Below are 57,671 nucleotides of genomic sequence, written 5' to 3' on the forward strand. Positions count from 1 at the left end.
GACAATGCGCATGGCCGTGCACGTATTACTAATATTGATGGATCTTTTTTAATCGAGTGTTTTCAGGAAGGTCAGGTTGCCGTTATTGCTGGTTTTCAGGGGTTAGCTCCGGATAACCGGATTTCTACCTTAGGGCGTGGGGGATCAGATACAAGTGCTGTTGCTATAGCCGCTGCTGTACAAGCTGATCGCTGTGATATTTATACGGATGTGGATGGTGTTTATACAACGGATCCACGTATAGAACCGAAAGCGCGTCGTTTACCAAAAGTAGCTTTTGAAGAAATGCTAGAAATGGCTTCTCTTGGTGCAAAGGTTTTACAGGTTCGTTCTGTTGAATTAGCAATGGTTCATAAGGTTCGTACCTTTGTGCGTTCAAGTTTTGAGGATCCTGATGCGTTAGGCATGGAGGATTCAATGAGTTCTTCTGGAACACTTATTTGCGATGAGGATGAAATTGTGGAACAACAAAATGTTACTGGTATTGCTTTTGCCAAAGATGAAGCACAAATTTCCCTTCGTCGGCTTGCCGATCGTCCAGGGATTTCGGCAGCAATTTTTGGTCCCTTGGCTGAAGAACGCATTAATGTTGATATGATTGTGCAAAATATTTCTGAAGATGGCTCAAAAACTGATATGACTTTTACTGTACCATCATCAGATGTAGAAAAAGCCGTTACACTTCTTGAGAAGAATCGCAAAGAAATTGGATTTGATGTTCTCCAATTTGAAGGCGATCTCGCCAAGGTATCTGTGATTGGTATTGGAATGCGTAGCCATGCAGGTGTTGCCGCTACAGCATTTAAGGCTTTGGCTGAAAAGGGTATTAACATTCAAGCAATTACGACTTCAGAAATTAAAATTTCTATTTTGATTGATAGTGCTTACACTGAACTTGCGGTTAGAACATTACATGCTGTTTATGCTCTTGATAAGGGATAAGTATTTTTTAGTTTCAACAAAGTTTCAATAACATAAAGCTTTAATATATGTTAATAATTTTTGTTAAGAACAATTTATATTTTTAACTTAAATAGAATATTTAATACAGCAAAACTCTCTCATTTTAAACTTGTTCATGATGAATTTAAAAATGGTCACTTATACATTACAAGAGAAAGATGTTTGGGTAAAAAATTGTTTAAGAAGGGATAAAAAATATGCCGTCTATAAACGTTTTAGAGCCTATAGAGAGGGATGGAGAAGTCTTTACGATAAGCCTTAATGGAATAAGGAGCAGTGCGCAGTGTTTATTCAAAAGATGCATGTTGCATGAGGGACAGCCCCGTCAATACAGATTTAATATTATAAATCTTAGAGAAATTAGAGCTCATTAGATTAGTGATGGAATTACCAAAAGTAAAATTGATGATGTATTTTCTATAGATGTTTAGTTTATCTTCAAATGATTGTTTATGACTTTATGTGTATCTTGAAAAGTTAATTTTTTCCATATTATGAGGCAATAAAAAAATCTATCTCTATAGACAATATTTATGTTTACGCTATACGTTATAAAATTACTATATCTTATGCGTTTATAGCTTCTTCAGAAGTACTTTTCATAAAATTATGTAACTATAGATCAAAATTAATGATAATGTTACAAGTGTGTTGCTTTTATTAATTAAATTTTTTTCATGTCTATTTCTCTTTTTTGAATTATAATTAAGATTTTCAAAGTTTTTGATACCTCCATATGTTCTTTAGGTTAACTTTCTTCCTTTAACTACTCTATTATAAGTATTTTCTGTGTCATACTGCCAACCACGCATGAAATACATTCTTCCGTTTTTTCAGTATATCGTGCTAGTTTCTTTATCGTGTTTACATATTTTGCAAATGGTGGTCTTTGTAAGCAAAACTCTTCTTGTGAGAAATATAGCCATATTATTTTACTCTTTTTGTATTTTATGTGGCGTTGTATAAATTCGAAAGTCTCGGAAATAGTGCTTTTTAAATTATCTGTGAAGAGTATTTTATGGTATCAAGAAATATAGAGCGAGCTCTTTAAACAAAAAGAAAATAAATATCAAATAAGAGCGGGAAAAGGGGAGAACAACGATATACATGCTCTATTTTTCCACCAATCATATGTTTTAGAATAGTCTAAATGACTAGGGTTTTCTTTTTTCCCGCGAGTTAATTACGTAAACTAGAGTGCTTCCTATGGAAGTATGCTTCAAGTTTAATTCTTTCATGGAGTGAGACAAGTGATGTGTCTATGATAAAAAACGGGAATATTTTTATCCAAAAATAATGTGCTTTTAAGAAGATAAAAATTAAAGTTGTTTAGAATACCGGCAATAAAATCAATAACGAGGAGGGTGGTTTATTGGGAAAAATAAGCCATGGAATTACTTAACTGATTATTGAACTTTGCTTATTCTTATCTTTTTCTTATTATTAAACATAAGATATTGATTTATAATAATTAAATTCTTCTTTATAGTGAATCATAGTCCCAATAAAAAATAGCTTTTCTGAAACCACGAAGCCTTTATTGAAATAATTAAAACCATTTCTGTGTATATCATGAGTGGAGCTGGTACATGAGTAAAAGATTATTGAAGAAAGGAATAAAAATATCTCTTATGATTCCTCTCGAGTGTCAAAGGTTGTTGCAACATTAGAGGCTAGTAAATAGTATGATGACGTTAGTTTTCTCCTTCATAAGTGTAAAGATGAGGCGAGACAACGGATTTTACATTAAATATCGTCCGAATCGAACAAATGGGCAAAATTACTTTTTAGAATTTCTGCATAAAAATGTATTTTCAGTTAGTTTATTAGGAACTATGAGAAATTCCTTTATTGCGCTTAATATAAATAAATCCATATCCCAGACCGATAAGGGCAGATAAACCAGAGCCACAAAGAACTCCAATTTTTGCCGCATCAAGCAGAATAATATCTTTAAAAGCGAGCATTGAAACAAAGATAGACATTGTAAAGCCAATTCCTGCTAAAAAACCAATGAGTAAAACACCTGTCCAGGTCATATGAGGGGGTAGGCGGCATAGTCCTGATTTTACAGCTATATAACTGGCAGTGATAATACCAAGAGGCTTACCGATGAAAAGACCAATGACAACACCCAGAACAATCAAGAATGATTTGTCAGAAGAAAGATCAAAGTTTGCAAAACTTACTCCTGCATTTGCGAAGGCAAAAACTGGCATGATAACGTATGCAACCCATGGATGCAATGCTTTTTGAACACGAGTTACTGGGGCAATCATGGCCCGTTGTCCTTTGCGCATCTTTTTTAATGCTGTTGAAATATGATGCAGATCTGTTTTTGTATTTTTTTCTTGAAGAATTTGCATAGCGTTACTGAGCATGGTGAGTGGCGCTACAAGAGTACGGGTAGGAAGAACGGGAGTCATCATCCCTAAGATTACGCCAGCAAGCGATGGGTGAACGCCTGTTGCCATTAAACCCCACCAAATGATTGCACCAGGTAAAATGTAAAGCCATGCTGATGCAAGCCCAATCCACTGAAAAAATAGTACCAAAGCAATACCCGCTCCTGCAATCATTAAACCGCTAGGATCAATGTTTGTTGAGTAGAAAAAAGCAATAATAAGAACAGCGATAATATCGTCAATAATCGCTAATGATAGAAGAATAATATGAAGATTAGAAGGGATTTTTTTTCCGAGAAGAGCTAGAATACCTAGAGCAAAGGCAATATCTGTTGCTGTTGGCACAGCCCAACCGCGCATATGTCCCTCGTTAAAATTGAAGATAAAGTAAATAATTGCAGGAACACAAACGCCCCCTATTGCAGCAACAATTGGTAAGATTGCTTGTTTAAAATCGGCAAGAGCACCTTCATGAATTTCTCGTCGAATTTCCATTCCTGCGACGAGAAAGAAAATAGTCATAAGGGCATCATTAACCCAGAAATGTAAATCCCATGAAAGAGTGAAATGACCCAAATTAAAGCCAAGAGGTGTATGCCAAAAAGATTCATAGAAAGCAGCATATTTAGAATTGGCAAAAATAAGTGCAGAAGCAGCAGCTAATAAAAGAACAACACCACTAAGAGCTTCAATATGGAGAAAACGCTCGATAGCAGAAAGCGCTTGATTGGTGACACGAGAAGCGCGATTAGGCAGGCGATTTGAAGATAAACCAGACATGAACAACTCCAAGCATCGACAATTTTAGATTCTATATTCTCTGTATAAATAACTCTGTATGATACCTTCTGTATCATATAAAAGAAAAAAGAGGAATAAAGTTCTTAATTTATAGACAAGATCATCATGTTTAAAGCACAAAATGTTTAAGGCGATGCTTCATTTTTAATAGTAAGATGTACTTTGCTTAAAGCCTTGGATAGATCATTTTGTAGAGCAGATTCGAGATCAACTATTGCGAGACCTTTATTATCTTTTGCTTTAATTTTCACGATCAATGTTTGTGGATTTTTAGCAAATTCTCCTAAGGATTTTGAAATTTTTTCTGCTTCGTCATGATTTTTTAGCAGAATTTTTGGGGTCTGCGTCATCATTAGATAGAAATCGTCATAAAGTTCCTTTTTAAGATCATGTTGGCTGTCATTAAGATTTTGCGCAAGATAAGAAAAAAGCTTATCAATGAAACCTGCATCAGTATATTGTATATCAATTTCATTAATGCCAAGATCTTGAGACGCAGAAATCATTATATTTTTCTGACCAGAAAAAAGCTTTTCATCAACATCAATAACCTTAGCCGATATATCTCCAGATCCAACGTCTTTCATATTGAAAGACATTGTATCAAGAAAGAGCATACGTTTTTTTTCATCGTAAGAAATATCAATTTTTCCTGAAACATTAAAGCGCTCAAAGTTCAGATTTTTGAAAAATTCTAAGTCTTTTTCATTCATTTTTTTAGGTAGAATGGAAAGGTTGTTGAGAGAAAGAAAAAGCTTTTTAGGGATAGGTTGTTTCCACAAACTTGGTTTGAATTGGAATGATTCGAGCGTTGCTTTCAACTGCGGTATATCAACGGTGATATTATCAACTTTGGCATCCGCTGAGGTAATGGCGAGCAGTATGTTTAGAAGAAGACCATTTTGTGCAACTTTTTCAGCGATTTTATTATTCTCTTTTCTTGCATTAAGATAAGCTTTGATTAATTTTTCAGGAGTTTGTTCAAGCGGTTTCATCTTTAAACCAGATGTTTTAAACTGCCCAAGGAAGAAAGAGCTATTTTTTTCTGCTTCTTCAAAAATATCAACACTTATATTATTCAGAGAAATGGGGCCAGTAACGGTTTTACCTTGATTGAGAGCATTGTTTTTTCCAAAAATGATAGAATAGGCATAGTTGATGTCGATATCATGGGCTTTTATTGTATCACTTTTAGCCATAAGTTGCATCTGTTTGGCACCATTTGCTACGACCGTTTTAAGATCCATATTTTTGATACTAACTGAACGGATATGGTTATTTCTAAAATCAGAAAGCTGGAAATTCTTGATTTCAACCGTTTCTGTTTGGTTATTTTTATTTTCTATAGAAAGTTGTATATTGGGAGCAATAATTGAGGAAAGCTCAATACGCATCATTGATTGTAAAAGACGTGATGTTATCGTTCTATCTTTTTCTTTTAGGGATACACTCCGAAGAGAAATTTGGGGAATTTGCACATGAATATTATTATGCTTTAAATCAACATTATAAAATGTAAAAGTTCCGGGAATAAAGGAAAGAGGAGGACGGGCAGAAATGGCACCAATTTTAAGTGATGTACCAGCTGGAACGGGTAATGTCACATTCTTCAAGTTGACTTTACCTAGAATGCTTACTTCAGATGTTTCGGCTTTTATGGCACGACGGGCTATTTCTTGTCTTACAAAACTGTCAAGATAGGGTTTTGCGATATAAAATCCACCAACAATTATAATTGCCAAGATAGCAACAAATCCAATAATGCAAGTGAGCCAATATCTGAGGTTACTTTGATACCCACTATTAAGATTGACCATTCTTTCTTCTTTCATTTTTATCACTCTGTGAATTGAGAGTGAAGATAAATTCTTTTAAGCAACGACAAAGGTTTAAATATAGCGTGTACCAGTTTCAACAATTATCTACGCTCTATATTAGAGTTATTCTCATCTTTTTTGCAATATAGCTTTATCAACTTTTATCAATTTTCTTTGGGTTCAGCACTTTATAGAAAAGCACGCATAATAAGGAGAGGTGAGTTTATGCGCATCATAATTTTTTATCACTTTAAAATTATCCTAAAATATTCCGATGTCTGCTTTTATCTTGCTGCTGTTTATAGGAATATTTAAAACATAAAAGATATGTTTTTGTTCATTAATTTAATGGGGAGAAGTGAGTGTTATGACAGAAAATCAAATAATGGCCTTTTCGATCATTGGTCTCATGATGGTTGTTTTTATTTGGGATCGATTTCGTTATGATCTTGTTGCTATTTGTACATTATTAATAGCTTGTGCCCTTGGTCTTGTTAGCCCGAAGGAAGCGTTTAGCGGTTTTAGTAATGATATCGTTATTATCGTGGGGAGTGTGTTTGTTGTCAGTACTGCTGTATCTCGCTCTGGTATAATGGAATTTATTATTCAACGGATATGGCCAGATGTGAAATCGGTGCGTCTTCAATTAGCTTTTTTGGTTCTTTCTGTTGTCGTATTATCAATGTTTGTTAAAAACATTGGTGCTTTGGCGATTATGCTTCCGATAGCTTTTCAGTTTGCACGTCGTTCTCAGGTTTCTCCTTCTGTCTTTTTGATGCCCATGGCCTTTGGTTCTTTGTTGGGAGGGCTTATGACACAGATAGGAACATCTCCTAATGTTGTTATTTCAGCGATGCAAGAGCGTTTAGCAGGAACACCTTTTACTATGTTTGATTTTACACCAGTTGGTGCGGTTATTGCGACGGCTGGTGTTGTATATTTGGTCTGTTTTTATTGGCTTTTGCCTGTGCGTGTGCGTTCAGGTGTATCATTTGATGATGCCATTGATATCCGTAATTATGTTGCAGAAGCGCATATTCCAATAAATTCACCGATTGTGGGGAAAAATATTGTTGATTTGGTTAAGCCATCAAGTGGTGATGTTATGGTAATTCAAATTATCAGAAACAAAGTATCTATTTCACCATTACCAGATTTTGTTTTGTCTGAAAATGATATTATTTTGCTGGAAGGGTCACATACAGGGTTAGATAGCGTGATGAACTCTGCTCGTTTAGAGTTTTCTAAGGGGCGAACTATTGCTGCAGGTGATAAGGACAGTGACATTGATATTATTGAAGCAGTCATTACCCATAATTCACCTCTTATTGGTATTAGTGCGAAAGAGTTTTCCCTATTTGATCGCTATAATGTAAATTTACTTGCGTTAAGTCGTCAACATGAAAGGGTGCGGGGAAGACTTGATGATATTATTTTCCATCTTGGAGATGTGATTGTTTTGCAAGGACAGGATGCAATTATTCCCAATTTATTAAGAGAATTGAAATGCTTGCCCCTAGCAAAACGAAATATTGTGTTTGGAAATTTACGACATGGTTTCATCTCTTTAGCTGTTTTATTTATAGCAATTATTTTTACAGCTTTTCATATTGTTCCAGTTGCTTTTTCTTTCTTTTCTGCTGCTGCAGCAATGGTGATCTTTCGTGTTTTGCCCGCGCGTGATCTGTATCAGGCATTAGATGGTCCAATACTCGTACTATTAGCGGCTCTTATTCCAGTGAGTGAAGCGTTAGAGAAAACAGGATGTACGGATCTCATTGGTCAATGGCTGAGCCAATTGGCAATATTTTTCCCGCCATCTGGTGCTTTAGCGCTTATGTTGGTGACAGCTATGTTGGTTACGCCATTTTTGAATAATGCAGCAACAGTGATGATGGTAGCACCAATTGCGTCAAGTTTTGCTCATTCCCTTCATTATAAGCCTGAAGCTTTTTTGATGGCTGTTGCAATTGGTGCGGGATGTGAGTTTCTTACACCTATTGGACATCAAAGTAATATGCTCGTGATGGCGCCAGGAGGATATCGTTTTAGTGATTATCCACGTTTGGGTGCTCCATTGGCGGTGTTGATCGTTATTATTGCTGTTCCAATGCTTATGTGGGTTTGGCCCTTACAATAGGATATTTTTAGAAACTTTAAGGATCAATTACAAAAGGTTGTTAATCGTATGAAGATAAGTTGAAGGGATACACTTTATATAAAGAGCTTTAACTGAAGATTTGGAATTATACCACACTTTAATCATGGCGCTTCGGTATTTTTGATACAGATAAAAATTTATTTATTGGGTTTTAAGGGACTTTCATGGAAATTTACCTTTTTTCAAGAAGTGGTTTTTCTATTATAATTCTATAATCCAATACAACCAACGATTGCGGTTGAAGACTTTAAAAGATTATCTCTCTATATAATGGGGAGAAAATCTGCTTGAGATGATAGGCAATCATGATAAATATTAAGGCAGTGAATTTTTCATAAGACTCAATATATGTAAAAGCTGTAATATGTACAAACAGGGTGCTTATATCATTTTCGATTAAGACTGTTGCAAAAATCCGATTGAATTGGCTACATGTTGATTTAAAATAAATAAACGAGCAATTTAAAGATTTTTAGTTAATTAGGACTACCATCTTTATCCATTTATGCGTAAAAGCACAGATAAAGTAACTTTTTTCAAGGTATGATATATGTCGTATGATAGTTTTATTGCTGAAGTGAATGCAGAATTTCGTCAGGAAAAGGCGCTTGCTTTTTGGAGACGGTATGGTTTTTCAATTATTGGAGCAGTTATTCTTTTTATATTCATGATAGTTGCTTATCAAGTTTATCATCATACGCAAATAAAGAAAGCTGGTTATATTGGTGATGCATTTGTAAAGAGTCTTAATCTTGCGAATACACGTGATTTTGATAAAGCGATAAAGCAATTAGAAACTGTTAAAACCTCTCATTTTGGGGGGTATCCTTTTCTTGCTCGTTTACGTGAGGCTTCTTTACTCATGGAGAAAGGTGATATTATTAAGTCAGTGGAGATCTTTGATTCTATTGCAGCGGATGAGAAAGCACCGCAGATTTTGCAGAAAGTTGCAAAAATTCGGGCGGCTTATATTCTGGTTGATACAGGGACATTAGCTGATGTTGAAAAGCGCATCAAAGATATGGCAAGTGATACCGATCCTATGCGTATGTCTGCAAGAGAAGCTTTAGGCTTAGCTGCCTATAAGGCGGATAAAATGGATGAGGCGGTTTATTATTTTAAAAAAAATTCTGAAGAAGGTGCTTTGGGTTCAAAAATAACAGATCGGGCTCGAATGATGCTTGAGCTTATACAAGCTGAGGGCAAGGCAAATAAGGAATAAATCGATGAGCCTTACCATTGCTATCATTGGTCGTCCCAATGTTGGGAAGTCGACACTATTTAATCGTTTGGTTGGGCAAAAATTGGCTTTGGTTGATGATAAGCCTGGTGTAACACGTGATCGGCGTATTCATGCGGCAAAACTTCAAGATCTACGTTTTGATGTGATTGATACGGCTGGGCTGGAAGAAGCAGGTGATCATACACTCGAGGGGCGTATGCGTTCTCATACAAAAGTTGCAATTGATGAAGCGGATCTTATTTTATTTGTATTTGATGCAAAGAGCGGAATAACACCAAGTGATTTAAATTTTTCTTCATTGGTTCGCAAATCAGGAAAGCCAATTGTGCTTGTTGCCAATAAGTCTGAGTCAAGAGCGGCAACAGGAGGAGAGTATGAGGCGTGGTCATTAGGTTTGGGAGAGCCGTGCCCAATATCGGCTGAACATGGTTTGGGACTTAGTGATCTGCGTGATGCAATTATAGATGCTGTTGGGTCAGAGCATGCTTTTGGCAACAACAAAGAAGAAAATAGGATGATACAGCCTGCATCTGTTGGTGATGATGTAAAGGATTTGGAAGAAGAGGAGCTTATTTACGATGAAAGTAAGCCCATTAGGATTGCGATTGCGGGGCGTCCCAATACAGGAAAATCCACTCTTATTAATAGTATGTTGAAACAAGAGCGATTGTTAACAGGACCAGAAGCAGGACTCACGCGTGATTCTATTTCTGTAGATTGGGAATGGCGTGGTCGTCATATTAAACTTTTTGATACTGCAGGTTTACGTCGAAAATCGAGAATTCAAGAAAAATTAGAAAAACTATCTGTTGCAGATACTTTGCGTGCTATTCGTTTTGCAGAAGTGGTGGTCATTGTTTTTGATGCAACGATACCTTTTGAAAAGCAGGATTTACAAATTGCTGATCTTGTGATTCGTGAAGGGCGTGTTCCAGTTATTGCTTTCAATAAGTGGGACCTTATTGAAAACAGTCAGACTACATTGATTGATTTGCATGAAAAATGTGCTCGATTTCTTCCTCAAGTTCGTGGTTTGAGAGCCGTTCCTTTATCAGGACAATATGGTCAAGGGATTGATAAACTGATGGAAAATGTCATGATGATGCACCGTGTATGGAATCGTCGCATTTCGACGGCTAAATTGAACCAATGGCTTGGAACTGTTGTGGCACATCATCCACCTCCTGCGGTTTCTGGACGTCGACTTAAGGTTAAATACATCACACAGGTTAAGACACGTCCTCCTGGATTTATGATTTCTTGCTCGCGTCCCAAAAGTATGCCACAGTCGTATTTGCGTTATCTTGTCAATGGGTTACGTGAAACATTTGATATGTCTGGTATACCCGTTCGCATATCATTACGAGCCTCTGATAATCCTTTTGCGACACGTTCCAAGAAGAAATGATAACTCTTTAATTTTTTGAGTGAATGAAATCTATACTTAAGAATCTTAAAAGTAAGTTTTTTCAATGATCTTTCTTTTCATAAAATTAAAATTTTATTTGCTAAAGTTTTAATTTTATTGATGATCATTTATTTGCATGTCATGAGAAGAGTGTGATAGGGAGTATTTAAGAAAGAGTACATAATCCTCTTAATGGGTTATTTAAGTGCAAGAATAGATGCAATATGAGGGTAGGGGAATATAATTATGATGCTTGTGTGAAAAGCAGTATTAGATTATCGTTTCATAAAAATAAAGATTATGAATAAGCGCTTTTGCTTACGATAGTTTGTCTGAATAAAAAGCAAAAATACTTGCTAAATCTACCGATATTCAATTGTAAAGAGTGAAGTTCATAAAAGTGGATTAAAATTGTATAAAGTGGTATGGTAATCGTATTTAAATTTTATTGTGTTCTATTGGCTTAATCTATTTGAAATTTTAGATTTATTAATATCTTGTATTTAAAGGAACTTCTCTTAATACCCTCAAGCTCATTTCGTGATGGGGCCTGTAATGGCATATGTAAAATACTTTGCGAATAGGATCATATAGAAACCATTGATTATTATTTTCATAAAATAAAAAGTGCAAGTTTATTTGAATAAAAGGTGTAAACTAACGCTCTCATACTGTTTTTTAGCTTTCTATGTTCTCTTTCAAAACTAGGATTGATATAACATTGGGAGCCGGAAAATAAGATGGTATCAGTTGACACCTTTCGTTAAGCGTAAAAATGGTTGTTCTATGAGTTTTATATTATTCACGGGAACTTTTGTTATACATTCACGGGTGCTGTCGTGAAATCGGTTTAGGTGCTCAGAATATCTTTTTAAGAAAGCATGTAAATTGAAAAATACGTTATTTCTGCAATAAAATTTATACGATAACTTGTGATAGATTTCTTTTAGTATCTTGACGAATAAATTCGGGAACAATATGATGCACACGGTTTTATGAAATGTATTCTTACGTTGCTTTTTAATTAAGGAGCCAATGATGGCGATGGGCGAGAAACCCGTTATGAGCCGTAAGGAGGCTGAAGAGGAAAAGCAAGGAGAGTGTCTTCATTCAGAGGATTTGGAATGTCGTAGTAGGAATTTAAGCGTAGCTTTAGTGCGCAAGCAAGCATTAAAGAAGCGGGAGCATAAGAATAAGCGGGAAAAATCACAAGGAAGGATGGCAGGCGCAATTAAGCTTTCCAGTGAGTTTCTGGCAAGTGTTATAGTTGGTATTGTTTTGGGGTTGGGGTTTGATAAGTTAGCAGGTTCATGGCCTTGGGGATTAGTATTTTTTCTCTTCTTTGGGTTTGCTGCTGGTGTATTGAGTATTCTTCGGTCTGTGGGGTATGTTTCCTCCAGTCAATTAGGAAAAAAAGGCGCATTGCGCCAAAAACAAGATAAAGGGGCCAATGAGAGGTCCGATAAATGAGGTTGAAGTGACAACACACGCTCCAGATCCTATTCATCAGTTTGAGGTTTCAAGGCTGATTAAGATTTCCATAGGAAATATGGATTTATCGTTTACAAATGTATCATTGTTTACAGTCCTTACGGTTGTTGTAACTTCTATTTTTCTCTTCATTTCGTCATCGAGTCGTGGATTGGTTCCAACGCGGATGCAGTCTCTTTCGGAAATGGCATATGAATTTGTAGCATCGACTCTGCGGGAATCATCTGGTGTGCAGGGGATGCAGTTTTTTCCTTTAGTTTTTTCTCTGTTTACTTTTATTTTAGTTGCTAACTTTATTGGTCTCTTTCCTTATTTTTATACGGTTACATCTCAAATTATGATCACGTTTTCGTTAGCAATGGTGGTGATTTTGACGGTGATTGGTTATGGCTTTTATAAGCATGGGGTCAGTTTTTTGAAACTGTTCGTTCCCAGTGGAGTTCCTGTTGTGGTTTTGCCTCTGGTGACAATGATTGAGGTTATTTCTTTTCTCTCCCGTCCAATTAGTCTTTCTCTTCGTCTTTTTGCGAATATGCTTGCTGGTCATATTACGCTTAAAGTGTTTTCTGGGTTTGTTGTTTCAATGATTGGGGTAGGACTCGTAGGTGTGGGTGGTTCGGTTTTACCGCTTATTATGACTGTAGCAATTACTGCACTTGAGTTTTTGGTCGCATTCCTTCAGGCTTACGTCTTTACGGTTTTAACTTGTATGTATCTTAATGATGCAATTCATCCAGGACATTAATAAAACTGGCGGTTATTCCGTCGAATAATGCAATTTCGCTTTAAAGGAGAATAACATGGAAATGGTGCTTGCAGCAAAATATATTGGCGCTGGTCTTGCTTGCTTTGGTATGGCTGGAACAGCTTTAGGACTTGGTAATATTTTTGGTAGCTATCTTTCTGGTGCATTACGAAATCCATCAGCAGCAGATAGTCAGTTTGGACGTCTCGTCTTTGGTTTTGCTGTAACAGAAGCTTTGGGAATTTTTTCATTGCTCATTGCTTTATTACTTCTTTTTGGGGTTTGATCATCATCAAAAGGGTATATCTGTTCTTGCATGAGGAAAGATTTACCCTTTTAGCTCTTAACCAGAGAGATGCCAGAGAGATGTCAGTCAGTTATCATCGGTTATAGAGGGCTTTAATAAGCTATTTAAAGGATGAAAGAAGATGTTTGTTTCAAGCGCTTATGCACAGAACACTGAAACGTCGATAGAACATATTAAAAAGGTGGCAGAGCATGCAAATCGTGTGTTTCCGCCTTTTGATTTTGTGCATTTTGGTTCGCATTTTTTCTGGTTGGCAATTTCTTTCGGTCTTTTTTATCTTTTTATCTCTCGTGTAATTGTACCACGTATTGGTGGTGTTATTGAAACACGGCGAGATCGAATCGCATCTGATTTAGATCAGGCAATGCGCATGAAGCAGGAAGCAGACATTGTCGTTGAAACTTATGAGCGGAAATTAGCAGAAGCGCGTTTGAATGCGCAGGCTATAGCGCAGGTAGCTAGTGAAGAATTAAAAGAAAAGGCAGAGCTTGAACGGAAAGAAATTGAAGAGAGTTTAGAGAAAAAACTCGCAGATGCTGAAAAACAGATAGCAAAAATTCGGGATAAAGCGATGCAAAATGTTGGTTCTATCGCTGAAGAAGTAGCTCTTGAAATTGTGAAAAAATTGATTGACGTTGATATTAGCAAAGAGGCTGTTCGTTCAGTTGTTAAAACTGCGGATTATTGAGGAAGACAAAGATGACTGATACTTTTTGGGCATTTGTTGGGTTAGTTCTTTTTTTGGCTCTTTTAGTCTATTTCCAAATTCCACAAAGGGTTATACACCATCTTGATGCGCGTGCGAAGCGTATCAAAGATGAACTGGATGAGGCTCTGCGTCTTCGTGAAGAGGCACAGGAAATATTAGCTGAATATCAACGCAAACATGCAGAAGCAGAAAAAGATGCGCAAGAAATTGTTGCAGCAGCAAAGCATGAAGTTGAATCTATTATTGCTGAGGCCCGTGCAAAAGCAGAAGAATATGTAAAAAACCGTAATAAATTGGCAGAACAAAAAATCGCTCAAGCAGAAGCGGATGCAATACGCATGGTTTCTTCATCGGCTATTGATTTGGCAATTTCTACAGCACGTACCCTTATTGCAAGGGAAATAGATTCTAACAAGGCAGATGAACTTATTAAAGAGTCTCTTGAGAAAGAATCGTTTATCAAAATGAAAACATATCTTAATTAATGATATTTGAGAGATAAAGAACACTCTCTTTGGTTGCATAATTTTCTCAGTATTAATTAATAAAAGTCATAAAAAAGAAAAATTTATCTTTATTGTTTTTACCAGTTAATAGGCTCTTTGATTTTAAATGACAAGTTTTGAGAAGTCTGCAACTGATTGTGTAACAATGTGAGTGCGTTTGAGAAGAGCAAGACGGTTAGCACGAACATCAGGTTTTTTATCATTCACCAATACTTTTTCAAAAAATATATCAATCAATTTTCCAAGTGGCGCTAGCACACTGAGTGCAAATGATAAATTTGTTGCATTGATGGGAGCAAGAACCTTTCTTTCTACTTCACAGATTGCATGATAGAGCTGCTTTTCTTCTTTCTCGATAAAGAGCTCAGGATTAATTTCATTCGCTATTGTTGTGCTTTTTTGAAATTCATTTTCAAGAATATTGGCAGTACGTTTTACAGAGGCTACAAAGTTCATTCCATCATGGGTATTGATAAAAGCGATAAGCGATTCGACACGACGTGCAACCAATAAAAAATCATCAGAATCTTTATTTAAAACGGCTTCAAGGGCATCGTAACGAGCGCCTTCCTCTTTTAGATAGATTTTCAAACGGTCATGAAAAAAGAATAACAGATCTGATAAAATATATTCTGTTTTTTCTGGAAGCAGATTCTGCAATTGTGAATTTTCTCTTTGAGAGATTTCATGTTTGTTTTTTTGTTGTAAGAAAAGATTCGTTGCTAACTGAAACAGTGGCATAAGATTGATTTTCCAATCTCGCGAAAGTACAAGCCTAATAATTCCCAATGCTGCTCGTCTTAACGCATAGGGATCTTTTGAGCCCGTTGGTTTTTCATTAATGAGCCAAAAGCCAACGAGCATGTCAATTTTGTCGGCGAGCATAACGGTTATAGCAAGTGGTTCTTGTGGAAGACGATCTGTTGGACCTTGAGGTTTATAATGGTCTTCGATTGCTACAGCTACGTGAGGATCTTCCCCTTGAAGAAGGGCGTATTTTTTCCCCATAACACCTTGTAGTTCAGGAAATTCTCCGACAATTTCTGTTTGCAAATCAGCTTTTGCAAGGATGGCTGCACGTTTTGCTAAAAGAGGATCTGTTTGTATCAAAGGGGCAATTTCTTGTGCGAGTGTAGCAATGCGTTCTACCCTTGCTCCTTGCGTACCCAATTTAGCATGAAAAGTTACATTCAAATGATCAAGTCGCGCCATTCTTTGATCGAGAGGTTTTTTTATATCAAGTTCAAATTTTTTTATAGAAGATTCCAATTGTTGAAGATCAGGCAAATCACGCTGATCAGTTTGCCAAAAATGAAGTGCATCGGAAAGACGGGCACGGACAACCTTACTATTTCCTTTCGAAATTTCTTTGCCTTCATCATTTGCAAGAATATTAGAAACGAGAATAAAATGATGAGAAAGTTTTACGTTTTCTCCTTGTTTACGGGTGACAAAACATTTTTGATTGGCTCGAATGGTCAAGCGAATAATTTCTGGAGGAATATCAAGGAATGATTTTTCAAAATCACCCATCAGGATAACAGGCCATTCAACAAGAGCAGCAACTTCTTCTAGGAGAGGATTATCTTGAACCAGTTCTAAACCGTTTGCAAAGCAGAGATTTTGGGCATCAGCTAAAATAATATTCTTTCGTCTCTCGGCATCCAGAATGACTTTATGAGTTTCAAGTTGAGTAACATAATCATCAAAGCGGCGCACTTGAAATGGCTTTCCATCACTTAAGAAACGATGACCATAAGTTAAATTATTGCTTTTAAGAGAACCAATTGTAAATGGAATAACATGTGTTTCACCAATTTCTGGTCCGAAAATACAAAGAATGTTTTGTAAAGGTCGAATCCACTTCAAAGTACCACTTTGTGCTGAATCTTTTCCCCAACGCATAGATTTCGGCCACGGAAAGTTGCGGATAATATCCGGTAAAATATCGGCAATAATTTCTTCTGCTGCTCGACCTTTTTTAACAATTTTAGCAATATAAAAATGACCTTTTTTATCATCATGTCCAATATGCGCTTCAGAAATATCGTTTAATCCTGTTGCACGTAGAAAACCATCAATTACATGCTGTGGTGATTTTATACTGGGACCTTTGCGTTCTTCATGGATATCTTTTGAGCGTGTGGAAAGTCCGCGTATGTCCAATGTTAGCCGACGAGGTGTCCAATATTCACGAGCAGCTTCATAGATCAATCCAGCATTCACAAGTTGATCTGTAACAGATTTTTTAAGATCAGCAGCAGCTTTTCGTTGCATACGTGCGGGGATTTCTTCACTGAAAAGTTCAAGAAGAAGATCAGACATTAGGCTTCTCCAGTGTATATTTGTCCAGCTTCTGTGAGTAAGAAGGCTTCCCCACAACGGCGCGCGAGATTACGAACGCGAAGAATGTAATTTTGTCGTTCGGTTACAGAAATAACGCCACGTGCTTGCAAAAGGTTAAAGATATGGCTCGCTTTAATACATTGATCATAGGCAGGAAAAACACAGCGATGGAATACATTTTCTTTATTTGGTTTTCCAGCATCAAGAAGTGCGCTGCATTCGCGTTCTGCATCGATAAAGTGCTGATGGAGCAGTTTTGTATCAGCAAATTCAAAATTATAATATGAGTATTCCTGTTCTGCCTGTAAAAAAATATCTCTATAACTTATTTTGTTGTCTCCCTCCAAACCATTAAAGTTAAGGTCATAGACGTTATCAACCCCTTGGATATACATCGCTAGACGCTCAAGACCGTATGTGAGTTCCCCTGAAACTGGAGCGCATTCAATGCCGCACACTTGTTGAAAATAAGTAAACTGAGAGACTTCCATTCCATCGCACCAGCATTCCCATCCGAGCCCCCAAGCACCAAGAGTGGGACTTTCCCAATCATCTTCAACAAAGCGAATATCATGCAGTTTTGTATCAAGCCCGATAGCTTGTAGCGACTTTATATAAAGTTCTTGTAGATTGAGCGGAGAGGGTTTGAGAAGCACTTGGAATTGATAATAGTGTTGTAAACGATTTGGATTCTTACCATATCGGCCATCTGTTGGACGTCGAGAGGGTTGGACATAAGCAACTTTCCAAGGGCGTGGACCTAGAGAGCGTAATGTTGTTGCTGGATGAAAAGTCCCAGCTCCGACTTCCATATCGTAAGGTTGCAAAATTGCACATCCATAGTGTGCCCAATAATTTTGCAAAGTTAAGATTAGTCCCTGAAAAGAACGTTTGGGGTTAAGATGTTCAGGCAGTTTCACGCTTTATACTCTTTATATTGGACTAAACAAAAAACCAAAGTAATTTTAGTTTCTCTATTTATTATTTCATGTGGTTTATGGTTAAGCATCATTTATTGCAAACCAAATTTCAACTTTTCTTGAATTTGTTCAGAATTTTCTGGTTTTCCGTCAATTGCGTGGTTCCATTGAAAGATTGCTTCACGTTTACGTCCAACTTTCCAATAGGCATCCCCTAAATGATCATTCAGTGTTGGGTCCTCAGGTTGTAATCTGACAGCATTTTCTAATATTTGCACTGCTTTATTATATTCTTTTAGTTTATAATAAGCCCATCCTAAAGAATCGAGAATATGACTGTTGTGAGCTTGCAAAGCAGAAGCTTTTTGCAGCATACGGAGCGATTCTTCAAGCTTCTCACCACGTTCCACAAGGGAATAGGCTAAATAATTAAGAACTTGCGGTTGGTTTGGGAAAAATTCAAGTGATTTTCGCAAGTCAATTTCTGCTTTTGGCCATTGCTTTAAACGTTCAAAAGCAATACCACGTTGATAAAAGAGTTTCCAATCGTCCTGCTGAAAGTTTTTTATCTTTGTAATAGCGTAGTCTAGAGTTTTAATGGCCTCAAGAAATTTATTGTCCTGCATATAAAAAGCAACGAGCGTTATCAAAATATTACGATCATTGGGAAATTTTTTATTTAACAATGTGAGTAATTTTATTGCTTCTTTGTAATTGTTGTTATTGGCAAGAAGGAATGCAAGATGAAGTTGTCCATCTTTATAATAAGGAGATTTAGGGGATAAAGCGCGATAAAGTTTAATTGCTTGATGTGGATCGTTCAATTTAGCAGAAATGTGTGCGAGCTGAAACAGTGTTGCGTCATTTTGAGGGTATAATGCGAAAGATAATTGCTTAAAAATACGTGCAATTCGCCCTGAGTTTTTGTAGTTGAGGGCTGTTCCAAAATTATATAATACCTCGGCTGCTCCTTGTTGAGGTGTTTTAATAACTCTCTCTAAGAAAGAATTTTTTTCAATTTTTTCTCGAAAGTTTTTAAGGACTTCGCGACCTGACAACATTTGTTCGCCATGCTGGATTGTTTGAAGAGCTTGGTTGCGCATACTATGGCGCAATTGGAATGAGGCATAGGCTATGATAATACGCTCATAAGTATTAGGAGCGATAAGAGTTCCCTGTTTGTTACTCAGTGCTTTAATGAAATATTTTTTTGCATCCTTTGGCCGTTCTGCAAGGTCGCTCATAAGTGCTAGATGATAAGATATAAAAAGGTCATACCAGACAGGACCTTTGAGTTTCTTAAGATCAGCGATTGCTTGAGATTTTTGTCCAGATCCAAATGTAATCCAAGCGCCGATGAGTTCAGGTATTGGATTATTGGACGTAGGAAGTTCTTTTAATTGGAGAAGAGTCTTGGCATTCTTATAGTCTTTTTTGATGAGACTTTCTACTGACAAAGTTAAGGAAACAAAGGGAGTTATAACATCGTTCTCTTTGAGTTTTTGGGCTTGTTGGACAGCTTCTTTAAAGTTTCCGACCGAGAGCATAGCTTCAAGGAGCTCTTTTTGTGTTTCAATGTTATCAGGTTGATAAACCAGTGCTTGTTTAAAATAATTGATAGCAAGTTCTGTTTTATTTTCATGATTTGCAACCCTTCCAGCTAAATAAGCACCTGTAAATGAGCTTGTATGAGTTGCTGCACTTATTTTACTGTAGGTGGGGGATGGCATCAGCATGATACCCACGATAAAAAGGGCAAAAAGTCGAGATACCGTTGCAGAGCACATGGAGCTAATCCTTTTCAAGATAATCAATTGATGGTGTTGTTTATAAATCATATCTCATTACTTTGTTGAGAAATACTGCGATTCTTGCAAAGAATTCAGTTTACGCGTGAAATACAAAATTCAACAGTCTCAACGAGAGCATTGTAAGCAAGATTTTCATTCATGGGAACAAGAGCATCAATTGCATATTTTCCATAGATGCGTGCTTGTTCTATTGTATCTATGATACTATCATACTTTTCCATTAAGTGTTGCGCGTGTGCAAAGGATTCATCATTATTATTGCCGTCTTCAAGCGCTTTTTTCCAGAAATCTTTTTCTGCCATATTCCCACGCTCATATGCGAGAATAACAGGCATTGTGATTTTTCCTTCTCTAAAATCATCCCCTATATTTTTTCCTAAGTTTTGAGCACTACCGCTATAGTCAAGTGCATCATCAATTAATTGGAAAGCTAAACCTAAGGATGTTCCATATTCACGTAATGAAGAACGCTCGTTATTTCCATAGCCAGCAATAATGGGTCCTACTTCAGCGGCTGCTGAAAAAAGTGCTGCTGTTTTTGCATTGATGATTTTGAGATATTCTGAAGGGCTGGTTTTTATATTTTTTGCGGCAGAAAGTTGCATAACTTCTCCTTCAGCAATAATTGCAGCAGCGTTGGCTAGGACAGAGAGCGCTTCTATGGAACCGACATCGACCATCATTTTAAAGGCCTGGCCCAATAGGAAATCACCAACAAGTACACTTGCTTGATTCCCCCAAATCATCCGTGCTGTAGATTTTCCACGTCGTAAATTACTTTCGTCAATCACATCATCGTGTAGTAATGTTGCTGTATGCATAAATTCAACAGCTGTTGCGAGTTTTATATGCCCGTCACTTTGATAACCGAACATATGAGCAGAAGCGAGCGTAATCATTGGGCGTAATCGCTTTCCACCTGATGAAATAAGATGGTTAGAAATTTCAGGGATCATCTCAACCTCTGATTTTGCCATAGAGAGAATAAATTGATTTACGCAATCCATATCTTTTTGAGTAAGATTGACAAGAGATTGAAGAGAAATTTGATTATTTCTTATTTGTTTTAGTTTGATAGCTGCACTCAATGTGTTTACTCCTAGAGTATTGCAATGGACATATATAAAAATTACTTTATTCATTAGCATAAAGGGGGTTTGGTTTTGACTCAAGCTTTTGATGTCGTTTAAAAGTGTTAGCTTGGAATGTTATTGGCAAGAAATGTTCTTTAGCGAGTGTAATCTTATTGTTATGAAATAATAAAAAATTTAAAATAGCAGCTGAATGGCAAAAATGCAGTTTATAAAGATGAACATTAGGCTTTTAAATGAATAAAGCAGCGAATCAAATTGGTGAAACAATTGACAGTTTTCACCGCGGAAAATTTTATTTGGTTCAACCCCATAAATATGGTCATCGTTCTGGAATGGATGCGATGTTATTAGCTAGTTTGGTTCCAAGTGATTTAAAGGGCAAGGTTGTTGATTTAGGGGCAGGTGCTGGAGCTGCAGGGTTGGCTGTTGCTTCGCGTTGTCTGAAAGTTCATGTTACCTTAGTTGAACGTTCAGCTTTTATGGTATCTTACGCTCAAAAAACGCTTATGCTAAAACAAAATAAACAATTTGCTAGCCGAATTTGTTTGCTAGAAGCAGATGTTACCTTCAAAGGGAATGCCCGTATAAGAGCAGGTTTGATAGATAATAGCTTTGATTTTGCGATTATGAATCCACCTTTTAATAATCCCACCGATCGTAAGACACCTGATAAACAAAAATCTGAAGCACATGTTATGTCTGAAGCGATGTTTGATAACTGGTTGCGGAGTGCAGCAGCCATTGTTAAGCCAGGTGGATACTTAGGGCTCATTGCGCGTCCACAATCGCTGACAGATATCTTGCGTGCTTTAGAAGGGCGTTTTGGTGGTATTTGTATAATTCCTGTGCATGCACGTGCGAAAACAGCAGCAATTCGTCTTTTATTTTACGCAAAACGAGGAAGCAGAGCAGCTTTATCTGTTTTGCCGGCATTGGTTATACATGAAGGTAATGACCATACTTTTTCACCACGGGTTGATGCAATTAATAATGGATATATAAGCTTGTGGGAACTTTTCTAATAGTATCTTGTGTTTTTTAGTTTATTATTTAGAGTCCAAACTTTGTTATTAGGGAGGTTTGACTTTGGGTGAAGTTATATTTCTGCTTGTAATGTGGGGATTGATTGGCGCTTTTGGATATTATCGCGTTCTTCCTTTTTGTTGTCCTTTCCTATTTAATTGTTCTTAATTTATAAGGAGATTTTGTTTTGATGGATTTTATTAAAAGTTTTATTCCACGCCGTTTTTCTTCCGATAAACTTGAAATTCCTGTGGTGCGCCTTCAAGGAGCAATTATGGATTCATCAGCGTCTATATCTCGTACTCTTTCCCTCAGTAGGTGTGCAAATCTTTTAGAGAAGGCTTTCGGACACAAAAAGTCACCGGCTGTTGCACTTATTATTAATTCTCCTGGTGGTTCACCTGTACAGTCGCGTTTTATCTTCAAGCGTATTCGTGATTTGGCAGAAGAAAAAAATAAAAAGGTTCTTGTGTTTATTGAAGATATTGCAGCATCCGGTGGTTATATGATTGCTTGTGCGGGGGATGAAATTTTTGCAGATCCTTCTTCAATTGTTGGTTCCATTGGAGTGGTTTCAGCTTCCTTTGGTTTTCCGGAACTTTTGAAAAAAATTGGTATCGAACGGCGTGTCTACACAGCAGGAAAGAACAAAGTTACATTAGATCCATTTCAGCCAGAAAAAAAGGCGGATATTGAGCATTTGAAATCTCTCCAACTTGAAGTGCATCAAACTTTTATCGATTTGGTTAAAGAACGGCGTGCTGAAAAATTATCAGATGATTCGAATCTCTTTACAGGAATGTTTTGGAGTGGAAAACAAAGCGTTGAGCTTGGTCTTGTTGATGGATTGAATGATGTACGTTCTGTTATTAAAGAGCGCTTTGGTAATGATGCAAAACTTCGACTTATTACGCCTCCAAAAAGTTTTTTAGGACCTAAAACGCCTTCAGGAGTGACGGCACATACGGTTTATACAGTCATTGATAGTGCATTGATGGCAGCAGAAGAGCGAGCACTTTGGCAGCGTTATGGTTTGTGATGGAAAGGATCATTCAAGCCAGAGAGATTTTTATCTAAAAACAGATGCTAGAAGAAAAAAGGCTTGAAATGATACGAATGAGAACATGTCGTTTGTTTTGTATGAGAACTCTTTATATTTATTGTTTTTTAGAAAACGATTAAGAATATTCCAAGCTGTTTATAGGGCTAGTGCTAAAAGTGTGGATAAAAGGGGGGAATTTGTAAAAGAACCCTATACAGGTTAATATTACGTCATATGATGCCAAATGTACAAGCTTCGTTCCAAAGACATTCCTATTTATTTACACCTATTAAATTGAATTTAGCTCTACATGTTGTGGGGCAACGTGCTGATGGGTATCATTTAATAGAAAGTTTGGTTTATTTTAGTCTTAGCGGTGATTGTCTACACTATGCACCTTGTGAAAATAATCAGTTTGTTTTGACGGGGCCGTTTGCAAAAGGACTTGTTTCTCATTTAGACAATTTGGTTATTCGCGCACGGGACTTTATGCATAAGACTTTTCCGGAATGTGCTCAACCTGCTTTTTTTCGGCTTGTAAAAACATTACCTGTTGCTTCAGGCATTGGTGGCGGCTCAGGTGATGCAGCTGGGGTTATCAGCATGTTGCGTCAACAGTGGAATCTTGATTGCCCTTACGAAGAATTAGCAAAAAAGAGCTTAGTTCTTGGTGCTGATGTTCCCATGTGCCTTTGTGCATTAGAATATCAGCAGCCGCTTTTGGTCAAAGGAATTGGTCAAGAGATGATACAAATAAAAGGAGCCTGTTCTCTTGCAATAGTATTGGTTAATCATGGACAAGAGATTTCAACACCAACTGTTTTTAAAGCGTTAGAGAAGCGTCATAATCCTTCTTTAAAAATTAATACAGACGCTTTAAAAAGTGTTGATTCATTGGTTAAAGCTTTACAAGAAACGCGTAATGATCTTTTTTCTCCTGCATTAAAAATAGCACCTCAGTTAGCTGAAGTGTTATCTATATTAGATGAATGTGGGGCTCTTTTTTCCCGTATGTCTGGAACGGGAGCAACTTGCTTTGGCATTTTTAAAAATAAACAAACGGCGCAACAAGCAGCTCTTTTTATCAAATCAATGCACCCAAATTGGTTTGTAAAACCTATCATGACTTTAGGAAATATTTGATAAATAAATATAAAAGCTTTTATTTCATCATGATTTTATTATACATAATGAAAGAGGGGAACCAAAGAAATGTGTTTTTTATCTTTTGTGTAAGAGTTCGCAGAATATTTGAAGAGCCATTTAAAACTGTAATGCTTGCAAAAAATGATCAGGCTACAGAAATAGATGTATGTTTGTTATATGTGTGATTTATCAAAGATGTTTAATTTGCCGCTTCAACCAAATTTTTCGTGCGAATTGGATTTGCAAAAACAGGGTTTTTTTCATATAGCAGGTGTTGATGAAGTAGGACGGGGGCCTCTCGCTGGACCTGTGGTAACAGCAGCCGTTATCTTGGATAGAGATCGTATTCCTAATGGGTTAAATGATTCAAAAAAACTTTCTTTTTTCCAACGAAATAGACTTTATCATGAAATTTTGCAAAGTGCATTAGCGGTTTCAGTCGCCAGTCTTTGTGCTCGTACAATTGATCAATCTAATATTAGAAAAGCAACTTTAGAAGCAATGCGTCGCTGTATTATAGGATTAGCCATTCCAGCCCACTATGTCCTTGTTGATGGGCGTGATATTCCTTCTGAGTTGTCTTGTCCTGCAATGGCGTTGATTAAGGGCGATCAGCGTTCAGTTTCAATTGCAGCCGCATCTATTATTGCGAAAGTAACGCGTGATCGGATGATGGAATGTGCAGGACAAGTTTATAAAGGGTATGGTTTAGAGAAGCATGTAGGTTATGCAACGCTAGCGCATCGTACAGCTCTTGATAAATATGGACCAGTTATAGGGTTACATCGTTATAGTTTTGCACCACTAAAAGAGTGTAAAAAAGGTAATTAAAATCAGTGACTTATTACAAGAGTAAGGGGTTTTATAATCATTGATTCTATTATGTTTTTTGAGTGTCTATCCCTAACCTTTTTGAAGCTTTTTTATCACTTATTCCTATCTATTTTTTCCAGATATAGAATCAGATATTTCTAACATGGGCTTAACTCTTATTTGTTATTAACCGTATAGCGATGATATACGACAAGGGGTGGTAATGGCAATTGTGAGTTTTAAACATAAGGGCTTAAAATTATTTTGTACAACAGGTTCCACAAAAGCTATTTGACCAGATCATGTAAAAAAATTCGCGTTATCTTAACGGCTTTAACAAGTGCTACTACGCTTGAAATATTGAGAGAGCCTGCCTTTAAAATGCACCATCTTAAAGGTGAACTTATAGAGTACTGTTCTATATGGGTGAATGGAAATTGGCGTGCTACTTTTCGCTTTATAGGAACAGATGTGGAGCTTGTTGATTATCAAGATTACCATTGAAGAAAGGAATGAAAAAAAATGATGCACAACCCCGCACATCCGGGTAAAGTTTTGAAAGTAGCTTTCTTAGAAGAAATGGGGATAACAATACAAAAATTAGCTGATCATGTCCATATGACAAGAGCTTCTTTATCAAGAGTGATTAACGGACATGCTTCTATAAGTACCGAGCTTGCTGTTAAATTAGAATTAGCTGGTTTTAGTAAAGCAAAATTTTGGTTGGATATGCAAACAAACTATAATTTATGGCAAACAATGCAACAGGCACAACCATCTATTTCGCCTCTGGTTTCTGATACATCTCAAACGCCGCTTTGATTTCGTTAATAATTTTGATAGCAATTTAGTTTGTTAAGCGGTGCTTTGTGAGGCTAACTTTTTTGGAGCTTTTTGATTGCTTCAAGGGAAAGTTTTTACGGTCTGCACTCTTTGTATAAGGGATGCCATTTTATCTTCGGTACAACCAAAAAGCGCTTTCATTTGTGAAACCGTAGCACCAGCATTGGCAGTATGTTTTGCTGCTAATTTTTGCAATCCGTGCGCTGATTTTTTAATACCCGCCGCATTACATGCTTCACGAAAGAGGTTGCCAAAACTTTCTTTGATAAGCTTATTTCCATCTTTACCACAAATGAATGTTTCATCACCTATGGGACCAATTTTAAGGGTTGCCTCTAGTTCTGGTAAAACAAGCCCGTATAAAGAAGAAGGTTAATCCAGATGCGTTCATGTGTACCATGTGACCAACGGTGATAATATTTGTCTATGTCCTATTCTAGCCAAGGCAGTAATTCCTCGTTGTTAAGAGATTTTGGTGCTTTTATATTAAAGGCAGGATTTTTATTTAAAAGGGCATTATCAACCGCCTAATTAAAGAGACCGTTTAAAGAGGTCAAAAAATGTTTTGCTGCTGCGAGAGTATGTCGCCTTCTGTCTACGGCGTCAAGGATATGGTGTCTTTCTATACTTTTATATGCACGATCAGCAATATGTTTAGAAACATTATTCAGAATTCGATATTTAACTTTTTGAGTAGATTCTGATTGATTATGCCATTGCATGCTTTGTAAATACTGATGCAATAACCAATTGAAAGAGCCTTTTGTAAGTCTGGTTATTTTCTTGGAGATGCCATTTTGCACTTATTTAATAGCCAGTGTATATTTGCTCTGATGGAAATCAAAGGACTGTCATAAATTTTAGCATTTCTATAAATTTTAGCTTTTCCACTAATAAATGTAGCACCGGAAACTTGTGCATTGGCAAAAACACATGCGTTTTCATAAATATCAGAAATGTTATCAATATAAGCATCACCAAAAACCTTGGCATAACCATAGACTTTTGCATCATCACCTACCCAGCAATTACCATCATGACTTAGGTTGTCTTTTTTTTGTATAAAGCCCGCCAAGATCACCTGCTTTAACAGCATCAAAATCCCTTAAAGCACGAATTCGGTGAAGAGTTTTTCCATCAACCTCAGTTATTTCATCAGTCAGTTTATATTTATTTTCCATGGTTTATTTCCTTGATTTGCGTACAATCCACCCGTAGCGTGAATCATGCATTATTTAAAAGTTGTTAGGAATGGGGAGAGGGCTAGAGGTTGTAAATGCCCCCCATATGTAAAAAGTTTGTAAGTTTATTTTTTAAAATGTGCTTAATTTCATATTTCCAATCAGACAATTGAGTGAGAGCTAATGCGAGTTGTCCTCTATGACACATGTATACATTGGCTTCAAAACAGGTGATTGCAACGCGCTTTTTTAAAAAAATTTGATATAATTTGTTTATTGCACAAGAATTATTCTTGAGAGTTGTATTTTGATAATCTTCAAAAAGGCGGTCATAATCTTTTTGTGTTTTCAAATTTCTTCGTTTTTCAGAAGCAATTCCAAGTTCAGGCATATGCATATATTCAATATCAATGTTGCTTACAGCTTTCTCTAATTGTCTTTTCGAAAATCCGAGGTTTCTACTTATTGAATTTTTACGAACATCACACAAAAGTTTAATATTATTTTTGATCAGTTGATTGAGATAGTCCTCAGAGGATTTTCTTTCATAGCCAATGGTAAAAAAATAAAGCTCTCATCTTTAGCAGGCTGTATGATGATATTTTTGATGTTACACACATTTAATTTCCTTAGTAAATGGGTGGGGGCTCTATGAGCGCCTCTTTCCAAAAGGATAAATCCTCTAGTGATTATCATAGTGTTGTGGAACAATCAGGCATCAAAGCGGGTGATGGCGGCTTTAAGATCAACGTTAAAGATAAAACAACGCTGACCGGAGGCATCATTGCCAGCACCGCGCCGGCAGATAAAAACAGCCTGACCACAGGAAGCATTAGTACCAGTGATATCAGCAACAGTGCGCATGCTCAAGCTAGCAGCCAAGGGTTTAGCATTTCTGGGAATGACACGATAAAAAACATTGCCAAAAATGCTTTAAGTCACGGCAAAGCCCATAATGGAGCGGAAGGATATACAAATCCTCTATCGGCGGTGCACCATCATCCTCACTGATACAACTGGACAGAGGGCGATGGGGCAAGATGCTGGACAAATCATTGGCTCTCTCTCTCAACCACAACACCGCAGCAGTCCACCAGGGCTGTCGCACCGATAGATGCCATATTGCTTGAGGGCATCGTTCATAATCGCTTAGACATGATCAATGATTTATCGGATGAAGGTCTTGGATACTGGGACAAAGTGCGCGAAATGACAAATGTCAAAGAGCATCCAGTAGGTGAGGTTGAGCATGATGAAAATGGCAATGTCCTCTATTTAACTGATGAAAATGGAGAACCTATATAAAGACAGTGATGGAGAATATATTACTCTGTATCACTTTTTAAAAGCTGAAGATGAGCAGCAAGCATTTACAAGTTGGTTCTGATGGCAACAGGCGTATGTTCTAAAATGGCATTTTTAACACATCCGATGATGCTGCGTGTTATGCTGTCCAATTTGCTGACAATGATCATGGTCCCCTTTATTTTACATACTTCCCACAAGCTAAAGACTGGGAAGTGGAAATAGGGATAGCGATTTTTCAGAAGCTTCTGGAAAGTAAACTTTTTTTGATTGACCAATTCAACCAAGAAATTTCAGGATACAATGTATCTTTATGGCAATACAGGATTGCATATTGATGCCCATAGTTGTGGCAGTTTGACAGACTTTAATATGCTGAATTCTTTCAAACAAGAAGGTATGCACGGGATAGCCGACAACACGAATATCAATTTCTATAGACCAGCCTTTAATGTTTTAGTTGCATCTGGTCTGTTAGGTTATGTGAGTGATGGCAAACAAACTACTATTGGCTTTGATGGGAATAGATATGACTTTGTAAGCAGAATTATTGGTGTATACCTACGAGACAATACCTGCTGGTAGTAACGTTTGGAAAGAATGATTGAGAGTGGCTACAAATCCCATAAGTTCCCATACCTGTCTTGGAGATGCGGGCCAAGCATGTCGGTATATTTACGGCTCATCCAATCGAGTACAAGTCCTTTTAAGGAGGAACAAATGAAACAAACTCTAAAATTATTAAGCGCTGTAACTTTGTTCAGTATAGCCGGATGTCAATTTAACAAACCTCCTCTAGGAGAGGTGACAGCGTGGAAGAAACCAGGAGCAGATTTTACAGAGGTAGGAAAAGCCTTGTTAGAATGTGGAATGCCAACACCTTATTATACCGATCCAGAAAGCAGAAAGCTAAGTAACAATGCATGGGCAACAATTCATGCGTGTATGGTTCAATCAGGTTTCCATTATGAAAATGAACATGAGGGAGGATGGTGTTATACTTTTAGAGACGAAAACCTTCCCATTTGTCGTCCAGGCACTGTCATACCACAGCGAAGTGTCAAGAAGCGCTTAAATAGCCCTTATTGTAAAAAGCATTCAGAACAACTTGAATGCAAACCTTAGGTCTTGCTTCAGCAGAGAAAGCCTTGAATTTACACCAAATAAAGCTCTAGGTTGATGAGCTTGAGAAAGCCTTGTCCGTCCTTACGTGACAAGGTTTTTTTTATGCCGCGTCGTTATAACGTTGCTGCTTTGCTTGCTCGATGACATTGATAAGATCTGATTGCAACCAACGCGATAAAAAACCAAATTTTAAAGGTTTTGGGAGAGAGCCATTGGTTACATGACGGCGGAATGTTGAAACACTCATATGAAGCAATTTTGCACTTTCACGGTCTGTTAAAAGAATATCATTTTCTGTCATAATAATTTCCTTTCACTATAAAAAAATGGTAACAAATCATAAGCATTTATTAACCATATTTTTGTTCATTTTTGAAGGTATTTTATTTATAGAAAACAATATTTTATCATATTTTTTCTGATGTGATAAATTATGACTCTTATTGAGAAAGAATGAGAGAAAAGAGAGCTAAAGTTATCCACAGATAATGGGGTTATGCACCCCATATCTTAAGATTGACCGGTGACATAAGCCGCCCATTTATCCATATAGACACGGCGCTGTTCTAGATAGTCAGTACGACGATAGGCACGCTCTACTTGTCCTCCTACTGTATGATTTAGAATAGTTTCAGCGACTTCATAGGGAGCATCGGTTGTTTCAGCGAGCCAATTGCGTAAACTAGAGCGAAAACCATGGGGGCAGGCTTCAATTTTATTTTTTCTCATATACGTAGCCATACATTTCTCAGCGAGGGGACCACGAACTCTAGCAGAAAAAAAGAAATCATTACGAGAGAGCAAGCGCGCTTGTTTTAGAATTTCTAATGCTTCTGTTGATAGAGGCACGCGAAATTCTGTNACTCTAGCAGAAAAAAAGAAATCATTACGAGAGAGCAAGCGCGCTTGTTTTAGAATTTCTAATGCTTCTGTTGATAGAGGCACGCGAAATTCTGTTGTAGCATCACGCCTTCCTTTCATATTCTCAGCAGGAATGGTCCATATATTCTCCTCAACTTGATCTTTATGAATATGACGTAAAGGATTGGTACGAACGCCTGTAAGAATAAGCAAACGCAAAGCCAGTTGTGTTATGGTTGATGCTTCACAGAGTGTTTTATAAAAAGCCGGCACATCTTTTCAATCCATGGCTGGTAAATTTTGCGTTTTATGACGTTGTTTACCTAAGAGCGCGCGTGCTTTTTCTGTTGCTTGTAAATCAACATTCAATCCTAATGCAGCCGCATGTTTGAGACAAAGATTGAGACGAATAAGAGCTCTATAAGCAGTTCCAGCTTTTGAATGCCAAATAGGGGCAAGTGTATTGCGTATCTCTGTTTGAGTAATCTCAGAAACGGGAAGACAGCCTAGTTTAGGGAGAATATGAAGGCGTAATGGTAAAAACCAATCCCCATCTTTACCATCATTTTTTAATTTAGCTTTACGACTTTCAAAAGCATCCAACGCGATATCTTTTAAATAATGGAGATTACTTATTGCCTCACGCTTTTGTTTTTCACGTTCTTTAATAGGATCACGACCTTCACGAAGAACAGAACGCCACCCAGTTGCCAATTCACGAGCTTGTTTTAAAAAAACATCTTGCAACGCTCCCAAGCCCATTTCACGGCGCCGCCCATGAATGGTAAAACGGTAAATCCATTGAGCACCTCCATCTTTACACTTATGAAGTAACAAGCCGGCACCATCATTATATTTACCAGCTCGTGGGTGTTGCGACAGTCCTTGCATTAAGACGGTTCATAAGAGCCATTTTTAGTCCTTTCTTCTATAGTTTTTACCCATACGCCAGCCCCGCTTGTGATGTGCAAGCAAGCGGTTTTGATTGATTCAAGATAAACAGATTTAAAATGAGAGAATCCTACAGTATTAGTTTTTTCATTCAATATGAAAACAATAAGTTATCCTTATAAATCAATGTGATGTAGCAGGATGAAGATGTTTATGCAAAGAATCTAAAAGTTTTTTTGCGAGTGTTTGAATAAGTCCTTTGTTTTTCTGAATTTTAGATACAAAATACTATTGCTAAAGTACTAAAAGTAGATCATGCTGGTAAATAGATGAAACTTTGATGGCGCTTTGTTTTAAAAAAGGCAATATTTGATTTCACTGTTTGCGCTGGCATTGATTTTGCAATAACAGATAATAGTTTATTGTATGCAGAATACTGTTATTCAGATTTCGGTAAAAAGAAATTTATAAAGAATATTATCATTAACAGTTATGCGAAAATTTAATGAAAATGAATCCAACTTTAATACACATAATTTTAGTGTGATTTATTTTACAAATTCTCATGGAATGCAAAATTAAAAGTTTAAGAAGCCTTATTTTCAAAAATTCTTTATTTTTTTGTGAGTGTGTCATTTTTGCTACAGATCTTTCAAAAAAGATGCTCTATATACATTTCATTTTGGATATTTGGAGAGATTTTATGAATACAAAACGTTTAATAACAGCGTCTATTTTTTCTTTAATTTCAGCGTCTACAGCACTAGCTGCTGATGTTATAATTCCTCATCAGCCAGCATCATCGACTTCTTCTACCATTATCGCGCCTACTTTTTCATGGACAGGTCTTTATTTAGGTGTTCAAGCGGGTGGTTTTTCGAGCAAAGCTGATATGGCTCTTGTTGGTCAAGAAAAGAGTTTACCACTGGATAAAGAGTTCTCTCCTAAACTTTCAGGTTTTGCAGGTGGTTTTTATGCAGGTTCTAATATTGATCTCGGTGACAACTTTATTTTTGGCGTCGATACGGATTTAATGATATCTGGAAAAAAACACACAAAGACCATTACTATAGGTGCAGCTGATAACACTACAGTAGAAAATGCAGTCGTAAGATCCCGCAGATCTGCAGAAACACCAGCATCAGCGTCAACAGTATCACAAACGCTAAGTTCACAATCGCAAGTATCTGGAAAATCAGCTGCGCCAAAACCAGCAGAAGGAAAGGTACAAAAGTTGCAAGGGGAAGCGAGCACTAACGCTAATCCAAAAACAACAGAAAATACCGTATCATCCACCACACCACAAACGTTACCAAACTCAACAATAGATACGTCAGCACAGGGATCAGAATCAGCAAAAATAGTATCAGGAGCGTCATCAGTAAGGTCAACTCCAACAGCAGAATTAAAGGCAAAAGTGCAATTAGTACCATCTTCATTAGCAAGATCAGACACAGGAGAGACATTGGTAAGCCGAGTAAGTGAATCAAAACCAGTTTCACTGAAACCAGCATCCTCCAACCCAGAGGCAGGAGCACCAGAGCAGTCAAAGTCGCTCGTATTGGCAAAATCAGCTACAGGAGAGCAACCGTCAAAAGTAGGGAGAAGTGGATCAAGCGTTTCTGTGCAATCAATGCCTGTACAACCAGCTGTAACAAAACAAATACCATCTATCCCATCAACAGGATCAGAATCGAGTAAACCAGCAGAAAAAACACCTACATCGGTGCAACTATCAGCAGTAGAAAGAACAGTATCGAGCGCACCACTTGTACTAGCGAGATCAAGATCATCCTCTGGTTCAGAGACAAACGCTTCTAATGGAACAAGCGGAGCCCAACACGGGAATCATCATAGCTCTTTCCATGGTAGCGGAAATGCTCATCCACATGGTGCATCTCATGCAGGTGGGCATGGTTCTGGTGCTCATGCGCATGGTGCTAATCCACATGCTTCTCGTTCTCATGGTGGACAGAATATGGCTGGACACGGTGCACAAAGTACACAAGCGGTGGATAAGAATGATTCCAGTGTATATGGTATAGAACAAATAAAAAAGATGGCTTCTGAACTTGGTCTTGATCAAGAGTATGAAGTTGAAACGTTAAGTCATACTTTCAAACAAAATTGGGGTGGTGCTACACGGGTACGTATTGGTTTTGCTGCTGATCGCTTTATGCCTTATCTTGCTGGTGGTATTGCTTATGGGCAATTCCAAGACACTGTATCAATATCCGTTAAGGATGAGGATGGAAGAGTCGTTTCTTCTAAGAATTTAGCTGATGAAACAAAAACCATGATTGGTTACACACTTGGTGGTGGCGTTGATTTCTCGCTTCTGGATAATGTGATTGTACGTGCAGAATATCGTTACTCTGATTTTGGTAAAAAGAAATTTGCAAAGGAAAAACTTGAAGTTAACTACAAAACCAATGATTTCCGTGTTGGTGTAGCTTATAAATTCTAATTTTTTAAAGAGTAAATTTCTAAAAGGCTCCACTGTCAGTGGAGCCTTTATTTTTTAAAAGATCACTTTTTGGTTTCTTTTCTTGTGAATTTCATGATAAAGCCCATAGAGTGTGATAATATATTTTCCTGATCGCTGCTTAATACGAATGATAAGCTCGGCTTTCCCTATAGATAAAAACCAGAGTTGCAGGGTTCAGGGAAGTTATGCAAAAATGAAATCGTAAAAGTGGACAGGGATATTTCACAATGGCTGTGAAAAATGAAACAATAGATTATTCAAAAACTCTTTATCTCCCACAGACAAATTTTCCTATGCGTGCAGGGCTTCCGCAAAAAGAGCTTGAATTGATGGCACGTTGGGAAAATATGGGGCTTTATGCGCAATTGCGCCAACAAGCAAAAGATCGTCCATTTTATATTCTTCATGATGGTCCACCTTATGCAAATGGTCATATTCATATCGGGCATGCTTTAAACAAAGTTCTAAAGGATGTGGTTGTCCGGTCATTCCAAATGCGCGGTTTTAATGCAAATTATGTACCTGGTTGGGATTGCCATGGGCTTCCAATTGAATGGAAAATTGAAGAAAAATATCGAGCACAAGGAAAAAATAAGGATGAGGTGCCTCTTAACGAGTTTCGTCAAGAATGCCGTGAATTTGCACAGCATTGGGTAACCGTTCAAAGTGAAGAATTTAAACGCCTTGGTGTTGTGGGAGATTTTAACACGCCTTATACTACAATGGCTTTTCATGCAGAAGCGCGCATTGCCAGTGAATTGATAAAATTTGCTATGTCAGATCAGATTTATCGTGGTTCCAAGCCAGTGATGTGGTCTGTTGTGGAGCGTACGGCTTTGGCAGAGGCTGAGATTGAATATCATGATCATGAATCAGAGGTGCTTTGGGTTAAGTTTCCTGTTTTTGAAGCAAATTCTGATGATTTATATGGTGCTCATGTCGTCATTTGGACAACAACACCGTGGACAATTCCAAGCAATCGTGCAGTGAGTTATTCTTCGCAAATTTCTTATAGTATTTACGAAGTTGAAAGTGCTGAAAATGATTTTGGTCCTCAAGTGGGAGAAAAGCTTCTTTTTGCAGACGCTTTAGCGATGAGTTGTGGAGAAAAAGCCAAACTTGTTTTGAAGCGTTTGCGTGTTATTTCTGCTGAGGAATTGAAAGCTCTTGTTCTTTCTCATCCACTTAAAGGTTTGGCTGGGGGGTATAACTTTAAAATTCCATTGCTTGATGGTTCGCACGTAACAGAGAGTGCTGGTACAGGTTTTGTCCATACAGCACCAAGCCATGGACGTGAGGACTTTGAAATTTGGAATGATTATAAGTCCTTACTGGAGCAAGCGGGGATTGATTCATCTATACCGTTTCCTGTTGATGATGCAGGGTTCTATACGAAAGATGTTCCAAGTTTAGGACCAGATCGTGAAGGAGGACCTGCACGTGTTATTGATGATAATGGAAAAATGGGTGATGCCAATAAAGAGGTCATTAACGCTTTAATTAAAGCAGATCGATTGTTTGCACGGGGGCGTTTAAAGCATTCCTATCCCCATAGTTGGCGTTCAAAAAAACCCGTTATTTTTCGCAATACACCACAATGGTTTATTTCAATGGATAAAGATTTTGGGGATGGTTCAACTTTACGTAGTCGGGCTTTGGAAGCTGTTTCAAAAACGCGTTTTGTGCCATCTTCTGGACAAAACCGCCTAGCTTCTATGATAGAGGATCGTCCTGATTGGGTTCTTTCTCGTCAGCGTTCTTGGGGGGTTCCTATTTGTATTTTTGCGAATGAGGATGGTGTTATTCTAAAAGATGAAGGTGTGAACGAGCGTATTTTACGGGCTTTTGAAGCAGAAGGGGCAGATGCATGGTTTGCTGAAGGAGCACGTGAACGTTTTTTAGGTGAGCGTGCACATGAGCCTTGGGTACAGGTTTATGATATTTTGGATGTTTGGTTTGATTCTGGAGCAAGCCATAGCTTTGTGTTAGAAGATCGGGCTGATTTGAAATGGCCTGCTGATGTTTATTTTGAAGGTTCAGATCAACATCGCGGATGGTTCCAATCTTCTCTTTTGGAAAGCTGTGGTACGCGTGCTTGTTCTCCCTATAAAGCCGTGATCACACACGGTTTTACTTTGGATGAGAATGGTAAGAAAATGTCTAAATCTTTAGGCAATACGGTTGTTCCGCAAGAGATCATTAAAACATCTGGAGCTGATATTTTTCGTCTCTGGGTTATGACAACCGATTATTGGGAAGATCAGCGTTTAGGCAAAAAAATTCTTCAAACAAATGTGGATTCATATCGTAAACTACGCAATGCAATTCGTTGGATGCTAGGAACTTTAGCACATGATGATGGGGAAGAAATATCTTATGGTGCACTGCCGGATCTTGAAAAATTTATATTGCATAGGCTTTTTGAACTTGATCAGTTGATTAATCGCGCTTACGACGAATTTGATTTTAAAAAGATTATGCGTGCATTATTGGATTTTTCAATCATTGAGTTATCGGCATTTTATTTTGATATCCGCAAGGATTCTCTTTATTGTGATGCGCCTTCATCAAAAAAACGCAAGGCCTCCTTGCAGGTTGTCCGTGAGATTTTTGAGCGTATGGTAACATGGCTTTCTCCAATGTTGCCTTTTACTATGGAGGAAGCTTGGTTAGAGCGTTATCCAGAAAGCCAATCGGTGCATTTGGAACAATTTCGCTCTGTACCAGAAGAATGGCAAAATCAATCTTTGGCTGAGCGTTGGAAAAAAATTCGGCAGGTCCGTAAAGTTGTGACAGGTGCTTTAGAGCTTGAACGTGCTAATAAGCATATTGGATCCTCTTTAGAAGCTGCGCCTATTGTTTTTATTTCCAATCTGGTTTTACGAGAGGCATTAGAAAATGTGGATATGGCGGAGATCTGTATTACCAGTGCACTCACAATTAGGCAGGATACAATACCTTCCGATGCTTTTACTTTGAATGATGTTGAAGGTGTTGGTGTATATCCAGAGAAGGCATTAGGAAAAAAATGTGCTCGATCATGGCGTTATACACAAGATGTTGGGAGTGATCCAGCTTATCCGGATGTATCTGCTCGTGATGCAGCTGCTTTGCGGGAACTACAGATTCTTGGTAAGATTTAAAATTTTAAACAAGGGAAAGGACTACAAGTATATTTCTCATATTGATGAATATAGTTTTTTGTGGTACAAAGTAAATTCCGTTGTTTTTTCTGCAGGGGGGAAATTTGTGTATGGACCGTTCTCTCATAAATAACGGGAATATTAATCAGCCATATACTTAGGAAATGGAATAGGCAGTGAGAAAACGTGAAATAAAAATATTTCCAATAGGAATTTTAGGGATGTGCTTTGTTCTAACGGGATGCAATTTATCCGCTCCTACCTATGGTACCAATAAACCGGTTTCGATACAGTTTTTTGAAGATGTTGCTAATATTACTTCATTAACACCAACAAATAATAGCAGCCAGATTGTTATGAAACCTCATCCAAAACTTGTAATACCAAGCCCTAGTTCACGCAGATTTTTGCCGGTACCACAACAAGATAGATCTGTCAATGAAATGGCAGCATCGAAGAAGCATCAAGGAAATACTCCTTTTCCTCATAAAGGATCGTCAGTTAATGGCGCTGGTTCAGAAAACCCTTCACAGTTGAATGCGAGGCAACGACAGGAATATTTACGTCGTCAGAGAGCACAAGTTGGAAGTTCAAAATACCGTCGCTATCTCACTGAACCACCTTTAAGTTATCGCCAACCGGCAAAAACCGCACCTATTGGTCGATAAGGGAAAGACAAAATATTTAAAGTAAAGTATTTTTCCAATTACTTATGATACTAAGCTCTCATTCATGCACAGTTATAATGCTGTTGGAGGAGGGATGTTATTCTCATGAAATAGCAATATGACAACAGCATCGAGAGAGTCCTTATGCATTTCCTAACAAGAAATATTTCTCAAGTTCATTTTGCAACATCGTTCATGTGGATAGTATAACGTAAAATCTATTGTGCTCCACTATCTTGATGCTTAGGAAGGAGAAAGCTGATACCATCATTTTATTTTCCAGACTCCAGTTGCGACAATTCTTGCATTTGAGGGCCTTCATAAGAGACATTTTTAGTCTTTTCTAAAACGTTCTTTATACAGACGATAATCTCGCTTATGATGTGCAAGAAAGTGATTTTTATTGCTTCAATGTAATTTGAAAGAGAGTATATCTACGATATGTTGGAATTTATATTTTATTATACAAAATAATGAATTATTCTTATGAATGAATGTATCATCTAATAGAAGCAATATGCATGATTAAAAGAGAGAAAAATGCTTCGAAATAGCTTTTACTACATATGTCAGAAGAATTAATAGTTTTTTAAGAGTGAAAGTTATGGAAGAAGAATTGTTTTTAGTATCGCTTTTGTACAAAAAAATCTTTAAGTAATTGAGCAGCTTCTTTTTCTTTAAAACCAGAATAAATCTCAGGTTTGTGATGACAGGTTGGTTGCTGATAAAAACGTGGACCATTTTCTATAGCACCCCCTTTGGGATCATTTGTTGCGTAATAGAGACGACGTATGCGTGCAAATGAAATGGCAGCAGCACACATAGCACAAGGCTCAAGTGTTACATAAAGATCGCAATCAGGAAGCCTTTCATTTTGCAATGTTTCGCAAGCCATACGGATTGCGCGTATTTCTGCGTGTCCTGTAGGGTCATATGCAGATTTTATAAAGTTACCAGCGCGTGCAATGATAGCTTTTCCACGTGTAATGACAGCACCTACGGGAACTTCATCTTTTTTTGCAGCCTCTTGTGCTTCTAAAAGGGCTATTTCCATGGGCGTCAAAGTCATAATATTCTTTCTACTGAAGGTATAGAAAATCTAAAGGTTATCTCGATAAGGAATGCTATAGAATGAATAATTTATTACGCTTTTATAATGAAAAGAATACCTCTATTTTTTTTAAGAGTTTAAAACAAACTTGCAAGTCGGCAGATACATTATTGTCGTTAAAGGATAGAAAATGATAAATGATTATGCTACTTCATTTTTCAGGATAAGCGGTATGGTGCATGTGAATAATTTTCTGAACATACTTGCAAAGATTGGTTTGAAACGCAAATGAATGAAAATAATGAGAGTGAACGAATTGCTAAAAGGTTAGCGCGTGCTGGTATTGCTTCGCGTCGAGATGCAGAAATGATGATTGTTGCAGGTCGTATTTCTGTGAATGGTAAAGTCGTGACAACGCCTGCTTTTAATGTTAGCCGCTCTGATGTTATTAAAGTTGATGGCAAACCTTTACCTCCTATAGAACGAACGCGTTTATGGCTTTACCATAAGCCAGCAGGTCTTGTCACCACGAACCGTGATCCTGAAGGCAGACCTACAGTATTTAGTAATTTACCAAAAGGAATGCCGCGTGTTCTTTCTGTTGGAAGGCTTGACATTAACACGGAAGGGCTTTTGCTTTTAACCAATGATGGTGGCTTAGCGCGTGTATTAGAGCTTCCTGTAACGGGGTGGGTCCGCAAATATCGCGTCCGTGCTCATGGAAGAGTGAAACAGAGTGCGCTGGATAACCTTAAAAATGGTATTGCGATTAATGGTATTTTTTATGGTTCGATTGAAGCATCAATTGAACGCGAACAAGGGTCGAATGTATGGCTTTCTGTTGCTTTGCGAGAAGGAAAAAATCGTGAAATAAAGAATGTTTTAGGGGCATTGGGATTATCAGTTAATCGATTAATACGTGTATCTTATGGTCCATTTCATCTCTCTGATTTAGAAGAAGGAGCCGTGCAAGAGTTAAAAGGGCGGATGTTACGAGATCAGTTGGGTGAGCGTTTAATTATGCAAGCCAATGCAGATTTTGATGCTCCTATTCTGAAACCCTTTTCAAATTCTGCAGTTGTTGCAGAAAAGCAAAGCCAGAAAGATCTTTCTGTTGCAAATGATGGTTGGGTTTTCTCAAGTGAAAGGGCGATACGGCGCCGACCAAGAGATGGTTCTGTTGAACATAGTCGCGCGCAATTAAGTACAAAGTCTCATGAGAATGTAAAGAAGGAGAAAAGTGAGGAAGGAAAAGCAGAGCGTTTTCTACCGCGTTCTCGCCGTGCTAATGTTTGGATGGCTCCTGGTGCGCGTCCCCAGAGTACACGTAGAAAGCCTTCCTATAGTGAGGAGAAATCGCATGATCATAAGAGCGATTTGGATGGTAGAAAGTCCTTTCATCGAGGCAAGGAAAAACTAAAAGAAAGTCCGTCACACAAAGAGAAGAGGGGAAGTTTTGTTCAAAAACGTGGCAAAACATCTTATGATGAGACGCATCCCTTTGGTAAGAAAGATCGCTTTTTAAAGGATAAAGAGAACATGATAAAAGGTGGTCATGATGAACATTCTTTTGAGAGAAAGAAAAAATCGTTTGGTGGTGCTATGAAAAAATCTAAACCACATAGGGACGGTGCAAAAACTTCGAAGCGATTTGGAGGTCCACGTGCGGATCATAGGCGGTAAATTTGCTGGGCGTGTTTTGTTTTCGCCTGTTAATCAGTCGATTCGCCCAACGAGTGATCGTACACGTGAGAGCCTTTTTAATATTCTTTCTAGCCGTGAAGAACAATTTTGGACCAATAAACGCATTCTTGATCTTTTTGCTGGTACTGGTGCTTTAGGCATCGAAGCACTTTCACGTGGAGCAAAGGCGGCTGTTTTTGTTGAAAATTCGGTTGAGGGGCGTGGATTGCTTCAAAAAAATATAGAAGCCTTTGAATTACAGTCGATAGGACGGATTTTACGTCGTGATGCGACCAAACTTGGCAATATTGGCACAATGCTTCCATTTGATGTTATCTGCGCTGATCCTCCTTATAGCCGTTGTTTAGGTGAACGTGCTTTCGTAGAAGCTTTGCGAGGGGGGTGGGCAAAAGCTGATACACTCTTCATACTTGAAGAAAAGAAAGATACAATGATTCATTTACCTGATGTCTTTTATTTAGATGATGAGCGGTTTTATGGTGAGACAGCAATACGTCTCTATAAATTACGATCGCTTACATCTTGAGAAAGTTCTTGTTTTTATCCGATAGGATGAAAAAATGCTTCTTCACAGTTTTCTTCATTTTATATGGTTTTTAAAAGGTTAAGCAGAAAATCAATAAAAGATTCTAATGTTAAAGGAATTGATGAATTTTTATTAGCTTTAATACAGAAGGATGTTTTTTCTCCAATAGGATATATATTCCTCGATAATAGTTATGATCTTTTTTATCTAATTTCTTTCTGCCATACCTTAATCATCACATTTCATCAGCAGTTGAAAGCTTTAAGCTATGCAGTCTGCATTTATATCTTATATGATGCGTAACTTCTATTTTTGTTATTGTATGAACTTAAAACAGATATTTTTTATTTAAGGTAGACAATAGTGTTCATTTATCCTGAATATTTGTGTGTTTAGTTTAGTAATATCGCTTGTTGAGTTAATCATTACATATTAAGTAAATCTGAGAGTATTAATTATCTTATCGTTGTGCAGCTTTAAGGATACTTTTTTATATTATTCTTTATCACTAAAGATAAGTAATTTGTAAAAAAGGGGAGATTATCGTGTTTAATTGGATATATAGTGAAGAGATTAGTACAGAAGCAAGTGCTGAGCAAATTTGGGCTATATGGGAAGATGTGGCATCATGGCCTTGCTGGGATAGTGAACTTGAGTGGGTAGAACTTTCTGGTCCTTTCAAAGAAGGTGCTATAGGACGCATGAAACCTAAAAAGGGACCTACAGTAACTTTTACACTTGATAAAGTTATAAAAAATGTTTGTTTTTCTGATTATGCTAAACTTCCTTTTACACGTATGAGTTTTGATCATGAATATATTTGTTCAACAAAATCGGGTTCTTCAAATAACAAAATTCGTCATACTGTAACCATGTCTGGTTTATTTTCTCCTTTCTTTGGAATGATTATTGGGTCAAAAATTAAGTTACATCTTCGCGATGCAATGATTGAAATGAGCAGACGTGCTCTTACTGAAAACAAAAGCATCTCGTAAGGGGGGCATTTATAAAGAAGTTAATACCTTAAAAAAGGTGCAGAAATCTTAGCCTTGTTAGAATGAAATCAGTTATGAGTATATAGCAAATCGATGAGCTATGATCTGTTTTTTAGTTAGTCGTTGAAATCGTGTCAAATCATCTGAGAAAATTAATTTTGCACCAAAGATCTTATAAAAGCCATTGAATTTTATTCAATATATAAAAGCTTATAAGGCGCGCATTTTTACTGAAAATAAAGAAAGTTGTAGAAGCTTATTTCTGCTCTTGTGAATCTGTAGGTTGATATTGTCATGATATTTGCCAGTTTCTAATGTTGCGATAGTTTTTGATTTGAGAGCATTCATAAAAGACATTTTGACTCCTTCTTAAATAGTTTTTATTCATACGCCCCTTACTGATGATATGCTCGCAAATAGTTGTGATTGATTCAACATGAATAGGTTCGAAACGGAGAAAATTTAATGATATTTGATTCTTTTATGCAAATTACAAAATGATCAATTATGATTATAAATCAAAGTGTTTTTTTGTTTACAAGATTGCCATCTTATTATGAGAGAGTTTATAGAAGCGAAGAAGTATACACAAATATAAGGCATTTTCTTGATTCTTGCTTGGAAATTAAAGAATGCTATAGGAATGAAGGAAGTTATTTGACTATCCAGAGGACATAAGGCTTGTGACTTAAGTCATTTTATACTTTTCGAATTTTTGAGGATTTTGGCTTAAATTCAAATGTTATTGTTAGGCCTTTTGTTAATTGCCAAATTTTCGGTTGATTTGATTGTCAGTACAGATTGGATTATCTAAAATGATAAGGGCCCATGAGAAATCTTGAAACTAAAGAGATTTTACGGCATATACAGCATATTACGTCTTTTCATAAAGAAGCTAAAAGGGAAATGATTTAATGCATTAAAAAAAAGAATGCATGAAATATGCATAATCTTATGAATAAACACACAAGAGTTATATTCTGATTTGTATAAATTTGTCAGAATGCTTATCAATGTAAATAATAAAATATTTTAGGGAGTCTATGATGACTGACAAAAACCAGATTGAGAAAGCAGTTTCGCTGGTTGAAGCAGCAAGGCGTTCTGGGGCAGATGCTGCTGATGCTGTTATTGTTCATGCTCATTCTACCAGTGTATCAGTTCGTTTTGGGAAAGTTGAATCGACAGAAGCAGCAGAGAGCAATGATTTTACTCTAAGGGTTTTTGTTGGAAAAAAAGTAGCAAGTGTTTCTGCTAATTTAGGATCTTATCCGCAAGAACTTGCGGAACGTGCTGTTGCGATGGCTAAAGCTTCTCCCGATAGTTTATTTGAAGGTTTGGCAGATAAAGAGTGTTTGGTTAAGCATCCTAAAGATCTTGATCTTTTTGATGATTTTGTACCTAGCAGTCATTTTTTAACAGAAGATGCTTTAAAAACGGAGGCAGCAGCTCTTGATATTAAAGGTGTAAGCAATTCTGGTGGCGCTGCAACAGCTTATGGCCGTAGTGGGTTTATTCTTGTGACCAGCGATGGTTTTTGTGGAGCCTATCGCTCAAGTTGTTTTTCACGTTCTTGTAGTGCTCTTGCAGGTGAAGGAACACAGATGGAGCGGGATTATGATTATACAACAGCCTTACATTTTTCTGATTTAGAGGCAGCAGAAACTGTGGGAAAGAATGCAGGGCTTGGTGCAGTTCGACGTTTGGGTGCAGTTCGTGCGGCAACTGGGGGCGTTGATGTTATTTTTAATCCGCGTACGGCTCGTGGAATTGCAGGGCATATCGCATCTATGGTCAATGGAGCCTCTGTGGCTCGAAAAACGAGTCTTTTACAGAATTTCTTAGGTAAGGAAGTGATGAAGCCTAATGTTAATGTAACCGATCAACCTTTGCGATTACGTGGAAATGCTTCTCATCCTTTTGATGGAGAAGGGGTAGAGGGACAAACACTCAATATTATTGAAAATGGTATTTTAAAAAATTGGCTTCTTTCATCATCTACAGCACGTGAACTGGGACTTAAAACAAATGGACATGGTGTGCGTTCAGCATCATTAGTGCAGCCGACCAGTACAAATTTTGCTATTGAACCGGGTTTAGTATCGCCTTGCGATATGATAAAAGATTTGCGAAATGGATTTTATGTGACCGAATTATTCGGTCATGGCATTGATTTTATTACTGGTCAGTATAGTCGTGGGGCTTCCGGTTTTTGGATTGAAAATGGTGAAATTGCTTATCCGGTGAGTGAAGTAACGCTAGGCTCTGATTTGCTTCATATGTTAGCACATTTAACACCTGCCAATGATATTGATCGGCGTTATGGTACAGCAGCTCCAACATTATTAATTGAAGGGATGACACTTGCAGGAAAATAATACGCATCATTCTTCTGATTTAAATCTTTTGCGTGACGTTTGTCGAGAGGCAGGAGATTTAGCAATGCGGTATTTTGGATGCACGTTGGATGTCTGGATTAAAGAAGGTAATTCCCCGGTCAGTGAAGCAGATTTTGCTGTTGATCATTTCTTGAAAGAGAAGCTTCTTGGAGCTCGTCCAAATTATGGATGGATTTCAGAAGAAACAAAAGATAATCGAGAAAAACAAGATTATTATGAGCGCTCTTTTGTTGTTGATCCTATTGATGGAACGCGTGGTTTTCTTTCTGGCAGTCCTTATTGGTGTATTTCGGTTGCCATTATTGAGAATGGGCGTCCTATTGTGGGCGTACTACAATGTCCGGCTCAAGGAGATGTTTATACAGCTGTAACGGGTGGAGGGGCAACATTAAATGGGATAAAACTTCCTCGTTTAGCCTTTCAGGTTCATCGAAAATATAAAATTTCACTTGATAAATCGCTCGCACAAAAATTACCAGATGATTTCCTCAATCAAGTTAGTCTTTACCATTATCTTCCTTCTCTTGCTTATCGTATTGTTCTTGTTGCTCAAGATGAAATTGATATCGTATTAGTTCGTCCAAATTGTCATGAATGGGATATTGCCGCTGCTGATCTTATTTTGCAGGAGTGTGGAGGGTGTTTTTTATCGCTTGATGCCTCTTTACTATCTTATGGAATTGAACCTTACCAATATGGACTTTTAATTGCTGGTAAAAATAATTGCTGTCAAGATATGATAGATGTTGTTCGTCAAACAAAGTTAGTTTAATCACGTAAAAGCATGCTAAAATAATCTAAATAATATAGAGGCACATATGACTGAAACCAACGAAAAAAAACAATATTTACATCTTGTATTTGGTGGGGAATTAAAAAATCTTAACAGTAATCAATTCAAGAATCCCGATGATTTAGATGTGGTTGGTATTTTCTCAGATTATAAATCCGCTCAAGAAGCATGGCAGGCAAAAGCGCAAAGCAGTGTAGATAATGCATTACAACGTTATTACATTGTAGATTTGCATCAGTTTCTTGATTCTGAGTTAGGCGATGCAGAATAAAGCTTGAATATTTGGTTATTATAGCCTGTAGATTGCTGCACGCTTTTGTTTAGTCGTCCTTTTCATAGGTACTTTCTTCGAGTAAAATAGAACGTCGTAAAAAAGAATATGCTTGTTGTTTAAAATTCATATGTTTTCTTAAAAAAAACATCTCTCAAGGCACCCAAACCCATTTCATAATAGTGTTCGTGCAAGGTATAAAATCCATTGTTGCACCACCATCTTTGCGCTTAATAAAAATGCAAGACAGTTCTATCAACCTATTTGCAACAGCAATATTATCATGACAGCGATCACTCGAAGTTTATGATTATATTGTGAATAGTTGCTCTGCTCTTGAATGGGTATGAGACATTAATGCGTTAAGATTAATACAAAGAGTAGCATTATTAATGATACGAATTACTACTCTATTGAGATTATTAGCACTCCCTACTTATCCATTGGAATTTTTTCAACGAGTTATTACTATAAGCTTAGAAACCATGAAAGTTGTTAGAAACTTACCAAAATTAGAAACTTAGAGAAACTGAATAGATTTATAAAGTTAACTTACCTCATAAGGGCTTCTTGAGTACTCGTTTAAAACTACAATCTATAAGTTAGTCATTTTGTGTTGATTATATACAATCTTAAAAGGAATAAGATATCATGCAACCTCCTGAAAAGAGAGGATTTAAAATTTTGAAAACTCTTATTTAAATTGCTGTAAGACTTTTAAGAAATTCTCTATTAAACAAGATTAGATTTTTCTGGATTACCTTTAAGAGATGATATCACAATTTAAAATGAGAACTCTATACCATTCAAAAGTTTTTTTTTAAGATTTGTTTGACATATTCATTTTATTGAAATGAAATAATAGAGATTGAGCTTCCTTTTAAACATATTTTATTTATATTAGGTTGTAATGTCTATATGGATTATTTTTTGAAAAATTGACAATACCTAACATATGTAAAAATAAGTTTTTTCTCTAAAATACCAACGTTTACAATTCAAAGCCTCACTAAAATCATAAGAAGTATTTATTCAGTGAGCTGAAAAAATATGTCATAGGTTGTATGGTATTTATCATTTATATTTTCAAAATTATAATTGATTAAAAAATAGTTTTGTTATTTTTGAGTAAGATTTTTATAGGGTGCAGAATGAAGTGATAAAATTTCATTAAAAGAGATTTAAATAATGTGTATATGTTATTTTTATAGGAAAGTTTTTAAAAAAATATGGTGATAAAATTGCATTTTTTGTCCTTTATGTATTGAATTTTCTCATGGATTAAGCGTTTTTTATTTAAGATATGGATGATATTAAAAAAATACGGAAGCAACCACTAGTGTTGATGAATTTTTTAACAAAATAAGCATATAGATATCTTAAAATAGCTGGATGAGGTGATTTTAAATGGTAGAATTAAAGGCACATACGGCTCTTTTAAGCTATCGGATAATTGGTTTTTGCTTATGTCCTGTTATTCCTTTTTATTTGTTCTGTCGTGCTATTCGTGGAAAAGAAGAGTGGTGTCGCAAAAAAGAGCGTTTAGGTAAAAGTTCTCATGTACGCCCCCAAGGTTCATTAGTTTGGTTACATGCAGCAAGTGTTGGAGAAACACTTGCACTTTTTCCACTTGTAAATTATATTTTATCATTGAAAATCAATGTGTTAATGACAACTGGGACTGTGACATCTTCTACTCTTGTGAAAAAACATTTTGGTAATAGGTTGATTCATCAATATGCTCCTTTGGATTTAGATTTTGCAGTGCGCCGTTTTATTAGTCATTGGAAGCCTGATCTCGTCTTGATTTGTGAATCAGAAATTTGGCCCCTTCGTATTAAAGAACTTGCAAAAATGCGTATTCCGCAGATTTTGGTTAATGCCCATATGTCTGAACGTTCTTTTAAAGCTTGGCAAAAACGACGCGTTCTTGCCAAACATATTTTTAAGGATATTGATTTGGCGATTGGTCAAAACGAAAGAGATGTAGCTTATTACCATAAACTTGGCGTAAAATCTGTTACGTTTTCTGGTAATCTCAAGGCTGATGTTTTTCTGGTTGAAAATCAAGCATTGCTTGCACGTTATCGTAATGCTATCGGCAATCGCCCAGTTTGGGCAGCTGTTTCAACGCATGAAGGGGAAGAGGAGATTGCTTTTGAGGTCCATAAGATTGTTAAAAATTATTTGCCAGATTTATTGACAATTATTGTGCCTCGTCATCCTGAACGTTCAGAAGATCTTATCAGAAAATGCGATAATAAGGGGTTAAGTTTTATTCGTAGGAGTAGAGATGCTGTTCCAAACATGAATACCGATATTTTATGGGGAGATACCATTGGAGAAATGGGGCTTTTTCTTCGCTTATCGAAAGTTTCTTTCGTTGGTAAATCGTTATGTGGAAATGGTGGACACAATCCATTGGAATTGGCTTTACTTGGTTCCGCTATTTTGACAGGGCCCCATGTTTCAAATTTTCAAGAGATGTTCAAACAATTTCTAACGCATGATGCAGCATATATGGTTCAAGATACAAAACAGCTTGCTATTCAGGTGTATAAGCTTTTAACAAATGAAACATTGCGACAAGAAATGGTTGATAAGGCTCATGAAGTGGCGACAGGTATGGCAGGTGCACTTGAGCGCACATTAAAGATTTTAGATCCATTTTTACAACCCCTTGTAATACAAACAGGTTTACGTCAGCGTCAGGGTAGATATGCATATTAGCGCCCCCCATTTTTGGTGGAAAAATAAAAGCTTTTTGCGTTTTGTATTAGCCCCAGTTTCATGGGGGTATGGTTATTTTTCAAGTCGTTTTATGGCAAGACAGCCTCCCGTGATTAATCTGCCTGTTTTGTGTATTGGAAATTTTACATGTGGTGGTGCGGGTAAAACGCCGGTTGTTATTGCTTTTACCAAGGTGGCTAAAGAACTTGGTTTTGTACCTGGTATTGTATCTCGTGGTTATGGTGGATCAGTTAAAGGGGTACATCTTGTAAATGAGAAATATGATACTCCACACAATGTTGGAGATGAGGCACTTTTACTTGCACGGCATGCTTTTGTAGCTGTATCACCTAATCGTTATGCAGCGGCGCAACGGCTTAAGCAAGAGGGATGTAATCTTATTTTAATGGATGATGGATTTCAAAGTCGCCGTCTTTATATGGATTATGCGTTACTCGTTGTTGATGCGATGCGCGGTTTTGGTAATGAAGCTGTCTTTCCAGCAGGACCTTTGCGCGTACCATTAAAAACGCAGTTTTCTTTTATGGATAGTGTTTTATTGATTGGTCACTCCGATGTGCCTGATAATGTTGCTTTTCTTGTTTCGCGTACTGGAAAGCCTTTATATCGTGCTCATCTTAAAGCCAGTGCTTCTGATGAGGTTTCAGGAAAATCATTTTTGGCATTTGCCGGTATTGGCAATCCAGATAAATTTTTTAAATCTATTAAAGAATTGTCTGGTCATGTGGTGCAAACTTACATATATCCAGACCACTATTTTTTCACAGATGAAAATTTAAAAAGCCTTATACAAAAGGCTAAAATGCACAATTTATGGCTCGCAACAACAGCTAAAGATTATACCCGTATACAGACAATTCACACGCAAAAAGATTTGAAAAATCTTATTGTCTTTGATGTGAATGTCGATTTTGTTCAAAAAGACTTCTGTCGCATGGTTCTTGAGGAGGTCATGACCCGCTTTAGAAAACGTTCCCTTGAGTTTTCTTGTCTAAAAGGCAAAGGCTAAATTTATAGCTTTCAAAGGGTTATTTTTCTTTTGTTTTTAACAATTGCTTGAGATATGGGTTGCACTCAAGTTCACGCTGATAGGAGATTTCACAACTAGCATATGCTTCTTGGCGGTGATGATTCCAATATTTTAAATCATCTATAGGGATTTTTTGCCCGCTAACAGCACAAATAGTATAGGTACCATATTCTATAATGTCATATCCGTTATTAGAATAATGAATTTTTGCTTCGCGTTCACTATCGGAAAACATTATAACTCCTTTTTGCTTGATACAAGAGATTCAAGAAAAGTGCCATAAAATATATTATAAAGTCGAGAGTTAATTTAAAAATATTTTTCTTGTCAAAATGATGAAGAGTTTATTTTCTGCCAAAAAGCCGTTCTATATCTGCCAATTTGAGTTCAATATAAGTAGGGCGTCCATGATTACATGTACTTGTATTAGGTATTGCCTCCATTTGCCGTAATAGTGTGTTCATTTCTTCGGGGCGTAAAAGGCGCCCTGACCGTATTGAACCGTGACAGGCCATCGTTGCGGCAACATAATCAAGCATTTCTTTTAAATTATTTGTTGTATCATACTCAGCGGCCTCATCTGCGAGATCTTGAATAAGGGCTTGGACGTTGATCTCTCCTAACATGGAAGGTGTTTCACGCACAACAATTGCTCCTGGTCCAAATGGTTCTATTCCTAATCCAAATTTTTGCAAAGCATCTTTATGCGTTAAAAGACATGTTGCATCCTCTTCAGAGAGTTCTACAATTTCAGGAATAAGTAATAACTGTGAAGGAAGCGGTTTGGAATAAAGTGCATTTTTGAGTGCTTCATAAACCAATCGTTCGTGAGCTGCATGCTGATCGACAATGATCAAACTATCTTGTGTTTGGGCGATAATATAGTTTTTATGGATTTGTGCTCTGGCCGCTCCTAATGGATAAGATAACTCTTCTGATGAAGATGTAGTGCTTGGAATGTATGCATCCCCACTTGGTGTATTTAAGCCCTCCATAATAGGAGCGGCATCTTCTTTTAAATCAAAAGAGCTAGTACTATCCAATGGTTTTTGGACCATTGAAGCGCTGGTAAAATGATGAGGCTGTGAACTGTAAGAAGAGGACAGGTGCGTGTTCTTAAAATTGCCTAATGGTTGTTGTGCCAATGATTGTTGTGCCAATGATTGTTGTGTTTGAAATGCAGCAAGCATTGCTTCAGAACGGGTTGAGGTAGGACGAATACCAGATTGCTGCAATGCTTCACGAATAGCTCCAACAATCAAACCACGAATTAATCCTGGATCACGAAATCGTACATCAGCTTTGGCTGGGTGAACATTAACATCTACCTCAGCAGGTGGGAGATCAATAAAAAGAATAGCGACAGGATAACGATCTCGTGTCATGACATCAGCATAAGCACCTCGGATAGCGCCCCATAGAAACTTGTCACGCACGGGACGCCCATTAACATAAGCAAATTGATGAAGGCTGTTATTTCGGTTGAAAGATGGTAAACAGGCAAAACCTGTTAAGCGCACCGCTTCGCGTTCAGCATTCAGCGCAATGCTATTAGGGGCAAATTCTTTTCCCATAATTTGCGTAATACGTTGTAATTGTCCTTGAATATTATTTTCTGTAGCAGACAGTTCCATAGATGTTCTGTCTAATCCTGAAAGAGAAAAGCGGATATGTGGAAATGCAATAGCAATTCGCTTAATCATATCGCTAATAGCATTTGTTTCAGCCCGATCAGTTTTCATAAATTTTAATCGTGCCGGCGTGACAAAGAAAAGATCACGAACTTCAACAATTGTTCCAAGATTTGCAGCAGCTGGTTTGGGTCCTACAATTTTTCCTGCAGTAACGGAAATTTCAGCAGCGCTCTCAGCATCTTTTGTTCGTGAAATGAGTTTAAGTTTAGCAACAGAACCAATAGAAGGGAGGGCTTCTCCTCTAAATCCAAGGAAGCAGATATTGTGTACGTCATCGGTAATCTTTGAGGTACAATGGCGAGAAACTGCTAAAGTTAACTGATCTGCAGGAATTCCATAACCATTATCACTCACCTTTATAAAATTTTTTCCACCATTTGCTGTAATAATTTCAATGCGTGTTGCACCAGCATCAATAGCGTTTTCAACAAGTTCTTTGACAACATTTGCTGGTCGTTCAATAACTTCACCGGCGGCGATTTGATTAATAATATTTTCGCTAAGATGGCGTATAATCATAATAAATTCTAACAGGAATCTTAAGGGTTCTATAGAAAATTATGATAACATCATTTGCGCGACATTCAAGAACAAGAGAGCTGAGAGGTATTATTTTTACAATACCTCCTATTTTATTTTATGTTAACAAATCAGTTGGAAAAAACATAGAAATAGTTTTTATCACTTTAAAATAGCTTGCACCAATTTATCATCTAGGTCAAAAAAGAAACAATGTAAAAAGGGAAGGCAATATATATGGCGCGTATAAGCGGTATTTTAGCAGATAGTGATATACAAGCTTTGATTGAGAATAACGTTCTCAAGGCTCAGTATCCATTTGATAGATCTCAAATACAACCAGCAAGCCTTGATCTTCGTTTAGGGGAGAAAGCTTATCGTATACGTGCTTCTTTTATGCCGGGATCTGATACAAAAGTTTTGGATAAGCTTGAACGGTTAAAGTTGCATGAGTTTGATTTACGAGGTGGAGCCGTTTTGGAAACGGGGTGTGTTTATATTGTTCCTCTTTTGGAAAGTTTAGCGTTACCAGAATTTTTATCTGCTGTTGCCAATCCCAAAAGTTCTACAGGCCGATTAGATATTTTTACACGTGTCATTACGGATAATGCTCAAGAGTTTGATAAAATTTGTGCTGGTTATCATGGTCCACTTTATTTGGAAATTAGTCCACGCACATTTCCAATTTTGGTGCATACAGGCTCACATTTATCACAGCTTCGGTTTAGAAAAGGGCAAAGTTATTTAAATGAAATAGAGTTGCACACTTTGCAAAGGCAAGAAACACTGATATCGGATGATTTTCCTAATATTAGTGTTGGTGGTATTGGTCTTTCCATTAATTTAAAGGGAGACGAAAACGGGCTTATAGGTTATCGTGGTAAACATCATACAAGTGTTATTGATATTGATAAACGTGCTGTTGCCCACGTTTTAGATTTTTGGGAACCTCTTTTTGATCGTGGTCAGAGAGAGTTGGTTCTTGATCCTGATGAATTTTACATTTTAGTTTCACGAGAGTCTGTTCATGTGCCTCCGCTTTATGCCGCAGAAATGACTCCTTTTGATCCTTTAGTTGGTGAGTTTAGAGTGCATTATGCAGGCTTTTTTGATCCAGGATTTGGGCATAAGGAGGCGGGTGGAAAAGGAGCAAGAGCGGTTTTAGAAGTGCGGAGCCATGAAGTTCCTTTTATCTTAGAGCATGGTCAAATTATTGGCCGTTTGGTCTATGAGCATATGCTTAATCGACCATCAACCCTTTATGGACATGATGTTGGATCACATTATCAAGCACAGGGTTTAAAGTTGTCCAAGCATTTTAAATGAGTTGGGAACCACGAATTTTGATAACATGTATGCAGAAAGCGTATTTTAGATAAAAGAAAATTTTATCCTTCATAAAACCGGCACTATGCATTTTATTTTCAGTTTTCAAAGTTATGGTTTTGTATTTGAGAGGGTATGAGAGGCATTTTTACTTCTTTTTTAAAGAGGTTTTATCTATACAAACTCCATTTATGATGTGCAAAAGAATAGTTTTGGTTATTTCATCATGACAAAATCTACAATGAAAGAATTTTACTATATTCAATATGTTATTCATATTTATTATTATAATAAATCAATAGGTTAATAAAATTCAATATAACAGTAGCGTATTCACTTTTCAAAGTAAATATGCGAGATTGGATGCTACACTTGGCGCCATTTTTCTAGAGCTTAAATGACCAGTATATTTTATTTCGTATAAAAATTATCCTTAAGAGCCAATAAATAAGTTTTTCACTACAGTTTAGTAACAATTTTTTTAAACATTGTTCTAATTTTAGTAACTCATTTATAGCCTCAAGATATAATATTGCTAGAAAATTATTCAATTAAATATGAAGAGCTTCTATTAGTATGAACATTAAAAGTTTTTTTATGCTTTATGTGAATTAGACACTGTATATTTTTATAAACTTTCATGAACAAGTAACAGGTCTCAGTTTTGAATATTGATATAAGAAGATTTATGGATGTATGCGACAGCTTTATTTACAGTATTAATAAAGGATTTTTTCATCTTTTGGGGGAGATTATGGTTTATACTTAATGACACTCTATATTCTTAATAACTGATAATGTAAGGACCTTTGGAGGGAGAAACGACTTTAAATTATAACTAATTAAGCTACGGAGCAATCGCTTTCGAAGAGGTATTGGTTTAACGAGAGTATAACATTTCAATTGCACATGAACGATATATGAGTAGATACGTTATTAATGATACTACATACTGTGAGATTTTAAATTTGGATAAGAGAAATAAAGACGTTGTTTTTATCAATTAGTTTTTTTAGAAAGTTGCAATCTCTGTTGCTTCTATCTATTCAATAGAGCGTTTTGGGAGGATGTCGAATAGGTAGGTATACGGATTCGCTTTTATGCGTTTTAGGATGTTTTCTTTTTTCATTTAGGAACAATGGTGCCATCAATGATTATTTCTTCAACACTTGATTATCGTAAAGCAGCAAAGCGTCGTCTTCCTCCCTTTCTTTTTCACTATATTGATGGTGGGGCTTATGCTGAAGAAACGATGCGACGTAATTGTACAGAACTTCAAGCACTTGCACTGCGTCAAAGGATTCTAAGGCAAGTTGGTGAAGTTGATCTTTCAATCAAGCTTTTTGATCAGACACTTGATTTACCGATTGTACTTGCACCTGTTGGGCTAACGGGCATGTATGCACGTCGTGGAGAAGTAAAAGCAGCGCGTGCCGCAGCGGCAAAAGGGATTCCTTTTACTCTATCCTCTGTTTCAGTTTGTCCCATTGCGGAAGTACAAGAGGCGGTTGGAGATGCATTTTGGTTTCAACTTTATGTTCTCAAAGATCGCGGTTTCATGCGTGATGCACTAGAACGGGCTTGGTTGGCTGGTGTACGCACGTTGGTTTTTACAGTTGATATGCCAATTCCTGGTGCACGTTATCGTGATGCGCATTCGGGAATGTCTGGTCCTTATGCTGGTTTACGTCGTTTTTTACAAGCTTTGACTCATCCATATTGGGCTTGGAACGTTGGTGTTATGGGGCGCCCTCATGATCTTGGAAATGTCTCCACTTATCTCAAAAAGAAAATTGCATTGGATGATTACGTTGGTTGGCTTGGTGCAAATTTTGATCCATCAATTGGTTGGCATGATCTACAATGGATTCGCGATTTTTGGAAAGGAAAAATGATTTTGAAAGGTATTCTTGATCCAGAAGATGCGCGAGAAGCAGTAAAATTTGGTGCGGATGGTATTGTTGTTTCTAATCACGGCGGACGTCAGCTTGATGGTGTATTATCAACAACACGAGCGTTGCCTGCAATTGCGGATGCTGTAAAGGATCATTTGACTATTTTAGTGGACTCAGGTGTTCGTTCTGGTCTTGATGTTGTACGCATGATAGCACAAGGTGCGGATGCTGTTATGATTGGTCGTGCTTTTGTTTATGCGCTTGCAGCAGCAGGTAAGAAAGGTGTTATGCATCTCCTTGATCTTTTTGCTAATGAAATGCGGGTAGCTATGACACTGACCGGTACTCAGACAATCAAAGATATTACACGCAAGAGTTTAGTAAATATAGATGTTTTTAAGTAACGAAATCAATATGTTATACTTATTTTAGAAAAAGAAAGTCTTTTTATAGAGGAGCATAATTATATACTTTACAAATATGTTGATAGTTAAATTTAAATAGAAAAGATCAAGAAGCTCCTCTATAAAATCACAGAAAATACTAAGTAACTACAATAATACTAAGTAACTACAATAATATTAACGCAAAAATCTTAATAATAATAAACACAAAAAAAATACTAATAACATTGCATACATCTTTTATTTACGTTATTAACAGCTCATTCTATGGATAAAAAGGAACAAGCGCTGATATTAAAGGCAAAACAACTGTTGATATAGAAAAAATAGATATAAATAATGCTGTGAGCATTTTTCCCTCCTATGTATAAAAATATAATATATTAATCACTCTTTTCCACATTAGCATAAAATATAAACCTCATTTAGTTTTATTTTAATATAGAATAATATTAATTATGTTATATAAATAAAATTATTAAAAATGTCAATATGTATTTATTGTAATATTTAATTATAATAAAATTTTATCAATATAAATAATGTTTCTATAATCTATATATTATTTATATTAATTTTATTGAATAAGATATTATAAGGATATGATATTGTTTTTATGGAGTACGTTTTTAAGCAATGAAAAAAATACCTGTACTATCTTTAAAAAAAGCTGGTTTACTGAGAGCAAGACTGCGTGAATTAATGTGCTTTTCTTGCATACTCAATGATTTATGATGTTTTTGAACTGGCGAACATATTAGGAAGCAGTTGAATATTTTTTTGTATAGTATGTCATTTCTAACACTATTTATGTATTCTAGATTTATTTCATAATTTGTTAAAAATATCCAGTTTATTTTTATTACAGATGGGGTCGTTGTGTATTCATAATGATACAAATTGGCATAGAATGTTTTGTTCCATAATCGATTTAACAATTACATCTCCAAGCTTCTCCATGGATACTATGCTCTTCACAGACAACAACAGATTGGTGAGATTGGCATAACTCTAGCACAGATATATTATCTCAAAGTTGAATTGTTGGCACACTTGTAATTATTGGGATAACTTCATGTTTTTTGAAGCTCTTCAGTAATATAAAGACAAATCTGAACAGTTTTTTCAGTAGCAAGTAAGAGAACATCTTTTCCTTTTTTTTACAGAAGTTTTGCTGATATCAATTTTTAAAGCATTTTTATGAATATTCATAACAGCACGCTTTCCTAAACCTATATAAACGGGTACAAGATTACTCAGATTAGCAGTTTCCATTTGATCTAATTACTACTCATAAGTAATTGAATAGTATTTACTTTATCGCTGAATAAAAAAGAAAAGTTTTTCTCTCTTTAAATAGATGATGGGTTGTCATCTAGCCAATAGGGATAGTTTGCGAGCAATTTGTTCGATGCAAGATAATTTAAATTGCAGTTACTTTTTATCACTTGAAGCTGTGAAAAGAAGGCTAAGATAGATGAAAGAATGTAAAAAATGATGGATACATTTTAGGATAAAAAATTATAATCCTGTTAATTCCACACCTGTTGCAGCTGATATTGGTGGCAAAAGAAATTTTACCAAAAAATTATCAAAATTATTGAGGACATTCCTCATGGCATGTAGACTAAACCTTTTTGTTGGTATGGGTGGGATTTTCTTTGAGCTGAAATTGATTCTATCCCCTGAAATCAGCAATAATCTCTCAGGTTATGGCGTAAACTTTTTGGGGATGTTTCAACACCACTATCGTCCTTTTATGAAAAATGTTAGCACTTCAGATAAGCAGCTGTGAGGAGTTTCAACGTTTAATACAGCAAGCTCCAGAAACTCTCACGGATTTAGACGGGCTTCAAGATTTTTATATTTACAGCGATTAAATTTTTGAGAGAAAGTAAATCGTACGATGAGAGGTGAAACCCATCGTAGCGCGCGGGGGCTTAAGTCCTTACAATTTGAAGGCGTGCTAAAACTTATTTTCCTCTGTTTAGCAGGTGTTAGCATTGAACATTTAAACTGGTCTATTTTTATTGTGCGTTATGATCGTCTAAAAATCTTGTTCTATCTTTTACCACTTTAATTGTGGTTCTGAAGGTTATAAAGAAAGGATTTTTTATAAGCGGAGAGGATTATCAGCCGATGTCTAAGCTGTTTGCATAAATAAAAGGGAGTGTTTTGTCTTTAAGCAATATGCTAGAAATTCAAAAAACTTTAGTTAACTTCATAAAAGAGATTACACCATCTTATACAGATTGCTCTGCAAATAACACAATTGCTGGTAAGGAATGGGGCATCACCAATTTTGATTTCTAAAAAAGAAACAATACGTATTAAATAGCCTTTAACTTTACAGACTTTTTAAGAATCCTTTCAGAACCTTTTGAAAAAAGTGAATTGATAGAAGATTTTCTATCAAAATATAGCAACTTTTCTAACAAGTTACGAATAAATCTAAAAATATATATTAAATATAAAAAACAGTGCGATATGCGGGCTGTCTGGGCTTTAGAAATAAGAATCAAAGCGTATAAAGATGCATAGAGGTGAGATTGAGACATATCATTTTTATGATTCAATAAAAAAATTAAAGAAAAAATTCTATATCAAAAATTGAAGGTAGTTTAAAAGGTGGACGAGCAATGCATGGAAGGATGAGCGAGAAGGTGAATTAGGTGAGGGCGATTTATAGATTATCAGTATCTTTGTAAAAGTACCTTCTCAAGATAAATATTGTGATAAAGTAAGATTGTGGTTGAGTGTCGAAAAGATAATACGCGCTCTTAATTTTTCCGTTATACACATCAAAATAAACGCCATGAAAGGCACGGTCCTATTACAAACTTTCTCTAAGAGCAGTACATGAGTTTGCAAGATATTACAGTGATATTTTAAAAGAAGGATTTTATTTCAGGAAGAAATTGTCTTAAAATAGCAAAGCAATATTTTCCAAGAAATTGCCAGGCCAATTTTGAAAGTAAAAAAGCTAAGTTAAAAAATAAAAGAAAAAATGGTTGTTGGTTTTCTCTACTGGAGTTGCATGTTATTTCCCACATAGGA

The 57,671-nt window shown here is 36.7% G+C and carries 46 protein-coding genes and 4 pseudogenes (2 of these 50 cut by a window edge); 34 read left to right on the forward strand and 16 right to left on the reverse strand.

Features of this window, described 5'->3' with window-relative positions; genetic code table 11:
- Nucleotides 1–942, forward strand: the 3' portion of a protein-coding gene (locus ACFIK7_RS04880) for an aspartate kinase (protein WP_375631013.1). 315 nt of this gene lie to the left of the window's left edge; the window shows 942 of its 1,257 coding nt (coding positions 316–1,257); its start codon lies beyond the left edge, outside the window; the stop codon is at nt 940–942.
- A gap of 1,847 nt (nt 943–2,789) precedes the next feature.
- On the opposite strand, the gene nhaA is transcribed toward ACFIK7_RS04880, so the two are convergent.
- Both nhaA and ACFIK7_RS04890 read right to left on the reverse strand, forming a co-directional pair.
- Nucleotides 2,790–4,148 carry a Na+/H+ antiporter NhaA gene (gene nhaA / locus ACFIK7_RS04885; protein ID WP_273790392.1) on the reverse strand — a complete coding sequence of 453 codons (1,359 nt, stop codon included), beginning with the start codon at nt 4,146–4,148 and terminating at the stop codon, nt 2,790–2,792.
- Nucleotides 4,149–4,294: 146 nt separating this feature from the next.
- On the reverse strand, nt 4,295–6,001 hold the full coding sequence (locus tag ACFIK7_RS04890; protein WP_375663024.1) for a hypothetical protein: 1,707 nt from the start codon (nt 5,999–6,001) through the stop codon (nt 4,295–4,297).
- Nucleotides 6,002–6,353: 352 nt separating this feature from the next.
- Here ACFIK7_RS04890 and ACFIK7_RS04895 point away from each other — a divergent pair, with 352 nt between their 5' ends.
- The 8 genes from ACFIK7_RS04895 to ACFIK7_RS04930 all read left to right on the forward strand — a co-directional run bounded on the left by ACFIK7_RS04895 (nt 6,354) and on the right by ACFIK7_RS04930 (nt 14,535).
- On the forward strand, nt 6,354–8,126 hold the full coding sequence (locus tag ACFIK7_RS04895; RefSeq protein ID WP_375631015.1) for an SLC13 family permease: 1,773 nt from the start codon (nt 6,354–6,356) through the stop codon (nt 8,124–8,126).
- 571 nt (nt 8,127–8,697) lie between these two features.
- Nucleotides 8,698–9,369: a tetratricopeptide repeat protein gene (locus tag ACFIK7_RS04900; RefSeq protein WP_375663025.1), complete on the forward strand. Its 672-nt coding sequence runs from the start codon at nt 8,698–8,700 to the stop codon at nt 9,367–9,369.
- A gap of 4 nt (nt 9,370–9,373) precedes the next feature.
- The gene (gene der / locus ACFIK7_RS04905) at nt 9,374–10,798 is read left to right on the forward strand and encodes a ribosome biogenesis GTPase Der (RefSeq protein WP_273790396.1); all 1,425 of its coding nucleotides are present in this window, start codon (nt 9,374–9,376) and stop codon (nt 10,796–10,798) included.
- 1,038 nt (nt 10,799–11,836) lie between these two features.
- A complete protein-coding gene (locus tag ACFIK7_RS04910; RefSeq protein ID WP_375631017.1) occupies nt 11,837–12,268 on the forward strand; it encodes an AtpZ/AtpI family protein in 432 nt (143 codons plus the stop codon).
- Between the two features lie 7 nt (nt 12,269–12,275).
- Entirely contained in the window at nt 12,276–13,034 is a 759-nt protein-coding gene (locus tag ACFIK7_RS04915) for a F0F1 ATP synthase subunit A (protein ID WP_273790444.1), read from the forward strand.
- Nucleotides 13,035–13,089: 55 nt separating this feature from the next.
- Entirely contained in the window at nt 13,090–13,320 is a 231-nt protein-coding gene (locus ACFIK7_RS04920) for a F0F1 ATP synthase subunit C (RefSeq protein WP_005773968.1), read from the forward strand.
- A gap of 142 nt (nt 13,321–13,462) precedes the next feature.
- Nucleotides 13,463–14,029 (forward strand): F0F1 ATP synthase subunit B, encoded by a 567-nt coding sequence (locus tag ACFIK7_RS04925; RefSeq protein ID WP_273790398.1) that lies wholly within the window; start codon nt 13,463–13,465, stop codon nt 14,027–14,029.
- Nucleotides 14,030–14,040: 11 nt separating this feature from the next.
- A complete protein-coding gene (locus tag ACFIK7_RS04930) occupies nt 14,041–14,535 on the forward strand; it encodes a F0F1 ATP synthase subunit B (protein ID WP_273790399.1) in 495 nt (164 codons plus the stop codon).
- A 123-nt stretch (nt 14,536–14,658) separates the two neighbouring features.
- Here ACFIK7_RS04930 and glyS read toward each other — a convergent pair whose 3' ends face one another.
- From glyS to ACFIK7_RS04950, 4 genes are all read right to left on the reverse strand, one after another.
- Nucleotides 14,659–16,881 carry a glycine--tRNA ligase subunit beta gene (gene glyS, locus ACFIK7_RS04935; protein ID WP_375663026.1) on the reverse strand — a complete coding sequence of 741 codons (2,223 nt, stop codon included), beginning with the start codon at nt 16,879–16,881 and terminating at the stop codon, nt 14,659–14,661.
- Nucleotides 16,881–17,822, reverse strand: coding sequence for a glycine--tRNA ligase subunit alpha (locus ACFIK7_RS04940; RefSeq protein ID WP_375631019.1), 942 nt, complete (start codon nt 17,820–17,822; stop codon nt 16,881–16,883). The genes glyS and ACFIK7_RS04940 overlap by 1 nt, the downstream gene beginning before the upstream one ends.
- A 92-nt stretch (nt 17,823–17,914) precedes the next feature.
- Nucleotides 17,915–19,609 carry a tetratricopeptide repeat protein gene (locus ACFIK7_RS04945; protein ID WP_375663027.1) on the reverse strand — a complete coding sequence of 565 codons (1,695 nt, stop codon included), beginning with the start codon at nt 19,607–19,609 and terminating at the stop codon, nt 17,915–17,917.
- 95 nt (nt 19,610–19,704) lie between these two features.
- Nucleotides 19,705–20,781 carry a polyprenyl synthetase family protein gene (locus ACFIK7_RS04950; RefSeq protein ID WP_375643346.1) on the reverse strand — a complete coding sequence of 359 codons (1,077 nt, stop codon included), beginning with the start codon at nt 20,779–20,781 and terminating at the stop codon, nt 19,705–19,707.
- Nucleotides 20,782–20,960: 179 nt separating this feature from the next.
- Between ACFIK7_RS04950 and ACFIK7_RS04955 the strand changes: the two genes are divergently transcribed.
- The 6 genes and pseudogenes from ACFIK7_RS04955 (at nt 20,961) to ACFIK7_RS04980 (ending at nt 25,573) form a co-directional block, all read left to right on the forward strand.
- On the forward strand, nt 20,961–21,749 hold the full coding sequence (locus tag ACFIK7_RS04955) for a tRNA1(Val) (adenine(37)-N6)-methyltransferase (RefSeq protein ID WP_375631021.1): 789 nt from the start codon (nt 20,961–20,963) through the stop codon (nt 21,747–21,749).
- 191 nt (nt 21,750–21,940) lie between these two features.
- Nucleotides 21,941–22,789 (forward strand): S49 family peptidase, encoded by an 849-nt coding sequence (locus ACFIK7_RS04960; protein WP_273790405.1) that lies wholly within the window; start codon nt 21,941–21,943, stop codon nt 22,787–22,789.
- Between the two features lie 237 nt (nt 22,790–23,026).
- The gene (locus ACFIK7_RS04965) at nt 23,027–23,935 is read left to right on the forward strand and encodes a 4-(cytidine 5'-diphospho)-2-C-methyl-D-erythritol kinase (protein ID WP_273790406.1); all 909 of its coding nucleotides are present in this window, start codon (nt 23,027–23,029) and stop codon (nt 23,933–23,935) included.
- Between the two features lie 165 nt (nt 23,936–24,100).
- Nucleotides 24,101–24,769: a ribonuclease HII gene (locus ACFIK7_RS04970; protein WP_375658100.1), complete on the forward strand. Its 669-nt coding sequence runs from the start codon at nt 24,101–24,103 to the stop codon at nt 24,767–24,769.
- A gap of 205 nt (nt 24,770–24,974) precedes the next feature.
- Nucleotides 24,975–25,255 (forward strand): annotated as a pseudogene (locus ACFIK7_RS04975) (type II toxin-antitoxin system RelE/ParE family toxin).
- Between the two features lie 18 nt (nt 25,256–25,273).
- Nucleotides 25,274–25,573, forward strand: coding sequence for a HigA family addiction module antitoxin (locus tag ACFIK7_RS04980; RefSeq protein WP_375663028.1), 300 nt, complete (start codon nt 25,274–25,276; stop codon nt 25,571–25,573).
- A 53-nt stretch (nt 25,574–25,626) separates the two neighbouring features.
- Here the strand turns inward: ACFIK7_RS04980 and ACFIK7_RS04985 are convergent.
- The 4 genes and pseudogenes from ACFIK7_RS04985 to ACFIK7_RS05000 form a co-directional block, all read right to left on the reverse strand.
- Nucleotides 25,627–26,418 (reverse strand): annotated as a pseudogene (locus ACFIK7_RS04985) (integrase); the annotation flags it as partial.
- Complete coding sequence (locus ACFIK7_RS04990) at nt 26,370–26,669, reverse strand: hypothetical protein (protein ID WP_375637538.1); 300 nt, start codon at nt 26,667–26,669, stop codon at nt 26,370–26,372. The gene ACFIK7_RS04990 and the pseudogene ACFIK7_RS04985, both read right to left, overlap by 49 nt.
- Entirely contained in the window at nt 26,629–26,775 is a 147-nt protein-coding gene (locus tag ACFIK7_RS04995; RefSeq protein ID WP_375637510.1) for a hypothetical protein, read from the reverse strand. The genes ACFIK7_RS04990 and ACFIK7_RS04995 overlap by 41 nt, the downstream gene beginning before the upstream one ends.
- 82 nt (nt 26,776–26,857) lie before the next feature.
- Nucleotides 26,858–27,265: a DUF488 family protein gene (locus ACFIK7_RS05000; protein ID WP_375631023.1), complete on the reverse strand. Its 408-nt coding sequence runs from the start codon at nt 27,263–27,265 to the stop codon at nt 26,858–26,860.
- Between the two features lie 161 nt (nt 27,266–27,426).
- On the opposite strand from ACFIK7_RS05000, the gene ACFIK7_RS05005 reads away from it, so the two are divergent.
- The 4 genes from ACFIK7_RS05005 (at nt 27,427) to ACFIK7_RS05020 (ending at nt 29,205) form a co-directional block, all read left to right on the forward strand.
- Nucleotides 27,427–27,786 carry a hypothetical protein gene (locus ACFIK7_RS05005; RefSeq protein ID WP_375631024.1) on the forward strand — a complete coding sequence of 120 codons (360 nt, stop codon included), beginning with the start codon at nt 27,427–27,429 and terminating at the stop codon, nt 27,784–27,786.
- 111 nt (nt 27,787–27,897) lie between these two features.
- The gene (locus ACFIK7_RS05010; protein ID WP_273790410.1) at nt 27,898–28,080 is read left to right on the forward strand and encodes a hypothetical protein; all 183 of its coding nucleotides are present in this window, start codon (nt 27,898–27,900) and stop codon (nt 28,078–28,080) included.
- A gap of 270 nt (nt 28,081–28,350) precedes the next feature.
- Nucleotides 28,351–28,665 carry a hypothetical protein gene (locus tag ACFIK7_RS05015; RefSeq protein WP_375637509.1) on the forward strand — a complete coding sequence of 105 codons (315 nt, stop codon included), beginning with the start codon at nt 28,351–28,353 and terminating at the stop codon, nt 28,663–28,665.
- 135 nt (nt 28,666–28,800) lie between these two features.
- The gene (locus tag ACFIK7_RS05020; protein WP_273790412.1) at nt 28,801–29,205 is read left to right on the forward strand and encodes a hypothetical protein; all 405 of its coding nucleotides are present in this window, start codon (nt 28,801–28,803) and stop codon (nt 29,203–29,205) included.
- Between the two features lie 100 nt (nt 29,206–29,305).
- Here ACFIK7_RS05020 and ACFIK7_RS05025 read toward each other — a convergent pair whose 3' ends face one another.
- Together ACFIK7_RS05025 and ACFIK7_RS05030 are read right to left on the reverse strand one after the other, a co-directional pair.
- Nucleotides 29,306–29,506, reverse strand: a complete 201-nt coding sequence (locus ACFIK7_RS05025; protein ID WP_004860538.1) for an AlpA family transcriptional regulator — start codon at nt 29,504–29,506, stop codon at nt 29,306–29,308.
- A gap of 209 nt (nt 29,507–29,715) precedes the next feature.
- Nucleotides 29,716–30,979: pseudogene (locus ACFIK7_RS05030) on the reverse strand (tyrosine-type recombinase/integrase).
- Nucleotides 30,980–31,660: 681 nt separating this feature from the next.
- On the opposite strand from ACFIK7_RS05030, the gene ACFIK7_RS05035 reads away from it, so the two are divergent.
- From ACFIK7_RS05035 to ACFIK7_RS05045, 3 genes are all read left to right on the forward strand, one after another.
- Nucleotides 31,661–33,424 (forward strand): outer membrane beta-barrel protein, encoded by a 1,764-nt coding sequence (locus tag ACFIK7_RS05035; RefSeq protein ID WP_375663029.1) that lies wholly within the window; start codon nt 31,661–31,663, stop codon nt 33,422–33,424.
- 248 nt (nt 33,425–33,672) lie between these two features.
- On the forward strand, nt 33,673–36,588 hold the full coding sequence (gene ileS, locus ACFIK7_RS05040; protein WP_375663030.1) for an isoleucine--tRNA ligase: 2,916 nt from the start codon (nt 33,673–33,675) through the stop codon (nt 36,586–36,588).
- Nucleotides 36,589–36,764: 176 nt separating this feature from the next.
- Nucleotides 36,765–37,256 carry a hypothetical protein gene (locus ACFIK7_RS05045; protein ID WP_375663031.1) on the forward strand — a complete coding sequence of 164 codons (492 nt, stop codon included), beginning with the start codon at nt 36,765–36,767 and terminating at the stop codon, nt 37,254–37,256.
- 622 nt (nt 37,257–37,878) lie between these two features.
- On the opposite strand, the gene ACFIK7_RS05050 is transcribed toward ACFIK7_RS05045, so the two are convergent.
- Entirely contained in the window at nt 37,879–38,325 is a 447-nt protein-coding gene (locus ACFIK7_RS05050; RefSeq protein WP_273790416.1) for a nucleoside deaminase, read from the reverse strand.
- 270 nt (nt 38,326–38,595) lie between these two features.
- Between ACFIK7_RS05050 and ACFIK7_RS05055 the strand changes: the two genes are divergently transcribed.
- From ACFIK7_RS05055 to ACFIK7_RS05065, 3 genes are all read left to right on the forward strand, one after another.
- On the forward strand, nt 38,596–39,990 hold the full coding sequence (locus ACFIK7_RS05055) for a pseudouridine synthase (RefSeq protein WP_375663032.1): 1,395 nt from the start codon (nt 38,596–38,598) through the stop codon (nt 39,988–39,990).
- Nucleotides 39,971–40,537: a 16S rRNA (guanine(966)-N(2))-methyltransferase RsmD gene (rsmD, locus tag ACFIK7_RS05060; RefSeq protein ID WP_273790418.1), complete on the forward strand. Its 567-nt coding sequence runs from the start codon at nt 39,971–39,973 to the stop codon at nt 40,535–40,537. Before ACFIK7_RS05055 ends, rsmD begins: the two co-directional genes overlap by 20 nt.
- Nucleotides 40,538–41,082: 545 nt before the next feature.
- Nucleotides 41,083–41,532 (forward strand): hypothetical protein, encoded by a 450-nt coding sequence (locus ACFIK7_RS05065; RefSeq protein WP_273790419.1) that lies wholly within the window; start codon nt 41,083–41,085, stop codon nt 41,530–41,532.
- A gap of 210 nt (nt 41,533–41,742) precedes the next feature.
- Here ACFIK7_RS05065 and ACFIK7_RS05070 read toward each other — a convergent pair whose 3' ends face one another.
- The gene (locus ACFIK7_RS05070; RefSeq protein ID WP_273790420.1) at nt 41,743–41,889 is read right to left on the reverse strand and encodes a hypothetical protein; all 147 of its coding nucleotides are present in this window, start codon (nt 41,887–41,889) and stop codon (nt 41,743–41,745) included.
- A 689-nt stretch (nt 41,890–42,578) separates the two neighbouring features.
- Between ACFIK7_RS05070 and ACFIK7_RS05075 the strand changes: the two genes are divergently transcribed.
- The 5 genes from ACFIK7_RS05075 (at nt 42,579) to lpxK (ending at nt 48,755) form a co-directional block, all read left to right on the forward strand.
- On the forward strand, nt 42,579–43,910 hold the full coding sequence (locus ACFIK7_RS05075; RefSeq protein ID WP_273790421.1) for a TldD/PmbA family protein: 1,332 nt from the start codon (nt 42,579–42,581) through the stop codon (nt 43,908–43,910).
- Nucleotides 43,897–44,703: a 3'(2'),5'-bisphosphate nucleotidase CysQ gene (locus ACFIK7_RS05080; RefSeq protein WP_273790422.1), complete on the forward strand. Its 807-nt coding sequence runs from the start codon at nt 43,897–43,899 to the stop codon at nt 44,701–44,703. The genes ACFIK7_RS05075 and ACFIK7_RS05080 overlap by 14 nt, the downstream gene beginning before the upstream one ends.
- Before the next feature lie 46 nt (nt 44,704–44,749).
- Nucleotides 44,750–44,995: a DUF4170 domain-containing protein gene (locus ACFIK7_RS05085; protein ID WP_375663033.1), complete on the forward strand. Its 246-nt coding sequence runs from the start codon at nt 44,750–44,752 to the stop codon at nt 44,993–44,995.
- A 1,407-nt stretch (nt 44,996–46,402) separates the two neighbouring features.
- The gene (waaA, locus tag ACFIK7_RS05090; protein ID WP_375643354.1) at nt 46,403–47,725 is read left to right on the forward strand and encodes a lipid IV(A) 3-deoxy-D-manno-octulosonic acid transferase; all 1,323 of its coding nucleotides are present in this window, start codon (nt 46,403–46,405) and stop codon (nt 47,723–47,725) included.
- Nucleotides 47,715–48,755: a tetraacyldisaccharide 4'-kinase gene (gene lpxK / locus ACFIK7_RS05095; protein ID WP_375663034.1), complete on the forward strand. Its 1,041-nt coding sequence runs from the start codon at nt 47,715–47,717 to the stop codon at nt 48,753–48,755. Before waaA ends, lpxK begins: the two co-directional genes overlap by 11 nt.
- Nucleotides 48,756–48,774: 19 nt before the next feature.
- On the opposite strand, the gene ACFIK7_RS05100 is transcribed toward lpxK, so the two are convergent.
- Complete coding sequence (locus ACFIK7_RS05100; protein ID WP_273787833.1) at nt 48,775–49,011, reverse strand: DUF2093 domain-containing protein; 237 nt, start codon at nt 49,009–49,011, stop codon at nt 48,775–48,777.
- Nucleotides 49,012–49,120: 109 nt separating this feature from the next.
- A complete protein-coding gene (gene mutL / locus ACFIK7_RS05105; protein WP_375663035.1) occupies nt 49,121–50,989 on the reverse strand; it encodes a DNA mismatch repair endonuclease MutL in 1,869 nt (622 codons plus the stop codon).
- A gap of 237 nt (nt 50,990–51,226) precedes the next feature.
- Here mutL and ACFIK7_RS05110 point away from each other — a divergent pair, with 237 nt between their 5' ends.
- The 4 genes and pseudogenes from ACFIK7_RS05110 to ACFIK7_RS05125 all read left to right on the forward strand — a co-directional run.
- Nucleotides 51,227–52,315 (forward strand): 2'-deoxycytidine 5'-triphosphate deaminase, encoded by a 1,089-nt coding sequence (locus tag ACFIK7_RS05110; RefSeq protein WP_375643358.1) that lies wholly within the window; start codon nt 51,227–51,229, stop codon nt 52,313–52,315.
- A 1,150-nt stretch (nt 52,316–53,465) separates the two neighbouring features.
- A complete protein-coding gene (gene lldD, locus ACFIK7_RS05115; protein WP_273790428.1) occupies nt 53,466–54,614 on the forward strand; it encodes an FMN-dependent L-lactate dehydrogenase LldD in 1,149 nt (382 codons plus the stop codon).
- Between the two features lie 1,906 nt (nt 54,615–56,520).
- Entirely contained in the window at nt 56,521–56,694 is a 174-nt protein-coding gene (locus ACFIK7_RS05120; RefSeq protein WP_375663036.1) for a hypothetical protein, read from the forward strand.
- 592 nt (nt 56,695–57,286) lie between these two features.
- Nucleotides 57,287–57,671: pseudogene (locus ACFIK7_RS05125) on the forward strand (integrase); its annotated part runs 57 nt beyond the window's last position; the annotation flags it as partial.

The organism is Bartonella sp. CL266QHHD (genome assembly GCF_042195355.1).
Taxonomy (GTDB): domain Bacteria; phylum Pseudomonadota; class Alphaproteobacteria; order Rhizobiales; family Rhizobiaceae; genus Bartonella.

What these genes read in the sequence shown, in the direction of transcription:
- nhaA (WP_273790392.1), bottom strand. Translation starts at nt 4,148, where the DNA reads ATGTCTGGTTTATCTTCAAATCGCCTGCCTAATCGCGCTTCTCGTGTC.
- ACFIK7_RS04890 (WP_375663024.1), bottom strand. Translation starts at nt 6,001, where the DNA reads ATGAAAGAAGAAAGAATGGTCAATCTTAATAGTGGGTATCAAAGTAAC.
- ACFIK7_RS04895 (WP_375631015.1), top strand. Translation starts at nt 6,354, where the DNA reads ATGACAGAAAATCAAATAATGGCCTTTTCGATCATTGGTCTCATGATG.
- ACFIK7_RS04900 (WP_375663025.1), top strand. Translation starts at nt 8,698, where the DNA reads ATGTCGTATGATAGTTTTATTGCTGAAGTGAATGCAGAATTTCGTCAG.
- der (WP_273790396.1), top strand. Translation starts at nt 9,374, where the DNA reads ATGAGCCTTACCATTGCTATCATTGGTCGTCCCAATGTTGGGAAGTCG.
- ACFIK7_RS04910 (WP_375631017.1), top strand. Translation starts at nt 11,837, where the DNA reads ATGGCGATGGGCGAGAAACCCGTTATGAGCCGTAAGGAGGCTGAAGAG.
- ACFIK7_RS04920 (WP_005773968.1), top strand. Translation starts at nt 13,090, where the DNA reads ATGGAAATGGTGCTTGCAGCAAAATATATTGGCGCTGGTCTTGCTTGC.
- ACFIK7_RS04925 (WP_273790398.1), top strand. Translation starts at nt 13,463, where the DNA reads ATGTTTGTTTCAAGCGCTTATGCACAGAACACTGAAACGTCGATAGAA.
- ACFIK7_RS04930 (WP_273790399.1), top strand. Translation starts at nt 14,041, where the DNA reads ATGACTGATACTTTTTGGGCATTTGTTGGGTTAGTTCTTTTTTTGGCT.
- glyS (WP_375663026.1), bottom strand. Translation starts at nt 16,881, where the DNA reads ATGTCTGATCTTCTTCTTGAACTTTTCAGTGAAGAAATCCCCGCACGT.
- ACFIK7_RS04945 (WP_375663027.1), bottom strand. Translation starts at nt 19,609, where the DNA reads ATGTGCTCTGCAACGGTATCTCGACTTTTTGCCCTTTTTATCGTGGGT.
- ACFIK7_RS04950 (WP_375643346.1), bottom strand. Translation starts at nt 20,781, where the DNA reads ATGCTAATGAATAAAGTAATTTTTATATATGTCCATTGCAATACTCTA.
- ACFIK7_RS04955 (WP_375631021.1), top strand. Translation starts at nt 20,961, where the DNA reads ATGAATAAAGCAGCGAATCAAATTGGTGAAACAATTGACAGTTTTCAC.
- ACFIK7_RS04960 (WP_273790405.1), top strand. Translation starts at nt 21,941, where the DNA reads ATGGATTTTATTAAAAGTTTTATTCCACGCCGTTTTTCTTCCGATAAA.
- ACFIK7_RS04965 (WP_273790406.1), top strand. Translation starts at nt 23,027, where the DNA reads ATGATGCCAAATGTACAAGCTTCGTTCCAAAGACATTCCTATTTATTT.
- ACFIK7_RS04970 (WP_375658100.1), top strand. Translation starts at nt 24,101, where the DNA reads ATGTATGTTTGTTATATGTGTGATTTATCAAAGATGTTTAATTTGCCG.
- ACFIK7_RS04980 (WP_375663028.1), top strand. Translation starts at nt 25,274, where the DNA reads ATGATGCACAACCCCGCACATCCGGGTAAAGTTTTGAAAGTAGCTTTC.
- ACFIK7_RS04995 (WP_375637510.1), bottom strand. Translation starts at nt 26,775, where the DNA reads ATGGAAAATAAATATAAACTGACTGATGAAATAACTGAGGTTGATGGA.
- ACFIK7_RS05005 (WP_375631024.1), top strand. Translation starts at nt 27,427, where the DNA reads ATGAGCGCCTCTTTCCAAAAGGATAAATCCTCTAGTGATTATCATAGT.
- ACFIK7_RS05020 (WP_273790412.1), top strand. Translation starts at nt 28,801, where the DNA reads ATGAAACAAACTCTAAAATTATTAAGCGCTGTAACTTTGTTCAGTATA.
- ACFIK7_RS05025 (WP_004860538.1), bottom strand. Translation starts at nt 29,506, where the DNA reads ATGACAGAAAATGATATTCTTTTAACAGACCGTGAAAGTGCAAAATTG.
- ACFIK7_RS05035 (WP_375663029.1), top strand. Translation starts at nt 31,661, where the DNA reads ATGAATACAAAACGTTTAATAACAGCGTCTATTTTTTCTTTAATTTCA.
- ileS (WP_375663030.1), top strand. Translation starts at nt 33,673, where the DNA reads ATGGCTGTGAAAAATGAAACAATAGATTATTCAAAAACTCTTTATCTC.
- ACFIK7_RS05050 (WP_273790416.1), bottom strand. Translation starts at nt 38,325, where the DNA reads ATGACTTTGACGCCCATGGAAATAGCCCTTTTAGAAGCACAAGAGGCT.
- ACFIK7_RS05055 (WP_375663032.1), top strand. Translation starts at nt 38,596, where the DNA reads ATGAATGAAAATAATGAGAGTGAACGAATTGCTAAAAGGTTAGCGCGT.
- ACFIK7_RS05070 (WP_273790420.1), bottom strand. Translation starts at nt 41,889, where the DNA reads ATGTCTTTTATGAATGCTCTCAAATCAAAAACTATCGCAACATTAGAA.
- ACFIK7_RS05075 (WP_273790421.1), top strand. Translation starts at nt 42,579, where the DNA reads ATGACTGACAAAAACCAGATTGAGAAAGCAGTTTCGCTGGTTGAAGCA.
- ACFIK7_RS05085 (WP_375663033.1), top strand. Translation starts at nt 44,750, where the DNA reads ATGACTGAAACCAACGAAAAAAAACAATATTTACATCTTGTATTTGGT.
- waaA (WP_375643354.1), top strand. Translation starts at nt 46,403, where the DNA reads ATGGTAGAATTAAAGGCACATACGGCTCTTTTAAGCTATCGGATAATT.
- lpxK (WP_375663034.1), top strand. Translation starts at nt 47,715, where the DNA reads ATGCATATTAGCGCCCCCCATTTTTGGTGGAAAAATAAAAGCTTTTTG.
- ACFIK7_RS05100 (WP_273787833.1), bottom strand. Translation starts at nt 49,011, where the DNA reads ATGTTTTCCGATAGTGAACGCGAAGCAAAAATTCATTATTCTAATAAC.
- mutL (WP_375663035.1), bottom strand. Translation starts at nt 50,989, where the DNA reads ATGATTATACGCCATCTTAGCGAAAATATTATTAATCAAATCGCCGCC.
- ACFIK7_RS05110 (WP_375643358.1), top strand. Translation starts at nt 51,227, where the DNA reads ATGGCGCGTATAAGCGGTATTTTAGCAGATAGTGATATACAAGCTTTG.
- lldD (WP_273790428.1), top strand. Translation starts at nt 53,466, where the DNA reads ATGATTATTTCTTCAACACTTGATTATCGTAAAGCAGCAAAGCGTCGT.
- ACFIK7_RS05120 (WP_375663036.1), top strand. Translation starts at nt 56,521, where the DNA reads ATGAGAGGTGAAACCCATCGTAGCGCGCGGGGGCTTAAGTCCTTACAA.